This is a genomic window from Streptomyces sp. Tu 3180, assembly GCF_009852415.1.
GTDB lineage: Bacteria > Actinomycetota > Actinomycetes > Streptomycetales > Streptomycetaceae > Streptomyces.
Genome location: NZ_WOXS01000002.1, coordinates 2775581 through 2831660, shown reverse-complemented (window position 1 = coordinate 2831660; position 56080 = coordinate 2775581). Strand labels below are relative to the sequence as shown.

Sequence of the window (56080 nt, the reverse complement as noted above, 5' to 3'; positions counted from 1 at the left end):
TTCGGCAAGGAGCAGATGGAGGCCTCCGTCACCGCCGACGGGAACCGGGGACGGGCCATGCGGAGCATAGAAAGCCGCCTGGAGCACGCCCGCAGCCTGGTCGACGACCGGCCCGCCACCGCCTTCGCCCTGGCCCTGCCCGTGCTCCGGGAACTCGACACCCTGGCCCAGGCCCGGGACGCCGCCACCCAGGAGGTGTGAGCCGTGCTCGTCTTCGCCGCCTCCGACAAAGGAGGCACGGGCCGCTCGGTGACCAGCGCCAACCTGGCCTACCAGCGGGCCCTCTCCGGCGATCACGTGGCGTACGTCGACTTCGACTTCGGCTCACCGACCGCCGCCGCCGTCTTCGACGTCCCCGACGCGATGCGCGGCACCGAGGAGCGGGGCCTGCACTCCTACCTCGAGGGCGACGTCACCGAACCGGCCAGGATCGACGTCTGGCGGCAGACCGAGCACCCCCTGCTGCGCGCCCGGCCCAACCAGGCCGGCCGCCTGGTCCTCCTCCCCGGCGACGCCGGCGGCGGCGAGTTCGCCACCGACGAGGACGCCCTGGAGCGGTGCGTCGACCTCCTGCTGCGGCTCAACGGCGAGTTCGACCTCATCGTGGTGGACCTGAGCGCCGGCCGCAGCTACGCCGTGGACATGGTCCTGGCGGCGACGGCCCACCCCCGGATGCGCTACGTCCCCTTCCGCTGGCTCGTCTTCCACCGCTGGACCCGGCAGCACGTGATCGCCGCCTCCGGACTCGTCCACAAGGAGAACGGCATCATCAGGAGCGGGATCGACCGCGGGCACGACGAGCAGACCCTGCGGGACAACATCCGCCTCGTCCGGGCCGCCGTGCCCGATCCCGAGTCGCCGCTGTGGGCCCAGGGCTCGCCCGCCCAGGCCGCCTGGATGCAGTCCTGCGACGAGTCCCTGCGCCGGCTCGCCGCCGAGCACCGCATCGGTGACAGCGTCGTCCTCGGCGTCGTACCGCTGGAGCCCATCCTGCAGTGGCGCGAACAGCTGATCACCGAGGAGGACGTGCTCGCCACCCAGATCGCCAACAAGGAGACCCTGGAGGCGCTGGAGGAGATCGCCCGGCGCCTGACCGACGAATCCCACTGGGGGCGGCCATGACGGAAGCGGTGTTCCGCGAGACCACCGCCGAACCACGGACCCAGGCGGTGCCGCTGTCCCACCTCTCCCTGGAGCTGGGCCACTTGTACATGGAGGACTTCGAGCGCGGCCCCGGGCACCTGCGGCGCCACTTCGACCGGGTCCGCCCCTGGGCGGAGGCGGCGCGCGCCGCGGCGGCCGACCGGGCCGGCGGCAGACGCCCCCGGGTCAGCACCTGCTTCCTGATCGACGACTACTTCACCCGGTTCTCCAGCCCCGCCGAACTCGTCCCGCTGCTGCTGGCGGAGGCCGAGCGGGCCGGAGTGACCGTCGACTACCTGGCCCGCGAGTCCGGCTGCGCGGACGCCGGCAAGGTGCCGGTCGCCGAGGCGGTGGCCGGCCGCCTCGTCGAGGAACCGCCGCCCGGCAGCTACGGCCTCCGCCCGCCGGCCGCCCAGGCCGGCTGGCTGGCCAACGGCGAGCGCAGCCCCGTCGCGCGCGCCCCGCAGGCGATGCGCAAGGCCACCGCCTGGCAGCCGCCCAAGGAGACCGCGGCCCGCCGCCACTCGGTCTTCCTGGACGTCGAACTCTGGAGCGAGACCCCCGACGGGCACCGCACCTGGTCCTGCCCCTTCCTCGCGGCGGTGTGGCAGCTCGTCCGCCTCGGACTGCTGCGCAACCGGGGCGAGGCCGTCCTCACACCCCAGCCGCACACCGCCTCCGGCTTCCCGGAGGACTGGGACGAACTGCCCCCGCTGATCCGGCTCAACCCCCGGGCGGACCCGTTCGCCGCCTACCGGACCTGCTCGGTGCTGCCCAACCGGTTCTTACCCGTCGAGCACGCCGTCCGGGTGATCCTCGACCAGACCGAGGTGGACCCGGAAGCGCTGCGCCAGGTCGCCGAACGGTCCGCCCACGAGTCCGTGGCCGTCCCCGACTCGGTGGCCGACCGCATCTCCTACGTCTTCTACGCGGGGGAGTGACATGCGGCCGGGGGAGGGCGCACCGCGCGCCGTGCTCGCCTGCGGCGAGGTCCGCACCTGCCTGCTGCCCGCCCGGCAGGCGCTCGACAGCCGGGCCGCCGCCCAGCTCCTCGGACTGCGCGCCGACGAGCGGGTCCTGCTCTCCGAACGCCCCAACCTCTACGGGCGTTCCCCCGACACCCTCACCGGCGTCGACTGCCCCCTGCCCAGCGCCAACGGCTCCAGGGTCCGCGCGGTCGGCACGGTCGCCGCACGGGCCTCGCTCACCGAGGGACGCGTCCTGCAGAGCTCCGCGTACTTCCGCGTCCCCGCCACCGGACCCGACCACCGCCGGCCCTGGGGCCACTACCTGGTGCGGCCCGGGGTGGTCGAGCCGTTCGGGAGACTGCCCCGCGAGGCGGTCGCCCAGGGGCTGCTCGGCGGCGGGCGGCACGGCGAACTCGACGTCGGCCTGATCGCCGACGGGCTGCTCACGTGGCTGCTGCGCCACCCCCTGCTCGACCAGCGGCCGCCCCTGAAGTCCCGCCCCACCCGGCTCCGCTGGGTGGCCCTGCCCGCGGACCCCGGCGAGGGCCCGTCGATCGAGCGGTTCACCCTCGCCGAGGACGAACTGCGCACCGTACGGCTGCGGGTCCCCGAGGGCGTCCGCAGCGCCGAGATCGCCGGCCTCTGCGACGACCTCGCCCTGCACGACTGGCTGCTCACCACGGTGGTCCGCATCCTGGACGGCATCCGCCTGGGATCCGCGCCGCCGCCCGCCCGGCCGCGGCCGCCGGCGGAGGGCGGCCTTCCGCCCGTCGTCGGGGCGCTGCGGCCCGCCGTCGACCACCTGCTGCACCTGTGGATGCCGCGGGCCCGGGTGGCGGGGGAGCTCGCCCCGCTGTGGGACGCGCTGGAGAAGCAGCCCGGCTTCACCCGGCAGTGGCAGACGCTGGTGCAGCGCATCCGCGACCAGCTCACCCTGCACGCGATCCCCTCGCCGTACCGGGAGGTGGAGCCGGTTCCCTGACCCGACACTCCCCAGCGGCCCACCGGCCCCGAGCGGACCCGGCCCGACCCCACGCACATCCCCGCACCCCGACCTGACGCGCATCCCAACGGGGGGAGAAGCGAGATGAGCACGGCACAGTCACCCCAGCCCGAAGAAGCGGCGGCCCCGTCCGGCACGGCGGGCCCGCCCGACCGCACGGGCGACCGGACGGTCCCCGGCCCGCAGGACCAGCCCCGCACGGCATCCGCCCCGGACGGGCCACCGGCGGCCCTCGCGGCCGCGGGGCCGGACCGGGACGCCGCCCCGGCCCCGTGGCCGCGCCGGCTGCTGGTCGGCCTCGTCCTCGGCCTCCTCGCCTGGGGCGCCGCCGCACTGCTGAGCCCGGAGGACGGACCGGCGCGGCAGCTCGCCGCCGCCGGACTCTGCGCCGCCGCCGCGGTGGCCGTCCAGCACCTCCTCGCACCGGACCGGACGGCGGAGGAACGGATCCGGCGGACGGAGAGCCTGCTGGCCGAGACCGCCGCCACCGTGCGGGACGGGCTGCGGCGCCACGACGACCTGCACAGCGACCTGGTCCGGCACACCGAGGACGTGAAGCAGCTCGTCGAGACCCGTCTCGCCGAGCCGCCCCGCCCCGCCGACCCCCCTCCGGCGCCGGCCCGGGTCCGCATCGAGGCGGTGCCCGACCTGGCCACCAACTTCGCCGAGGTGCTGGCACCCGGGCCCCCGATCCTGTCCACCTTCGTCCGCCTGGAGATGCAGCGGGTGATCGGGTACATGACGGACCTCACCACCCTGACCGTGGAGTGCCCCGGCGAGAACCACGACTGGATGCTCACCCTCACCCGCGCCGCGGAGGACTCCATCTGCGCCACCAGCACCTCCGTCGACCGGGAGTTCTGGAACAGCGAGCCCGCCAGCCGCTACCTCCACGCCCAGCACGAGGCGATCGTCGAGCACGGGGTGCCGGTACGGCGGCTGTTCCTGCTGGAGAGCGCGCGGGAACTGGACGACCGGCTGCTGCGGCTGTGCGAGGAGCAGGAGGTGCTGCACATCGAGGTGCGGGTGGCGGTCCTGCCGGAACTGCCGCCGCACCTGCTGCGCGGCACCACCAACGACTTCATCGTCTACGACGAGACGGTGTCCTTCGAGATCGACCAGGACCTGCGCGACGTCAACGTCAGGACCCGGCTCATCGCCCGCCCGGACCACGTCCAGGACCGGATGAAGCGCTTCAGGGAGCTCTGGGAGGCCGGCATGAGCCTGCGCGAACTGGAGGTGCGGGTCGACGACGAGGAGGACGGCACCTGGATGGTCGACCGGGGCTGAGCGCCGGCACGGCCTGCGCTCCGGCAGCGGCACCGGGGAGTTCGTGACGCGGGGCCGTCTCCGCGTCGGCGTCCGGGTCCGGGGCCGTGTCCGTGTCCGTGTCCGTGTCCGTCAGAGCGTGTGGTGCAGCCAGCGCTGGATGGTGGTGTTGATGCCGGCGGACAGCGCGCTGAGGCTGTCGATGGCCTCGCGGTCCTCGGGGCGGGGCGGGATGCCGGCCGCGGTGAGGGCCGCCTGGAGTTCCAGCCGCCGGCGGTCGCGCGGGGCGATGCCGATGTCGAGACGGTCGGCCGGGTTCGGCGGGGAGAGCAGGTAGTCGCCCTCGGCGCAGGCGTGCTTCGGGCCGTACTCGAAAACGGTGGCGGTCATGTCGGTCTCCTCACCCAAGGGTGTCGGTTCTGCAGGACAGGAGGCCGGCCGCGTCGGTCCCGGTTGCGACCGAGGGGAAACGTCACGCCAACGGCGTCATCGGCAGTTCATCCTCCGGTCCGACGAGCGGTCCGGAAGATGCCGTCGGTGCATGCCTCGGTGCGTGTCCCGGTGCACGCCCCGGCCGCTCGGTCTTCGGCGGATGCCCGCGGGCGGGCGCCGGGAAGTCCTTCGGGGCGGCGATGCAAAGAACCCATTGCAAAAAAACCTTGCAACGGGTTCTTTGCATCGCTATCCTCTTGTTCATGAACGAGCCCCAGGACCCGCAGGTGCGCCGTCTCGACGCCCGCGCGCTGCGCGGACTCGCGCACCCCCTGCGCATGCAGCTGCTGAACGCCCTGCGGCACGACGGGCCGGCCACCGCGTCGCGACTGGCCGCGAGACTCGGAGAGTCCAGCGGCGCCACCAGCTACCACCTGCGTCAGCTCGCGGCTCACGGCTTCGTCGAGGACGCGCCGGAGCACGGCAAGGGGCGGGAGCGGTGGTGGAAGGCGGTCCACAAGGGCGTGCGCTTCGACGAGACGCTGCTCGAGGACGGCGACCCGGAGGTGCGCGGGGCCGCCGACCTGTTCCTGCACGAGGTCGCCAACCACCACACCCGGGAGCTCGCCACCTGGCTCGGCACCAGCGACGACTGGCCCGAGGAGTGGCGCCGCGCCTCCGACATGAGCGACTGGACGCTGCGCCTCACTCCCGAGCTCGCCCGGGAACTCGTCCACAAGATGCACGACCTCGTGGAGAGCTACCGCGCGTCGGCGCCCGACGACGGCACCCCGGACGCCGAACGGGTGCGCGTCCACACCCACGTCATCCCCGTCCGTACGGACTGAGAGGCCGCCCGATGCATCCGCACAACCACCTCGCCCTGCACCACCTGCGCGCCGCCGGCCTCCGTGCGGAAGCCGACGCCCACCGCCTCGCCGCCTCCGCCCGGCGTCCCCGGCACCTGCGCACCCGCCTCGGCTGGACCCTGGTGGAGGTCGGCCTGCGCCTGGCCACCGCCCCCAGGACGCCGGCCGCCGTGCTCTAGCGGCAGTACAGGTCCCGGCCGGGACGCTCGCCGGTCGCGAGGAAGCGGGAGACCGTGCGGTCGCCGCACTCGTTGCCGTGGGCGAGGTACGCGCCGTGACCGGTGGAATCCACGGTCACCATCACGGCCCGGCGGCCGAGCGCCTCACGCAGCTTCAGCGCGCCGCCGAGCGGGGTGGCGACGTCCCGCTCGTTCTGGACGAGCAGGACGTTGGACGGCCCCCGGTCGGTGATCCGCACCGGAGCCTCGCGGGGCGGGTGGGGCCAGGCGGCGCAGAGCAGGGCGTTGCGGGGCATGCCGGCCGTGAGGGGGTGCTTCGCGCGGCTCTCGGCGACGCCCTTCTCGTACACGGCGGGGGACGTGGGCCAGGCGACGTCGTTGCAGATCGTCCCCGCGCTCACGGCGGTGACGTTCTGCACCGCCGGCTCCGGCGGGGCGGCCGGCGCGGGCGGCACCGTGCCGTGGCGCGCGGCCAGCATCAGTTTCGCCAGGGTGGGGTAGCGGCCGGGCTGGTAGAGGCTGTCCAGCATGGTCTGGCGCAGGACGTTGCCGTTCAGCTCCTCGGGGTTGGCACCGGGCCAGGGGATCGGCTCGCGGTCCAGGCGGGCGGCCAGCCGCAGGAACGCCGGGCGCACCTCGGAGGCCGTCTCCGCCACCCGGTCCGGGTTCCCGGGCGCCGACGCCCACGCGGCGAAGTGCGGGAAGACGTCCTCGACACCCTGCTCGTACGCGGCGAGCCAGCCGCGCGCGACGCGGGTCGGGTCGGGGTCGTCGTTGCTGTCCAGCACGACCCGGTCCGTCCGGTGCGGGAACTTCTGGGCGTACACGGCCCCGACGTACGTCCCGTACGAGACGCCCCACACGGAGATCCTCCGCTCGCCGAGCGCGGCCCGGACGCGGTCGAGGTCGCGGACGTTGGCGGCGGTGCTGAGGTGCCGGATCAGTTCGCCCCCGTTGCGCGCGCAGGCGTCCGCCGTGCGCCGCGCGGTGGCCATGTTCTCGTCGACCGAACCGTCCGGGGCGGGCCAGGGGCGCAGCTTCGAGGGGGCCAGGTCGCCGTGCTCCAGCCCGCAGCCGACGGAGGTGGACGGGGCGATCCCGCGCGGGGCGAATCCGATCAGGTCGTACCGGTCGCGCACCTCCTGGGGGAGCTTCCGCCCCTTCCCGGAGGGGTCGCCGAGGCTGGAGCCCCCCGGCCCGCCGGGGACGAGGAACAGCGCCCCGCGCCGGGCCTGCGGGTTCTCGGCGGGGATCCGGGACAGCGCGAGGGAGATCTCCGGGCCGCGGGGATCGGCGTGGTCCATGGGGACGCGGAGGGTGGCGCACTGCTGCCGCGGGGCGGAGCCGTCCGCCTCCGCCCCGCGCACGGCCCCCAGGAGAGGGAGGGCGCGGGGGCTGCCGGGCCGGGTACGGCGGAGGCGGTCAGCGGCGGGAGCAGGGAGACGAGGAGGGCGGCGGGCACGGCGGCGAGGAGGGTGGTGCGTGTGGTCTGCGTCATGCCCCGAGCCTCCCGGACGGCCGTCGCGTCTCACATCCGGGCAACGGGCGTTTCCGTGAGGGGGTCTGCCCCAGGGCGGGGGTGAGGGAAGTGCCCGTCCCGTGGGGGAGGGGAGGCCGGGACGGCCTTGCAGTCGGGGGAACGGGCCGGGGAAGGGGATGGTGGTTGCTTCCGCGTGTGCGGGAGGCCCGGGAGTGCGGTCGGCGCGTACGCGTGGATTTCAGCGGCCGGCCGCTCCGGTTCGGCCGGGTGCGCGAAGGGCTCCGCATACGCCCGGTCCCTGACGGGCTCGTGCCGCGTCCGCCCGAGAACACCGTCGGTTTGCAGTACCTCGTCGATCCGCCGTGCCCCGTCCAAGGGTGATTCACGGATGGCCTGTTCGAACCGGCCGGTACGGTCGCCGGGTGTGCACGCACGTGCCCCCCGGCGGCTCCACCTGCGTGAACTCCGCCCTCTGGGACCGGCGTTCCGGCTTTGTCCCGGAGAACTCCCGCGCGGCTCGGTGCGAACCGCTGGCCATTGCCGCCCCCCTTCTCGATCTCTTTGCGCAGTGCCGCACTTGCGGTGTGCAGACTCTTCCCGAGTGCAGGCGCACAGCGTCATCGCGGGGACGCCAAGGGTGAAAGCCGAAAGGAAAGGGGGGATCACGGTGGAGGCACGGCACTCGGCGCGCTGCGTCGAAGAAGCGGAGGAAGCGGTGGAGGAATTGCGGGCGGCACTCGCGAAGGCCGGAATCACGCTGCCGTCACCGGGACTGGACCCGGTGAGCCGTGCGCGGGAGGCGCCCTGTCCGCTCGTCGAACCGGGGCGGTGCTCCGCGCAGACCGCCCGGCGCATCGCGGCGGCGGTGACGGCGGTGGCGCGGTGAGGCCCCCTGCGGGCGCCTGCGTCGTGGACACCCGCACCGGGCGGATCGGCATCGTCATGGGGCACGAGGGGCCCTACGTCCGGCTGAGGCCGTACGGCGGCGGCAGGGAGTGGGACGCCGCCCCCGGTGCCGTGCACCGGGCGACCCCCGCCGAGCGGCTGCGCGCGGCGACGGCGCACGCCGACGCCCTCGGCCGCGGTGAGGTGCCTTGAACGTGGGCGACAATGGATGCCATGAGTCTGTTCCGCGACGACGGCATCGTGCTGCGCACCCAGAAGCTGGGTGAGGCGGACCGGATCATCACGTTGCTCACGCGCGGTCACGGGCGCGTACGCGCCGTGGCCAGGGGGGTGCGCCGGACGAAGTCGAAGTTCGGCGCGCGCCTCGAACCGTTCTCGCACGTGGACGTGCAGTTCTTCTCGAAGGGGAGCGAGCTGGTCGGGCGCGGCCTGCCGCTGTGCACGCAGAGCGAGACCATCGCACCGTACGGCGGCGGGATCGTGACCGACTACGCCCGCTACACCGCCGGCACGGCGATGCTGGAGACCGCCGAGCGGTTCACCGACCACGAGGGCGAGCCGGCGGTGCAGCAGTACCTGCTGCTGGTCGGGGCCCTGCGGACGCTCGCCCGGGGCGAGCACGCCCCGCACCTCGTCCTCGACGCGTTCCTGCTGCGCTCCCTCGCCGTCAACGGCTACGCACCCAGCTTCACCGACTGCGCGAAGTGCGGGATGCCCGGACCGAACCGGTTCTTCTCGGTCGCGTCCGGCGGTTCCGTCTGCGTCGACTGCCGGGTGCCCGGCAGCGTCGTGCCCTCGCCGCAGGCCCTGGAACTGCTCGGCGCGCTGCTCACGGGAGACTGGGAGACCGCGGACGCGTGCGAGGCGCGGTACGTCCGGGAGGGGAGCGGGCTGGTGTCCGCCTACCTGCACTGGCACCTGGAGCGCGGGCTGCGTTCGCTCCGGTACGTCGAGAAGTAAGCGCGGCAAGCAAGTACAGACGTCGGCACGAGGAGACGAGAGACACATGGCCGTACGCGGGTTCCTGGGGCGTCAGCGCCGGGAGTACAGGACGCCGGAACCGCACCCCTCCGGCGCGCGGCCCCCGAAGCTCCCCGGGGAACTGGTCCCGAACCACGTGGCGATCGTCATGGACGGCAACGGGCGCTGGGCCAAGGAGCGGGGACTGCCGCGCACCGAGGGGCACAAGGTCGGGGCCGAGCGGGTGCTGGACGTGCTCCAGGGCGGGATCGAGATGGGCGTCGGCGCCATCTCCCTGTACGCCTTCTCCACCGAGAACTGGAAGCGCTCGCCCGACGAGGTGCGCTTCCTGATGAACTTCAACCGCGACTTCATCCGCAGGACCCGCGACACGCTCGACGAGCTCGGCGTGCGGGTGCGCTGGGTGGGGCGGATGCCCAAGCTGTGGAAGTCGGTGGCCAAGGAGCTCCAGGTCGCCCAGGAGCAGACGAAGGACAACGACCGGCTGACGCTGTACTTCTGCATGAACTACGGCGGCCGCGCGGAGATCGCCGACGCCGCGCAGGCGCTCGCCGAGGACGTGAGGGCCGGGCGGCTCGACCCGTCGAAGGTCAACGAGAAGACCCTCCAGAAGTACATGTACTACCCGGACATGCCGGACGTGGACCTGTTCCTGCGGCCGAGCGGTGAGCAGCGCACGTCCAACTACCTGCTGTGGCAGAGCGCCTACGCCGAGATGGTCTTCCAGGACGTCCTGTGGCCGGACTTCGACCGCCGTGACCTGTGGCGGGCCTGTCTCGAGTTCGCCTCCCGCGACCGCCGCTTCGGGGGCGCGATCCCGAACGAGGAACTGCTGGCCATGGAGGGCGGGCAGCCCCAGGCCTGACCGGTGACACGGAACGCCAGGGTCCCGCCCGTGGTTCACCAGGGGCGGGACACCGTCGACAGCGGCACCGGCGTCGTCGAGCCGGCCTTCCGGCCGGCACGCACCGACATCCTGCGGGCCCTGCTCGACCGCCACCTCTCCCGCGGGTGACGGCCGCCCGTGCCGTCCGCGGGTGCGCGGCGGCCGCCGTCTTCGCCCTCGCGGGGCTCGTCGTGCTCCTCGCCTTCGGCAGCACGGTGGAGATGGAGTCGTTCCCGGGGCTGCGGGAGAACCTGGCGCCGGTCGCCGTGTACCTGCTGGTGTGCGCGGTGCTGCTCGCCGCCTGCGGAGCGGCACTGGCCGGGCGGCGGTCGTACGCGGGACGGGCCGCCGTCGTCGTCCTCGGGGCCCTGACGGCGCTGCGGGTGTGGACGCTCGCGCCGATGCTGCACTGCTGGTCCCACGACAGCGTGGGGCGCGACGACGACGGTTCCTACGTGTGCGTGGACCGCGGCGACATGCTGCCCTGAACCCGCCGCCGCGGCTCCGGTCGCCTCAGGCCGCCGCGCACTCCGCGCAGGTGCCGAAGATCTCGACCGTGTGCGCCACGTTGACGTAGCCGTGTTCGGCGGCGATGGCCTCGGCCCACTTCTCCACGGCCGGGCCCTCGACCTCGACCGCCTTGCCGCAGCTGCGGCAGACCAGGTGGTGGTGATGGTCGCCGGTGGAGCAGCGGCGGTAGACGGACTCGCCGTCGGCGGTGCGCAGGACGTCGACCTCGCCGGCGTCGGCGAGGGACTGCAGGGTGCGGTAGACCGTGGTGAGCCCGACCGAGTCGCCCTTGTGCTTGAGCATGTCGTGGAGCTCCTGCGCGCTGCGGAACTCGTCGACCTCCTGGAGCGCGGCCGCCACGGCGGCGCGCTGCCGGGTGGCGCGGCCCTTCACGGGCGGTCCTGCGGTCGTCACCGGATTGCCTCCTCACGTCTGCCACTGCCCGGGCCATTGTGCCAGCCCGGGCGGAGGGGAGTCAGACGCCGCCTTTGCCGGTCGACCCGCGGCTGGCCGGAATCGCGCACTCCGCGGGATCGCCGCCGGGTTGTGCGGCGGCCAGCGCCCGGGCGCGGCGGCGGGCCAGCGGGGTGGCCAGCGCGGTCAGCGCGATGAACGCGCCGATCGTCAGCAGCACGATCGTCGCGCCGGGCGGCACGTCCTGGTAGTACGAGGTGACCGTGCCGCCGATGGTCACGCTCACGCCGATCGCGACGGCGACGGCGAAGGTGGCGGCGAAGCTGCGGCTGAGCTGCTGGGCCGCCGCGACCGGGACCACCATCAGCGCGCTCACCAGGAGCAGGCCGACCACGCGCATCGCGACCGTGACCGTGACCGCGGCCGTGACCGCGGTCAGCAGATTCAGGGCACGCACCGGCAGGCCCGTGACCCGCGCGAACTCCTCGTCCTGACTGACCGCGAACAGCTGCCGGCGCAGGCCGACCGTGACCAGGACGACGAACGCGGCCAGGACGCAGATGGCCGTCACGTCGGACTCGGAGACCGTCGACAGGGAGCCGAACAGGTACGAGGTGAGGTTCGCGTTGGAGCCGGTCGGCGCGAGGTTGATGAACATGACGCCGCCCGCCATGCCGCCGTAGAACAGCATCGCGAGGGCGATGTCGCCGCGGGTCCTGCCGTACCAGCGGATCAGCTCCATCAGGACGGCGCCGAGGACGGAGACGAGCGTGGCCATCCACACCGGCGACCAGCTGAGCAGGAAGCCGAGGCCGACGCCGGTCATGGCGACGTGGCCGATGCCGTCGCCCATCAGGGCCTGGCGGCGCTGCACGAGGTAGACGCCGACGGCGGGGGCGGTGATGCCGACCAGGACGGCGGCGAGCAGCGCCCGCTGCATGAAGGCGTAGTTCAGGATCTCCATCAGCTCAGCAGTCCCGTGCGGATCGGTTCGGTACCCGCCGGAGCGTGCGGGTGGACGTGGTCGTGGCCGGGCAGGGCGTGCTGGCCGACGGCCTTCGGGGGCGGGCCGTCGTGCAGGACGCAGCCGTCGCGGAGCACGACCGCCCGGTCGATCAGGGGCTCCAGCGGGCCCAGTTCGTGCAGGACGAGCAGGACGGTGGCGCCCTCGGCGACCTGGTGCCTCAGCGTCTCGGCGAGGACCTCCTGGCTGGCGAGGTCGACGCCCGCCATCGGCTCGTCCATGATCAGCAGTTCGGGTCCGGAGGCGAGCGCGCGGGCGATCAGGACCCGCTGGTGCTGGCCGCCGGAGAGCGCGTCGACGGAGTCCTTGGCCCGGTCCGCCATGCCGACCAGGTCCAGGGCGCGGTGCACCGCCTCGCGGTCGGCCCTGCGGAAGACGCCGAAGCGGGTGCGGGCCAGGCGGCCGGAGGAGACGACCTCCGTCACCGTGGCCGGCACGCCGCCCGCGGCGGTGGTGCGCTGCGGGACGTAGCCCACGCGCGCCCAGTCGCGGAACCGGCGCAGCGGAGTGCCGAACAGCTCGATCTCGCCGGCGCCGACCGGCACCTGGCCGATGACGCTGCGCACGGCCGTCGACTTGCCGGAGCCGTTGGCACCGAGCAGGGCGACGACCTCACCGCGGCGCACGGTGAGGTCGATGCCGCGCAGGACGGGGCGCGAGCCCAGTTCGGCGCGGACGCCGCGCAGGGATATGACGGGCTCGGTCATGCCGTCCTCCGATGGGTCGATCACTTGGCTCCCAGAGCCGTCTGCAGGGCCTTGAGGTTGGCTTCCATGACCTGGAAGTAGTCGTCGCCGCGGGACTTGTCGGTGATGCCCTCGAGCGGGTCGAGGACGTCCGTCTTCAGTCCGGCGTCGCCGGCGAGGGTCTTCGCGGTCCGGTCACTGACGAGCGTCTCGTAGAACACGGTGGTGACGCCGTCGGCCTCGGCCATCTTCTCAAGTTCCTTCACGCGCGCGCCGCTGGGCTCGGAGTCGGGGTCCAGGCCGCTGATGGACTCCTCGGTCAGGCCGTAGCGCTCGGCGAGGTAGCCGAAGGCGGAGTGCGTGGTGATGAAGACGCCGGTCCTCTTGTCCTTCAGACCGGTCTCGAACTTCTCGTCGAGGTCGTTCAGCTTGCCGACCAGGGCCGCGGTGTTCTTCCTGTAGTCGGCGGCGTGGTCCGGGTCGGCCTTCTCGAAGGCCTTGCCGACGCCCTCGGCGACCTCGGCGTACCTGACCGGGTCGAGCCAGACGTGGGGGTCCTCGCCGCCCTCGTGCTCGTGGCCGTGCTCGTCCTCGTGGGCGTGCTCCTCCCCGGCGTGCTCCTCCTCGTGCTCGCCGGCCTCGGTGCCGTGCTCCTCGAGGGTGGTCAGGGTGGCCGCGTCGATCTTCGTGGCGATCCCGGACTGGCCGACGGCCTCGTCGACGGAGGGCTGCAGGCCCTTGAGGTAGAGCGCCGCGTCGGACTCCTGGAGCCGCGCGGTCTGCTGGGCGCTGATCTCCAGGTCGTGCGGTTCCTGGCCGGGCTGGGTGAGACTGGTGACGTTGACGTGCTCGCCGCCGATCTGCTCGGCGAGGAACGCCATCGGGTAGAAGGACGCGACGACGTCGAACTTGTCGGTGTTGCCCGCGGCGGCACTGTCGGAGGAGCAGGCGGAGAGGGTGCCGATGCCGAGGGCGGCGACCGCGGCCACGGCGGCCGCGGATATGGGGCGTCGTCGTACGTTCATGACAGTCATTTTCAACAAATCTGGAAACCGTTGTCAACAAACCGGGTGGGAGGTCCGCATGGGGGGACCGATTTGGTCGAGGGCCCGTCCCCGCCGGTAATCTGAATCATTCGCTGGAAGCACCTCGCTTCGTCGCCCGTCGTCGTAATGAAGAGAGCACCGTGGCCGCCGACAAGATCGACACCATCGTCAGCCTGAGCAAGCGCCGTGGCTTCGTATTCCCCTGCAGTGAGATCTACGGCGGCCAGCGTGCCGCCTGGGACTACGGGCCGCTGGGTGTCGAGCTCAAGGAGAACCTCAAGCGCCAGTGGTGGCGCTACATGGTGACGTCGCGCGAGGACGTGGTCGGTATCGACTCGTCCGTCATCCTGGCCCCCGAGGTGTGGGTGGCCTCCGGCCACGTCGCCACCTTCACGGACCCGCTGACCGAGTGCACCTCCTGCCACAAGCGGTTCCGCGCGGACCACCTGGAGGAGGCGTACGAGGAGAAGAAGGGCCACGCCCCGGAGAACGGCCTCGCCGACCTCAACTGCCCCAACTGCGGCAACAAGGGCACCTTCACCGAGCCCAAGCAGTTCTCGGGCCTGCTCTCCACCCACCTGGGCCCGACGCAGGACTCCGGCTCCATCGCCTACCTGCGCCCCGAGACCGCCCAGGGCATCTTCACCAACTTCGCCCAGGTGCAGACCACTTCGCGTCGCAAGCCGCCGTTCGGCATCGCCCAGATGGGCAAGTCCTTCCGCAACGAGATCACGCCCGGCAACTTCATCTTCCGCACCCGCGAGTTCGAGCAGATGGAGATGGAGTTCTTCGTCAAGCCGGGCGAGGACGAGAAGTGGCAGGAGTACTGGATGGAGCAGCGCTGGAACTGGTACACCGGCCTCGGCATGCGCGAGGAGAACATGCGGTGGTACGAGCACCCCAAGGAGAAGCTCTCCCACTACTCCAAGCGCACCGCTGACATCGAGTACCGCTTCCAGTTCGGCGGCAGCGAGTGGGGCGAGCTGGAGGGCGTCGCCAACCGCACCGACTACGACCTCGGCGCCCACGCCAAGGCCTCCGGCCAGGACCTCTCCTACTTCGACCAGGAGGCCGGCGAGCGCTGGACGCCGTACGTCATCGAGCCCGCGGCCGGTGTCGGCCGGGCGATGCTCGCCTTCCTGCTCGACGCCTACGTCGAGGACGAGGCGCCCAACGCCAAGGGCAAGATGGAGAAGCGGACCGTGCTGCGGCTCGACCACCGCCTGGCCCCGGTGAAGGTCGCGGTGCTCCCGCTGTCCCGCAACCCCGAGCTGTCGCCGAAGGCCAAGGGCCTGGCGCAGGCGCTGCGGCAGCACTGGAACATCGAGTTCGACGACGCCGGCGCCATCGGCCGCCGCTACCGCCGCCAGGACGAGATCGGTACGCCGTTCTGCGTGACCGTCGACTTCGACACGCTGGACGACAACGCGGTGACCGTGCGCGAGCGCGACACCATGAAGCAGGAGCGCGTCTCGCTGGACCAGATCGAGGGCTACCTGGCGTCCCGCCTGATCGGCGCCTAGTCGCTTCCGCGGCCGTACCGGGGCCCCCGGTGCCCGACCACTCAGTGGCCGGGCACCGGGGGCCTCGTCGTGGACGCCCGCCCGTTCGACGGGTCCACCGTCGCCTGGTGGGCCTCCGTGAGGTGTTGCTGTGCCTTGAGCCACGGCAGGAACGGGGCGCCCCTGCGCCAGCCGCACGTGTCACACCTGATCGTCCGCTGCACACCGGTGCGTTGGACGCGCACGACGTGTTCACGGCCGTGGAGGTCCCAGCGGCTCACCTTGCTCGCGTCGGTCTGCGGCATGACTCCTCCGGCATCCCCGTTGAATGTCGTTCTTCTTCTGCCCCGGTTCGGGGACGACAAGGAGTGTGCGGCAAGAACAACGTCAACAGGCGGTGTTCACCGGGGAATTCCGCCCCCGCCCCCGCCCCCGGTCCCGTCGCGGCGCGGTGCCGCGGGGCGGTGCGGGAGGGGGCGGGCGGGACGGCTGACGCGGCGGGCGTCCTCGTGACCGCGTGCGGGGCCCTCCCGCAGGGCGGCCCCGGCTCGTGGCGCTGCTCCCGCCGGACCGGTCAGGCGCTCACTCCCGCGCTCCGGCGGACCTGTGCCGACTCCAGCCGCTCGGCGGTGCGTTCCGCGGTCCGCCGGGCCCAGCGGCCCGAGGTCAGCGCGCCCACCAGCAGGACCGCCAGACCGCACACGGCGAGGATCCACCAGCCGGGCCGTGCGGCCGGTACGAAGGCGTCCGCGTACGACGACGAGCCGACGCCGGCCGCCAGCACCGCGCCGACCACCGCGACGCCCAGCGCCTGGCCCAGCTGACGGCTGGTGGAGGCGACCGCCGAGGCCACCCCGGCCTGCGCGGTCGGCATGCCGGAGACGGCGGTGTTGGTGATCGGGGCGTTGACGAAGCCGAAGCCGACGCCGAACAGGACGTAGCCGGCGAAGAGGGTGGCGTTCGAGGTCTCGGCCTCGAAGAGGGCGAACAGCAGTCCGCTGACCGTCATCGCGCCGCCGGCGATCAGCAGCGGCAGGCGCGGGCCCCGGCTGCCGACCAGCCGGCCGGAGAGCGGGGCGCACACGAAGGTCGGAACGGCCATGGGGAGCATCCACAGGCCCGCGTCCAGGGCGCTCAGGCCCCGCACGTTCTGCAGGTACAGCGTGGACAGGAAGAGGAAACCGCCGAGCGCGGCGAACGCGCTCACGGCTATCACCGTGGCACCGCTGAACGGGGCGGAGCGGAAGAACCGCAGGTCGATCAGGGGTTCGCGGCGGCGGGGCTCGTAGCGGAGCAGGGCGAGCAGGGCGACCAGGGCGACGGCGGCGAAGGGGGCGACGACCGGGAGGGAGGCGTGCGGGGCCTCGATGATCGCGTAGGTGAGGGAGCCGAACAGGACGATCACCAGGAGCTGGCCGACCGGGTCCGGACGGCGGGCCTTCGGGGCGCGGGACTCCGGGACGAAACGCCAGGTGAGCAGCAGGGCGGCCAGGCCCACCGGCAGGTTGATCCAGAAGATGGAGCGCCAGCCGACCGACTCCACCAGCAGTCCGCCGACCAGCGGGCCGGCGGCCATCGAGATGCCGACGACCGCGCCCCACACGCCGATCGCGCGGGCCCGCTCGCGGGGGTCGGTGAAGGTGTTGGTGATGATCGACATGGCGACCGGGTTGAGCATCGAGCCGCCCACCGCCTGCACCATCCGGAACACGACCAGCCACGACAGGTCCGGCGCCAGCGAGCACAGCACCGAACCGAGGGTGAAGACCACCAGGCCCGCCATGAACACCCGTCTGCGGCCGATCCGGTCGGCGGTGGAGCCCGCGAGCATCAGCAGGGAGGCCAGGACGAGCGTGTACGCGTCGACGGTCCACTGCAGGCCCGAGGTGCTCGCGTCGAAGTCCCTCTGCAGGGCGGGCAGTGCGACGTTGAGGACCGTGTTGTCCAGGCTCACGATCAGCAGGCTCATGCAGCAGATCGCGAGCACCAGCATGCGGCGGCCGGGGCTGAGCTCGGGCATGGATTCCATCGTACGCCCGTTTCGATAGTGCGGTTAACTAATGACCGTTACACGGTCACCGCGCCGGGTACCCCGCGGCATGCGGGACAATGGGGGAATGCCCACGCCCACTCCCACCACGAACTCGTCCCTGCGGATCGGCCCGCACGAGGTGCGGCCGCCCGTCGTGCTCGCACCCATGGCCGGGATCACCAACGCGCCCTTCCGCACCCTGTGCAGGGAGTTCAGCGGCGGCAAGGGGCTGTTCGTCAGCGAGATGATCACCACCCGCGCGCTGGTCGAACGCAACGACAAGACCATGCAGCTGGTCACGTTCGACGCGAGCGAGAAGCCGCGCTCCATCCAGCTGTACGGGGTCGACCCGGTGACCGTCGGCAAGGCCGTCCGCATGATCGTGGAGGAGGACCTCGCCGACCACATCGACCTCAACTTCGGCTGCCCGGTGCCCAAGGTGACCCGCAAGGGCGGCGGTTCGGCCCTGCCCTACAAGCGGAACCTGCTGCGCGCCATCCTGCGCGAGGCGGTCGGCGGGGCCGGGGACCTGCCGGTGACGATGAAGATGCGCAAGGGCATCGACGACGACCACCTGACCTACCTGGACGCCGGGCGGATCGCGGTCGAGGAGGGCGTGAGCGCCGTCGCGCTGCACGGCCGCACCACCGCCCAGCACTACGGCGGCACCGCCGACTGGGAGGCCATCGCCCGGCTGAAGGAGCACGTCCCGGAGATCCCGGTGCTCGGCAACGGCGACATCTGGTCGGCCGAGGACGCGCTGAGGATGGTGCGCGAGACGGGCTGCGACGGCGTGGTCGTGGGCCGCGGCTGCCTCGGGCGGCCGTGGCTGTTCGCCGACCTGGTGGCGGCCTTCGAGGGGCGCACCGAGGACCTCGCGCGTCCCACGCTGCGGGAGGTCGCCGACGTCATGGTCCGGCACGCCACGCTGCTCGGCGAGTGGATCGGCGACGAGTCCCGCGGGGTGATCGACTTCCGCAAGCACGTCGCCTGGTACCTGAAGGGCTTCGCCGTCGGTTCCGAGATGCGCAAGCGGCTCGCGGTCACCTCCTCGCTGGAGGAGCTGCGGGCCGGCCTCGACGAGCTCGACCTCGACCAGCCCTGGCCGGCCGGCGCCGACGGCCCCCGGGGCCGCACGTCCGGCAACAACCGGGTGGTGCTGCCGGACGGCTGGCTGAAGGACCCGTACGACTGCGCGGGCGTCGGCGAGGACGCGGAACTCGACACCTCCGGCGGCTGATCACCCGGGCGGGGCTTCCCGCCCTCTCCCGGCGTCCTCCCGCCCTCCCCGGTGACCTCTCGGCCCTCCGTGCCGGCCGGCACGAGCGTGCGGGGACGGGCGTCCGGAGGTCTTCGCGTGCCCATGTGGAACCCGCTGCGCACCCGTGCGGAACCCGGTCGGGGAGGCGGACCCGGCGTGGGGGTCCGGGTCCGCCGCAGTTCCGTACGGGGCCGCCGGCCGGTGCGTTCAACCAGCGGGGATTTCCCCGGTCCGGTCGTCCCGGCGCGCGTCCGCATGGTGAAATCCGGTCCGCTGTGACAGCGTGATTCTCGCCACCCTTGATAAGGGATGCGCTCAGATGAGCGAATCATGGGCGGCTGCACTTCCTCAAGGATTGGCACTCAGTGCCATCCCCTGATCGTTCATCGAGCGAAATCAGAGGTGCGGATTGATGCTCATCTGAGCGCGCGGACCGGCCCGGCGGCGCTCCGTGCGTTCAAGAAGTGAAAACATCCAGCCATGACGGCTTGCCAAGCTTTGACTTTCGATCCGCTGGCAGACGACCGGTTACGGGCTCATGACGCACGAGTGGACGTACCCAGGCGCCTTCGATCTGGGTATGTTCCTCGCCGTCAGGGCAGCCACCGCGTCCTCGAGGAGTCGAGACCCGTGTCGGAAAACAAAGATCCCCACGTAGCTGAGCACGGCACCAGCGTTGAGGGCGTGAAGTTCGTCTACGACTTCACCGAGGGCAACAAGGACCTCAAGGACCTCCTCGGCGGCAAGGGCGCCAACCTCGCCGAGATGACCAACCTGGGCCTTCCCGTCCCGCCCGGCTTCACCATCACCACGGAGGCCTGCAAGGTCTACCTGGAGAGCGGCGAGGAGCCGGCGGCACTGCGTGACGAGGTGAGTGCGCACCTCGCCGCCCTCGAGGAGAGGATGGGCAAGAAGCTCGGGCAGACCGACGACCCCCTCCTCGTGTCGGTCCGCTCCGGGGCGAAGTTCTCCATGCCGGGCATGATGGACACCGTCCTCAACATCGGCCTCTCCGACAAGTCGGTGCAGGGCCTGGCCAAGCAGGCCGGCGACGACCGGTTCGCGTGGGACTCCTACCGCCGCCTGATCCAGATGTTCGGCAAGACCGTCCTCGGCGTGGACGGCGAGCTGTTCGAGGACGCGCTGGAGGCGGCGAAGGCGGCCAAGAAGGTCACCGTCGACACCGAGCTGGAGGCCGCCGACCTCAAGAAGCTCGTCACCAGGTTCAAGAAGATCGTCAAGACCGAGGCCGGCCGGGACTTCCCGCAGGACCCGCGCGAGCAGATGGACCTCGCCATCAAGGCCGTCTTCGACTCCTGGAACGGCGACCGCGCCAAGCTCTACCGCCGACAGGAGCGCATCCCGCACGACCTGGGCACGGCCGTCAACGTCTGCTCCATGGTCTTCGGCAACCTCGGCCCGGACTCCGGCACCGGTGTCGCCTTCACCCGCGACCCCGCCTCCGGCCACCAGGGCGTCTACGGCGACTACCTGCAGAACGCGCAGGGCGAGGACGTGGTCGCGGGCATCCGCAACACCGTGCCGCTCGCGGACCTGGAGCGGATCGACAAGAAGTCGTACGACCAGCTGATGCAGATCATGGCGACGCTGGAGAACCACTACAAGGACCTCTGCGACATCGAGTTCACCATCGAGCGCGGCCGGCTGTGGATGCTCCAGACCCGCGTCGGCAAGCGCACGGCGGGCGCCGCCTTCCGGATCGCCACGCAGCTGGTGGACCAGGGCCTGATCGACGAGGCCGAGGCGCTCACCCGCGTCAACGGTGCCCAGCTCGCCCAGCTGATGTTCCCGCGCTTCGACGAGAGCGCGAAGGTGGAGCAGGTCGGGCGCGGCATCGCGGCCTCCCCGGGCGCGGCCGTCGGCAAGGCGGTCTTCGACTCCTACACCGCCGTCAAGTGGTCCCGCTCCGGCGAGAAGGTCATCCTGATCCGCCGCGAGACCAACCCCGACGACCTCGACGGCATGATCGCGGCCGAGGGCATCCTCACCTCGCGCGGCGGCAAGACCTCCCACGCGGCCGTGGTCGCGCGCGGCATGGGCAAGACCTGTGTCTGCGGCGCGGAGGAGCTCGAGGTCGACACCAAGCGCCGCCGGATGACCGTGCCCGGCGGGCACGTCGTCGAGGAGGGCGACGTCGTCTCCATCGACGGCTCCACGGGCAAGGTGTACCTCGGTGAGGTCCCGGTCGTGCCGTCCCCGGTCGTGGAGTACTTCGAGGGCCGGATGCACCCGGGCGCCGACGACGCCGACGAACTGGTCGAGGCCGTGCACCGGATGATGGCCTTCGCCGACCGCAAGCGCCGGCTGCGGGTGCGCGCCAACGCCGACAACGCCGAGGACGCGCTGCGCGCCCGCCGCTTCGGCGCCCAGGGCATCGGCCTGTGCCGCACCGAGCACATGTTCCTCGGTGACCGGCGCGAGCTGGTGGAGCGGCTGATCCTGGCCGACACCGAGACCGAGCGCGAGGAGTCCCTCAAGGCGCTGCTCCCGCTGCAGAAGCAGGACTTCGTCGAGCTGTTCGAGGCGATGGACGGCCTCCCGGTCACCATCCGCCTGCTCGACCCGCCGCTGCACGAGTTCCTGCCCGACATCACCGAGCTGTCGGTCCGGGTGGCGCTCGCCGAGTCCCGCCAGGAGCCGCACGAGAACGAGCTGCGGCTGCTCCAGGCGGTGCACCGGCTGCACGAGCAGAACCCGATGCTGGGTCTGCGCGGCGTCCGGCTCGGCCTGGTCATCCCCGGCCTGTTCACCATGCAGGTGCGGGCCATCGCCGAGGCGGCGGCCGAGCGCAGGGCGGCCAAGGGCGACCCGCGCGCGGAGATCATGATCCCGCTGGTCGGCACGGTCCAGGAGCTGGAGATCGTCCGCGAGGAGGCCGACCAGGTCATCGCCGAGGTCCAGGAGGCCACCGGCACCGAGCTCAAGCTGGCCATCGGCACGATGATCGAGCTGCCGCGCGCCGCGCTGACCGCCGGCCAGATCGCCGAGGCGGCCGAGTTCTTCTCCTTCGGCACCAACGACCTCACCCAGACGGTGTGGGGCTTCTCCCGGGACGACGTGGAGGCCAGCTTCTTCACGGCCTACCTGGAGAAGGGCATCTTCGGGGTGTCGCCGTTCGAGACGATCGACAAGGACGGCGTCGGCTCCCTCGTGAAGGCCGCCGCCAGGGCCGGCCGCGAGACCCGGCCCGACCTCAAGCTCGGCGTCTGCGGCGAGCACGGCGGCGACCCGGAGTCGGTCCACTTCTTCCACGAGGCCGGACTGGACTACGTCTCCTGCTCCCCGTTCCGCATCCCGGTGGCCCGCCTGGAGGCGGGCCGGGCGGCGGTCACGTCCGCGGGAAGCGACCACCGCTAGCCCTCCGGGGCACAGGGCCCCGGAGCCGTTGTCTGTCACCCGACCACCCTCACCGATCGGCAACGGCTCCGGATCACGGAGGGGAGGGCGGCACCCGTGCGGGGGTGCCGCCCTCTCTCATGCGCCCGTACGCGGCCGGAGGGGCACTCTCCGCCGCACGCCCCCCGTCACGCCCGGAAGGGTCCCGTCACCTCGTACGTGATCCCGCCCGACGAGCTCCCGCTCGTCCCGCGCTGGCTGGAGAAGTACAGGCGGCTGCCGTCCGGGGAGAACGCCGGGCCGGTGATCTCGGAGCCGGACTGGCCGTCGATGCGCAGGAAGGGGGCGATCACGTCGTCGGGGGTGATGACGCAGATCTCCATGTTCCCGCCGTCCTCGGCCACGAAGAGGTCGCCGGAGGAGGCGCCGGTGACGTTGTCGACGCCGGTCAGGGGGGCCGTGCCGCCGGTCACGAGCGAGTCGTCGTAGGCCAGTTCGATGGTCTGGGCGGCGGCGTTGTACTGCCAGACGCGGTTGTCGCCCTTGGTGGTGAACCAGCAGGTGTCGTTCGCGTAGTAGCAGCCCTCGCCGCCGTTGAAGCGCTTGGCGCCCGAGACCTGGTTGCGGGTGGCGGTGGCGCCGGACGGGTCCGGGACCCGCGCCCAGCTCACCGGTCCGCTGGTGCCGCTGCCCGCGACCAGCACCTCCAGCGTGCCCGACGACAGGTCGCCCCAGGTGGTGGGCCGGAAGCGGTAGAAGCAGCCGTCCGTGACGTCCTCGGTCATGTACACCACCCGGCGGACCGGGTCGGCCGCCGCGGCCTCGTGCTTGAAGCGGCCCATCGCGTCGCGGCGGACGGCCGCCTTCACCCCCCACGGATCGGTCTCGTAGACGTACCCCCGGTCCACCTCCTCGCAGGACAGCCAGGTGTTCCACGGGGTCTTCCCGCCCGCGCAGTTCTGCCGGGTGTCGGACAGGACGCGGTACGCGCCCGTGACGGCGCCGGTGGCCGAGAACCTCACCGCGCTCGCCCCGCCCGACGGGTTGATCTCCGAGTTGGAGACGTAGATCCAGCCCGAGCCGTCCGCGTAGCAGGCGCCGCCGTCGGGGGCGCTGTGCCAGGTGTACGAGGTGCCCGCGACCCGCTGACCGGAACGGGCGATCACCCGGCTGGTGAACCCGGCCGGCAGTCTGATCCCATTGGCGTCCGCCGCTCCGAGCGGACCGTAGGGGCCGGTGCCGGGCCGGGCGGGGGCGGCGTACGCGGCGCCGCGCCACAGGGTCCCGCCGAACACGGCGGAGCTGCCGCCGACGGCGGTCGCACGAAGGAAGGTACGACGTTCCACTGTCGCTCCAAGAGGGGCCGTGACCGTCCCGCCACCGGTCGGCGGCGGGGGCGTGCGATCAGGGAACCTAGGGGCGCGGCATGGACGCCTCATGTCCGGCGGCGTACCGGCGGGTGACCATCCCGCGGGGCGGACGCGCCCCGTCCGCCGGAGCGAGGCGGGGGAGCGGACCCCTACAGGGGCACCGCCACCGCCGTGAACGTCGTCTCCGGCGTCTGCGGGCTGGTGAAGCGCGCGTTGACCAGGTAGAGGCGGTCGCGGAAGCGGGCGGCGGTGGCGGGGACGTCGAAGCGCGGGTCGGTGACCGAGCGGCGCAGGGTGGCCGTCGTGGCCCCGGCGTCCAGGTCGAACACGGTCACCACGTCGAGCCGGTTCTGCACCACGTACAGGGTGCGGCCGACGCGGACCAGACCGTCGCCGTTGACGACGTCGTCCGCGCCGACGAGCGTGATCCGGTCGGCGCGGCCGGTCCCGAGGTCCACGCGGTACAGCTCGCCCGGTGTGCTCTTGACGACGATCACGCCGCGGCCGTCGGGCGTGCTCACGATGCCGTTGGCGTTGATGACGCCGGGCAGCTGCTCCCAGTCGCCGGTGAGCGGCAGCGCGCGGACCCGGCCGCCGCCCCGGCCGCGCGGGACGCCGTACAGGACCGCGTCGTACGAGTCGGTGAACCAGGCGCGGTCCCGGAGCAGGACGACGTCGTTGACGAAGTGGCCGGTGGCGGCGGTGAGCCGGTGGGTGGCGCGCGGCTCCCCGGTGCGGGCGTCCACGGTCCTGGCGGTGCCGTCCCCGCCGCCGGAGACGTACAGCAGGCCGTCCCGGCCCAGTTCGAGGCCGATGGCCGCGAGGCCGGGGGCGCCCTCGTGGAGCACCCGGCCCTCTCCGGTGCGCAGGTCGGTGCGGTAGATCGCGCCGTCGGCGCGGGAGCCCATGTACGCGTACGGCTCGCTGCCGATGGTGATGCCCTCGGGCAGCCAGCCGTCGGGCAGCGGGAACTCGGTCGGCCAGGTGGGCCCGCGGCCGGCGGCCTGTGCCGTGCCGGCGCCGGCCGCCGCCGCGAACGCGGCGACGGCACCGCCGAGGACGGCGCGCCGGGAGGGCCGGACGGGCTGCGGGTGCTTCCGGATCATGTTCGGGCCTCCGTGACGGGTGGGACGGTGCTCGAAACGAACGGGACGGGATCGATGAAACGCGAAGTACCCGCCCGGCCGAACGGAAGACACGCACTCGACAGGAAGTCGACAGGCCCGGGTGGTCAGGCCGCCTTCACCTCGTACGCCGTCACCCGCACCGCCTCGTCGTCCAGGCACTGCCCCGACTCGAGGTCGAAGCGCTGCTTGAGCAGCGGGGAGGCGACGAAGGGGCGGCCCCGGTGGGTGCCGGTCAGACCGCGGGAGAGGACCGCCGCCCCGGTGAAGGGGTCGCGGTTGTCGATGGCGTAGAGGCGGCCGGTGCGGTCGGTGAAGACGGCGACCTGGCGGCCGTCGGGGAGCAGGGCGGCCACCCCGCGGCCGGGGATCAGCGCACTGAGGTCGCAGATCGGGAACCAGTCGTCCGCCAGGCGGAGCCGGACCTTCAGATCGGTGGTCTCGAGTGCCAGGGTCATCGTGTGGCGCTTCCTTCCAGGGAGTCGAGGGCCCGGGGGCGCAGGCCGATGTTCAGCAGGGGCAGGTCGGGCTTGATCTGGTCGCGCTCGGGGACGAAGGCGACCACCGGGTCGGGGGTGTCGGGCGCGTTCACGAAGGACACGAACCGGGCGAGCTTCTCCGGGTCGCCGAGGGTCTCGGCCCACTCGTCGCGGTAGTGCGAGACATGGGCGGCCATCAGGGCCTCCAGCTCGTCGCAGATGCCGAGCGAGTCGTGGACGACGACGTCGCGCACGTGGTCCAGGCCGCCGGGGATCCGCTCCAGCCAGGTCGAGGTGCGCTCCAGGCGGTCGGCGGTGCGGATGTAGAACATCAGGAACCGGTCGACGAGGCGGATCAGCTCGGCGTCCGACAGGTCCTGGGCGAGCAGGTCCGCGTGGCGCGGGGTGGCGCCGCCGTTGCCGCCGACGTAGAGGTTCCAGCCGTTGGCGGTGGCGATCACGCCGAAGTCCTTCGACTGGGCCTCCGCGCACTCGCGCTGGCAGCCGGAGACCGCCGACTTGAGCTTGTGGGGGGAGCGCAGGCCCCGGTAGCGCAGCTCCAGGTCGATCGCCATGCGCACGGAGTCCTGCACGCCGTAGCGGCACCAGGTCTGCCCCACGCAGGACTTCACCGTGCGCAGCGACTTGCCGTAGGCGTGGCCGGACTCGAAGCCGGCGTCCACCAGACGGGCCCAGATCAGCGGGAGCTGCTCGACCCGCGCGCCGAACATGTCGATGCGCTGACCGCCGGTGATCTTCGTGTAGAGACCGAAGTCGCGGGCGATCTCGCCGATCACGATCAGCTTCTCCGGGGCGATCTCGCCGCCGGGGATGCGGGGCACGACCGAGTACGAGCCGTTCTTCTGCAGGTTGGCCAGGAAGTGGTCGTTGGTGTCCTGCAGGGCCGCCTGCTCCCCGTCCAGGACGTAGTTGCTCGCGCCGATCACCGGGGCGAGGGAGGCGATGATCGAGCCGACCGCCGGCTTGCAGACCTCGCAGCCGTCGCCGCCCCGGGCGCCCTCGCGGCCGTGGCGGTCCAGCAGCTCGCGGTAGGAGGTGACGCGCAGGGCGAGGACGATCTCGTACAGCTCCTCGCGGGTCTGCGCGAAGCAGCCGCACAGGCCCTTGTCGACCTCGACGCCGCTCGCCTCCAGCTCGGCGTTGACCAGCTGGCCCAGCACCTTGACGCAACTGCCGCAGCCGGTACCGGCCTTGGTGCACTTCTTCACCTCGGGCACGGTGGTGCACCTGTGCTCGGTGACCGCGCCGCGGATCGTGCCCTTGGTGACGTTGTGGCAGGAGCAGACGACCGCGTCGTCGGGGAGCGCGGACGGACCGAGCTGGGCCGGCGCCCCGGCGCCGGCGGGCAGGACCAGGGCCTCCGGCGCGACGGGCGGCACGGAGCCGGTGAGGGCGCGCAGCGTGCCGTAGGCCTCGGCGTCGCCGACCAGGATGCCGCCCAGCAGCGTGCCGTCCCGGCCGATGACCAGCTTCTTGTACAGGCCGGAGCGCGAGTCGGAGTAGACGACGTCCAGGCAGTCCTCGGTGGTGCCGTGCGCGTCGCCGAAGGAGGCCACGTCCACGCCGAGCAGCTTCAGCTTGGTGGACAGGTCGGCGCCGGTGAACGACTTCTCCTCGCCCTCGTCGGCGGCGATGGCCGCGGCGGCCGTCTCGGCCTGCTCGTAGCCGGGGGCCACCAGGCCGTACACCCGGCCGTCGGCGGCCAGCGCGCACTCGCCGATCGCGAACACGCGCGGGTCGGCGACCGTGCGGCACCGCTCGTCGACGGCGATGCCGCCGCGTTCGCCGACCGTCAGGCCGCAGTCCCGGGCCAGCTGGTCGCGGGGGCGGACACCGGCGGAGAACACCACCATGTCGGTGGCGAGTTCGGAGCCGTCGGACAGCTTCATGCCGGTGACCGCGCCGTCCTCGCCGACCACGATCTCCTGCGTGCCCACACCGGTGTGCACGGACAGGCCCATGTCCTCGATGGTGCGCAGCAGCGCCGCGCCGCCGCCCTCGTCGACCTGGACGGGCATCAGCCGCGGCGCGAACTCCACGATGTGCGAGGTGAGTCCGAGGCCCTTGAGGGCGCCCGCCGCCTCCAGGCCGAGCAGACCGCCGCCGACCACCGCGCCGACGGTCGCCCGCGTCCTCGCGTACTCCTCGATGGCGAGGAGGTCCTCGATCGTGCGGTAGACGAAACAGCCCTCGGCGTCCTTGTTCGGCACGGGCGGCACGAACGGGTAGGAGCCGGTGGCCAGGACGAGGACGTCGTAGCCGACGACGAGCCCGGAGCGGGCGGTCACCTTCCGCGCCTCGCGGTCGATGCTCTGCGCCGGGTCGCCGACGTGCAGCTCGATGCCGTGCTCCTCGATGAACGCCATGTCCGTCACGGACAGGTCCTCGGGGGTCCTCCCCGAGAAGTACGAGGTGAGCTGGACGCGGTCGTACGCCGGACGCGGCTCCTCGCACAGCACGACCACGCGGTGCGTGGCGGTCAGGCCGCGCTCGGCGAGCGCTTCGAGGAAGCGCTGGCCGACCATGCCGTGGCCGACGAGCACGATCGTGGGGGATGCCCCCGGGGTGGCGGTCATCAGGAGCCTCCATCGTTGGTGAGCAGGTGGAGCAGGGGCCCGCCGCCGGACGGGAGCGGCTCTGCTCCCTCCCAGGCGCGCGCGAGGGCGCCGACGGTGCCGAGTTCGCCGACGAGGACCCCGCCGACCAGGCGGTCGTCGCGGACGACGACCTTGCGGTAGGTGCCCCGGGTGGCGTCGGTGAGCTGGACGACGTCGTCGCCCGGCAGTGCCTCGGTCTCGCCGAACGCGGCGAGGTCGAGGGGACTGTCGGGCCCGGTGAGGGTGAGCCGGGTCAGGGAGCGGGTGCCGGTGTAGCGGGCGCCCGCGTCCCCGGCGAGCAGCGCGGCGAGCGCGTCGGCCTGTTCCAGCGCCGGGGCGGCGAGCCCGTACACCGTGCCGGCGTGCTGGGCGCAGTCGCCGACGGCGTGGATGTACGGGTCCGAGGTGCGCAGCTCGTCGTCGACGACGACGCCCTTGCGGACCTCGAGCCCGGCCGCCTGCGCGAGCCCGGTGCGCGGGTGGACGCCGCAGGCCAGGACCACGAGGTCGGCGTCGAGCGCGTAGCCGTCGGCCAGCTCCACCGAGCGGACCGCGCCCGCGACGCAGCGCACGTCGCGCACCCGGCACTCGGTGTGCACCTCGACGCCGAGGGCGTCCAGGTGCCGCCGGACGAGTCCGGACGCGGCCGGGTCGAGCTGGCGCTCCATGAGCCGCTCGGACTGCTGGGCGAGGACGACCTGCGCACCGCGCACGGCGAGCGCGCGGGCCGCGGAGACCCCGAGCAGCCCGCCGCCGATCACCACCGCCCGCACGCCCGGCCGCACCGCCTTGGCCAGCCCCAGGCAGTCGTCCATGGTGCGGAACGCGTGCACGCCCTCGGGCAGTTGGCGGTCCCCGGTGAACAGGCCGCGCAGCGGCGGCAGCACGGGGTTGGAGCCGGTGGCCAGGACGAGCCGGCCGTACGCGATCACCGAGCCGTCCGCGCAGGTGACGGTCCGTCCGGCGCGGTCGACGCCGGTGACGCGGGCGCGGGTCAGCTCCGCGGGCGCCGGCAGGGCGATCACCTCGGGGCCGTACCGCCCGGCCAGCACCTCGGCGAGCAGCACCCGGTTGTACGGGCGGTGCTCCTCCTCGCCGATCAGCGTCACGGGCGTGCCGAGCTCGCCGAGCCGCCGGGCGAGACGCACGCCCGCGAGGCCGGAGCCGATCACCACCACACGCTCGTTCGAGGTCATGTCCCCGAGCGTGCGGTGCGGGTGTTACCCGGCGGCATCCCCTCTGTTTCCCGCGCGGAACGCTGCCCTCAGCGGGGACGGGGGGTGGATGTGAGGGTTCGGGGCGCCGGCCCGCGGCGGATGTGAGGAGGGCCAACCTCAGGAAAAGCTCATCTTGATGGACGCCACAACTACCCCGTCCCTAGGCTCGCGGCCATGCCCGACATCTCCCTGACCACGGTCGTCCTGCTCTGCCTGGCCGCCCTCGCCGCCGGCTGGATCGACGCCGTGGTCGGCGGCGGCGGACTGCTGCTCCTGCCGGCCCTGCTGCTGGGGCTCCCCTCGGGCACCCCGGCCGCGCACGCCCTGGGCACCAACAAGGCGGTCGCGATCGTAGGCACCACGGGCGCGGCGATCACCTACGCCCGCAAGGCGCCCGTGGACGTCCGCACCGCCGTGCGCATCGGACTGGCCGCCCTCGCCGGATCGTCGGCGGGGGCGTTCTTCGCGGCCGGGATGAGCACCGAGGTCCTCAAGCCGGTGATCATGGTGGTGCTGCTCGGTGTGGCCGCCTTCGTCATCCTGCGCCCCGCCTTCGGCACGGCCCCCGCCACCGGCCCGGCGACCCGGCGCCAGATCCTCGCCGCGATCGGGCTGGCCGGCCTCGGCATCGGCTTCTACGACGGCCTCGTCGGCCCCGGCACCGGCACGTTCCTCGTCCTGGCGCTCACCGCCGTGCTCCACCTCGACCTCGTCACCGCCTCCGCCACCGCCAAGATCGTCAACTGCTGCACCAACGCCGGCGCCCTCGCGACGTTCGCCTGGCAGGGCGCGGTGCTGTGGCAGCTGGCGGCGCTGATGGCGGTGTTCAACCTGGCGGGCGGCACGCTCGGCGCCCACACGGCCCTGAAGAAGGGCAGCGGCTTCGTCCGCGTCGTCCTGCTGACGGTCGTCTTCGCCCTGGTGGCGAACCTGGCCTACGAGCAGTGGCTGGCCTGAGCGGCGCCCTCGGGGGTTGGACCGGCTGACGTGATCCACTCGCGCGGGTTAGGCTCCAGCGCCGCTCCACGACACGGGCGGCCGGTGCCGGGGAGCGCCGCGGAACGGAACGCGGGTGGGGGACACGATGGTCGAGGACGGCAGACCGTCCGGGGCGCGGCCGCTGGGGAAGGCCGCGCTGGTGGTCGGAGCGGGCGCGCTGGTCGGGTTCGCGGCGGAGTTCCACGCGCTGGGGTGGACGTCCATTCCCGGCAACAGCTGTGGCGGCAGGTACCGGCCCTGCCCGGAGGGCACGACGCCCACCCTCGTCCTGGCGTTCGCCCTCACCTTCGTGGGCTGCGTCGCGCTCACCGCCGCCCTCGCCGCGTTCACCCGGATCCGCCCCGGCAAGGCCGTGCCCGGCGCGCTCGCCGCGGCGGGCGTGCTGGTCGCGCTGTGGCCCGGCTGGCAGGCCTACCTCTGGATGCGCGGACCGGTGCTCGACCCCGTCTGGCAGGCCGGCCCGGACCGGCCCGCGAGCGTGCGCGGCGCCGGGGCCTGGGCGGTGGGCGACGACGCGGAGACGGTCGTGCGCGCCCGCACCGACGCGCTGGTCGCGTACGACTCCGGCACCGGGGACCGCCGGTGGGTCCTGAGGGCGCCCGTGCGCACGTCGGTGTGCGCGATGAGCGACCGGATCGTCGACGGCGTCGGCCTGGTCTCCTTCGCGCGGCACGAGAAGCCGTGCGGCACCGTGTGGGGCGTCGACGTGCGCAGCGGCCGCAAGCTGTGGGAGCGGCGGATCAGCGGGCCCGCCCCGGCGTACGGCGAGGGCGGCGACGGGCTCCTCGCCGCCGACGCGGGCGTGGCCGTGGCGCTGGCCGGGCAGGCGGTCCACGGGTACGGACTCGACGACGGCGCGGCGCGCTGGACCGTGAAGCTCCCCGCCGCCGCCGGGGCCGGGGGCGGGGACGACGCGCCGTGCGAGCCGGTGCGGGCCTCCGCGGCCGGCGGCACCACCCGGGTCGTCGTGACCTGCGGCGGCTACGACGGCTTCCACTCGGCGAGGATCCTCACCCTCGACAACGCCACGGGGAAGGAACTGAGCCGGCGCGCGCTCCCGGTCGAGAGCCGCCCGAGCACCGTCACGGTGGTCCGCGCCGACCCGTTCGTCCTGCTGGTGCAGGAGGAGGACGAGCGCGGTCTCGCCGCCGTCCTGTCCTACGGCGCCCCGGACGACATGCGGAAGGAGCCGGTGACGATCCCCCTCACCGCCGACGAGGAGGACCTGGCCGTCATCACGACGTACCCCCTGTCCTTCCCCGCCCGCCCGGTGCCCTGGGCGGTGGTCGACGGCGACAACCTGGTGGTGGCCGCCAAGAAGCCGGGGGCCGATTCCGTCGAGCGGGTCTCCGCCTACGCGCTGGACGACGGACGGCGCCTCTGGCACGCGGACCTGGGCGCCGGGGTCGTCGCCCTCGCCCCGGCCGGCCGGGACCGGGTGGCCGTCCTCGGCGACACCGAACGCCTGTGGACGTTCGCCGCCGGCGACGGGGCCCGGGTGGGCGAGGAGGACGGGATCATGCTGCGTGACGTCGACACGAGGATCGGGACCGGTGCGCAGCTCCTCCGCGCGGGCGACGGCTGGGTCGTCGTCAACGGCGACGACGACGGCGGCCGTCCCCCCGCGCTCGCGGTCAGCCCGTAGGGCCCGCCTGCGCCAGCAGGTCGATCATCCCCGTCCCGTCCTCGTCGCCGTGGCCGTCGGCGACGCGGCGGGCCATCAGGTCCGTGTACGGCGTCAGCAGCTGTGTGCCGACCCCCTGTTCCTCGGCCGTGCGCAGCAGCGTCGCGTTGGCCGCGGACTGCATCGCGAGGCCGGACACGACGCCCCCGGTGTAGTCGCCGCTCTCCAGCCGCTCGGCGGTCCGGTGGGCGGACGACGCCATCGCGGTGAGCCAGGAGGTGAGCAGCGGCGCGAAGTCCTTGGGGGCGATGTCCTCCCGGCGGATCAGCGCGAAGGCGTGCGTGATGCCCGCGAACAGTCCGCTCATCGCGCTCAGCAGCGCCACGTCGTGCAGCGCGGCGAAGCCCGGGTCCGCGCCGACGTAACGGGTGCCCGCGGGGACCGCGAGCGTGTCGCGGTGCTCCTCGAACAGGGCGCCCGAACCGCTGTAGAAGACGTACCCCCCGGACTCCGGGTCCCCGATCATCGGCGGTACGGCCATGATCCCGCCGTCCAGGAAACGGGCGCCGCGCGAGGTGGCCCAGGCGGCGCGGGCGCGGCCCTGGCCCGGGGTCCCGGTCGTGAGGTTGACCAGGTCCCGCCCGGTCAGGTCGGCGTGCTCCAGCGCCTCGCCGACGGAGGCGTCGTCGAGCAGGCAGGCGACCACCAGGCGGTTCGCGGCCACCGCCTCGGCGGCGCTCGCGGCGACCGCGGCGCCCTCGGCGGCCAGGGCCCCGGCGCGGGCGGGGGTGCGGTTCCAGACGGTCACCCGGTGCCCGGCGGCGAGCCAGGCACGGGCCAGCGCGGTGCCCATGGCACCGGTGCCGAGGAGGGTCAGGGGAGTGCGGGAAGCGGGAGCGGTGGCAGAGGTGTTGTCGGTCATGGCGACCAGGTTCGCCGCGGGGGAAGGACCTGCTCAAGTACGCACTTCGAAGTGGGCGCTCACCCCGGGGAAAGGATGCAGGCAGTGCGAGCGGACGGGACGGCGGGCATGGCGACGGGACGGCGGCCGGGCGGGTACGTGTGCGGGGTCGACGCGGCGATGGACGTGATCGGCGGCAAGTGGAAGGTGCTCATCCTCTGGGAGCTGGGCGAACGGCCGCACCGCTTCGGCGAGCTGCGCCGGGAGCTGCCCGGGATCACCGAGAAGGTGCTCGCCTCGCACCTGCGGGAGATGGAGGCCGACGGCATCGTGCACCGCGAGGAGTACGACGAGGTGCCGCCCCGCGTCGAGTACTCGCTGACGCCCAGGGGGGTGTCCCTCAACACGGCGCTGGAGCCGCTCGGGGCCTGGGGACGGGAGAACGTGCTCGGGGACGCGTACCGCGGGGCGCGGGACGCCTCAGCGGCTGCCCGTCAGGTGCGCGTAGACGACGACGTTCCCCTGGTACCCGGTCGTCCGTGAGTAGTTCCCGCCGCAGGTGATGACCCGCAGCTCGGGCCGGGACGCCGCGCCGTACACCCGCGCGTCGGGGAAGTCCCGCGCGTCGTAGACCTCGACGGCGTCCACCGCGAACACGGCGACACCGCCGTCGCGCCGGTCCACCTCGATGGTGCTGCCCTTGCGCAGCGCGCCGAGGGAGTAGAAGACGGCGGGCCCCTCGGCGTTGTCGACGTGGCCCGCGATGATCGCGGTGCCGGTCTCCCCGGGGGTGGTGCCGGCCTCGTACCAGCCGGCGAGGTTCTTCCGGTCGGCGGGCGGGACGCCGAGGCTGCCGGTCTTCGTCAGGCGCAGGCCCGTCAGGGGCGCGTCCACGTCGATCGAGGGGATGCGGACGCGGTCGGGCGGGGAGGGCGGCAGCGCGGGCGCCGCGGCCCGTCCGCCGCCGCGGTCGTCGACGCCGGCGTGCGCCTGGGCGGCGGACGGCTGCGGCGGGGCGTGCGTCCCGGTCCCCTCGCGCAGCAGCCACAGCCCCGAGCACAGGGCGAGCACGGTGACGGCGACTATGACCGTGTTGACCGGGCTGCCGGTCCGGCGGAACCTGCGGCGCATGGCGGACTGACCTCTCCTCGAGTCGGTCCCCGCGCCCCCTCCGAGCCGCGAGGGGCGTCGGACCCGGAGGGGGAGGGGACCTGCGGTACCGGCGGACGGGCAGCGGAGGGTGCCCGTCAGATCCCGTCGCCTCTCGCCCGGCGATGCAGGAGCCAGGTACCGCCCGCGGCGGCGACGGCGAGAGCCGCCACACCGGCCGCGGTCTGCACGGGATCGGGGCCCAGGGCGCCACCGATCCCCGTCTTCACACTTCCCCGGGGATACACCTGCGGGGACCCGGACGTCAGCGTGACCACCAGGTCACCGGTCACCCGCCGGCCGCTCTCGGCGCACGTCGCGACGATCTCGTACGTCCCCGGCTGCGCGCTCGGCGGCACCCGGAACCGCCCGCTCGCCTCCCGCTCGCGGGTGCTCGGCGCGAGGGCGAAGCGGCCCGCGCCCACGGCGGTGGCGTCACCGTCCGACGTCCCCTCGCCCCCGCACGCCGCGGTGTTCACCGCGACCTGCTCGCCCGGCGCGACCGAGGACGGGTACACCTCCAGGCTCCCGGCCGGCGCACCGTGCGGCCGGCCCGCCGGGGCGGCGGTCCCCCCGGCGTACACGGGCGCGGTGAGCGTCCCCGCGGCGGCCACGGCGAGCGTGGTGCCGGTCAGCAACCGGGCGGTACGTCGCATCGATGCTCCCTCGGACTCACGGAGGGGCACGGCCCGCGGTACCTCCATGTGCCGCCGTCGGACGTGCCCTGCCCCTTCGAGGTAAGTGCCACCGGGCCCGGACCGCTTCCCGAGCGCACGTCGGGAAGCGGTCCGAACGGGTGTCGGGCGGACCCGGACGGACGCCGCGCGGTTCACGTTTCAGCAGGTCACGGGCGTCGTGCCGACCCGGCCGCGGAAAAGCACCCGAAGGGTGCGCGGCGCGCCTGTGAACGGGTGACCGGAGGGCGGGCCGGACGCGCGACTTGACCTCAAGTCAAGTCGAGGTACCACGCTCTGCCCCATGAAGACAGCAACCGATGCCCTCCATGTCGTTCTCGTCGTCGGCAGCAACCGGCACGGCCGCTTCGGTCCCGTCGTCGCCGGCTGGCTCCTGGACCGCCTCCGTGACCGCGACGACCTGGCCGTCGACGTCGTGGACGTCGCCGACCTCGACCTGCCCACCACCCTGGAGCCGACCGCGCGGGCCACCGCCGCGCTCGCCGACGTCACCCCGAAGCTGGCCCGGGCGGACGCCTTCGTCGTGCTCACCCCGGAGTACAACCACTCGTTCCCCGCGGGCCTGAAGAACCTCATCGACTGGCACTTCACCGAGTGGCGCGCCAAGCCCGTCGCCCTGGTCACCTACGGCGGACTCGCCGGCGGCCTGCGCGCCGCCGAGCACCTGCGCCAGGTCTTCGCCGAGCTGCACGCCGTCACCGTGCGCGACACCGTCTCCTTCCACAACGCGGGGGCGGCCTTCGACGACGAGGGCCGCCCGAAGGACCCCGCCCGGCCGGACGCGGCGGCGAAGACGATGCTGGACCAGCTCGTGTGGTGGGCGACGGCGTTGCGGGAGGCGCGGGAGAAGCGGCCGTACGAGGGCTGAGCCCGCTCCGGGACGGGCCCGGTTCCTCCCGCCCGTCCTCCCCCCTCCCCCCCGGGGGTCCTCCTGTCCCTTCCCTCTCATCCCTCCCGGCGCCCTCGTCGCCGCCCCCGCCACTCCCCGCCCGCGATCGGCTCCCCGCCGGCCCGCAGCCGGGCGGCGACGGCGGGGGCGGCGACGTACACCCAGGCCCGCACGGCCGTGCCGTCGGCGGTCCGGACCACGTCCCGCGCCACGCGCTCGTACAGGCTGCGCGGATCACCCGGCACGTACTCCTCCAGCCGGTCCAGCTCGGCGAGCAGTCCCGCGTGGGCCTGCGGCGACGCGGTGATCAGCTCCCCGCTGACCACTCCGCCCGGCTGCTCCACCGCGTACGGATGGCCGGGCCCGTCGTACAGCACCGCGCCCGGGAGCCGGCCGGGCTCCTCCCGGAGCGTGCGGCCGCGCAGGAAGAGGTCGTGGTTGACCTCTCCGGGGCGGAGGGTGCCGTAGACGAAGAAGGGGAGGATCACTCGCTCACCTGCGCGGACGGTGGGTGGAGCCCCCTTGCGCGGAAGTGCCGCGGGAGCCTTGCGGGAACGATTCTCACCCCTCACGCACTCCTCCATTCACGCTATGGGCATGACATGTCCGCCCCGCTCGAACCGCGGTCGGCACCGGCGCCGCACTCTCCCCACCACCGCCGGCGCCCGCACGGCCACCCTGAAGGCGGCCGGGGACCTCCACGGCGAGGACGGCACGCAGTACGGCGCGGTCGCGGCCGCGTGGAGCGCGGTGAACATGGGCCCAACGGTGAACGCGGGCTGAACCGTCACGCCCCGGAACCGGGCGGCGGCGCCTCCACCGCCTCCACCCGCACCGCGCACGCCTTGAACTCCGGCATCCGCGACGTCGGGTCCAGGGCGGGGTTGGTGAGGGTGTTCGCCCGGCCCTCGCCCGCCCAGTGGAAGGGCATGAAGACCGTGTCGGCGCGGATCGCGGTCGTGATCCGCGCCGGCGCCACCGCCCGGCCCCGCCGGGACACCACGGCCACCGGGTCGCCCTCGGCCGCGCCGAGCCGCTCCGCGAGCCGCGGGTGCAGCTCCACGAACGGGCCGGGCGCGGCGGTGTTCAGCTCGTCGACGCGCCGGGTCTGGGCGCCGGACTGGTACTGCGCGACGACCCGCCCCGTGGTCAGCAGCACGGGGTACTCGTCGTCGGGCTCCTCGGCGATCGCACGGTGCGACACGGGCGCGAACCGGGCCCGGCCGTCCTCGGTGGCGAACCGGTCGAGGAAGAGCCGCGGGGTGCCCGGATGGACGCCGGGACCGGCGTCGTCGGCGTGCGCCGGGTCGTCGGGCAGCGCGTCGAACGCGGCGTCCTCGGCGTCGGCGGCGTCGGCGGTGCCGGGCGGGCCGTCCGCCGGGGCCGGGCACGGCCAGAACACGCCGTTCTCCTCCGCCAGCCTGCGGTAGGTGATCCCCGAGTAGTCCGCGGGGCCGCCCGCGCTGGCCCGGCGCAGCTCCTCGAAGACCTCCTCGGGATCGGTCGGGAAGCCCTTCTCCAGGCCCCGTTCGCCGCCCAGCCGCGCGGCCAGTTCGTGCATGACCTCCAGGTCGCTGCGGACGCCCTCCGGCGGCGTGACCGCGCGCCGCCGCAGCAGCACCCGGCCCTCCAGGTTCGTCGTCGTCCCCGTCTCCTCCGCCCACTGCGTCACCGGCAGCACGACGTCGGCGAGCGCGGCCGTCTCCGACAGCACGACGTCGCACACCGCCAGGAAGTCCAGGGCGCGGATGCGCTCCTCGACGTGCGCCGCGCGCGGGGCCGACACCACCGGATTGGACCCCATCAGCAGCAGCGAGCGGATGTCCGTGCCCAGCGCGTCCAGCAGCTCGTACGCACTGCGCCCCGGGCCGGGCAGGGAGTCGGGGTCCACGCCCCACACCCCGGCCACGTGCGCCCGCGCCGCCGGGTCGGTCAGCTTGCGGTAGCCGGGCAACTGGTCCGCCTTCTGGCCGTGTTCGCGCCCGCCCTGCCCGTTGCCCTGCCCGGTCAGGCACCCGTACCCGGACAGCGGCCGGCCCGCCCGCCCCGTCGCCAGGCACAGGTTGATCCACGCGCCCACCGTGTCGGTGCCCTTGGACTGCTGCTCGGGACCGCGGGCGGTGAGCACCATCGCCGCCTCCGGCTCGCAGAACAGCCGCACCGCCTCCCGCAGCTGTGGAACGGACACCCCCGTGATCCGCTCCACGTACTCCGGCCAGTGCGCCATCGCGGCGGCCCGCGTCTCCTCCCAGCCGGTGGTGCGCTCCCGGATGTACGCCTCGTCGGTGCGGCCCTCGGCGACGACCAGGTGCAGCAGGCCGAGGGCCAGCGCGAGATCGGTGCCGGGGCGCGGCGCGAGGTGCAGGTCGGCCTGCTCGGCGGTCCTCGTGCGGCGCGGATCGACGACGATCAGCGTGCCGCCGTTCTCCCTGAGCTCGGTGAAGTAGCGCAGCGACGGCGGCATGGTCTCCGCCGGGTTCGACCCGACCAGGATCACGCAGCCGGTCCTCGGGACGTCCTCCAGCGGGAAGGGCAGCCCCCGGTCCAGGCCGAACGCCCTGGTGCCCGCTGCCGCCGCCGACGACATGCAGAAGCGGCCGTTGTAGTCGATCTGGGAGGTGCCGAGCACCACGCGCGCGAACTTGCCGAGGCCGTACGCCTTCTCGTTGGTCAGCCCGCCGCCGCCGAACACGCCGACCGCGTCCGGCCCGTGCTCCGCGCGCGTGCGGCGCAGCCCCTCGGCGATCCGGTCCAGCGCCTCGTCCCAGGAGGCCGGCACCAGCGTGCCGGCCGCGGAACGCACCAACGGGGAGGTCAGGCGGACGCCCGACGAGAGCAGGGCGGGCGCCGTGCGCCCCTTGCCGCACAGCGCGCCCCGGTTCACCGGGAAGTCCGTGCGCTCGCTCACCCCGACGGTCCCGTCCGGCGCGGGGGTCAGATTCATCCCGCACTGCAGGGCGCAGTAGGGGCAGTGCGTGGGCGTCACGGTGTTCTGCATGCGGCTCAGCCTGCGCCGCCGGTGTTACGCGTCGCGCCGGTCCTTGTTACGCGCCCGGTACGGCGGCCTCCCCGCCGGCCGCGGCCCGCGGTGAGACGCCCGGCGCCCTCACCCGCCCGCGCGTGCGGACGCGTCGGCCAGGGCCCGCTCCACCCCCGGCTCCCTCGGCCCGAGGAACCGCGGATCCGGCCGGAACACCGCGTCCGCGGCCGCCTTGCCCGCCGCGAGGATCTCCCGGACGCCCCCGTAGTACCAGGTGGCGTCGTGCCGGTCGTCGACCCCGACGCCGTACGAGGAGACCCCGGCCGCCTCGCACAGCGCCACCGCCCGCCGGATGTGGAAGCCCTGGCTGATCAGCACCGCCCGGTCCACGCCGAAGATCTTCTTCGCGCGGACGCAGGAGTCCCAGGTGTCGAAGCCCGCGTAGTCGCTGACGATCCGCGCGCCGGGCACGCCGTGCCGGACGAGGTAGGCGCGCATCGCGTCCGGCTCGTCGTAGTCCTCGCGGCTGTTGTCGCCGGTGACCAGCACCACCTCGATCCGCCCCGCCCGGTACAGCTCGGCCGCCGCGTCCAGCCGGTGCGCGAGGTACGGCGACGGCTCCCCGTCCCACAGGCCCGCCCCGAAGACCACGGCGACCTCGGTGCGCGGCACGTCGGCGGTGGTGCGCAGCCGGCCGTCCGTCGTCGTGCGCAGCCACGTCGCCGGCAGCAGGGCCAGCACGCACGCCGCCATCACCGCCTGCGTCAGCCGCCGCCGTCCGGCACGGGTGCGCGGCAGGCGCGGCCGGGCCCCCCTCACGCGACGCGGCACACGGCGCGGTTCACGACGCATCGCACGGCCCCTTCCGGTCGGTCCTCGACGGTGGGAGACGCCCCGCCGCGCCCCCCGGTTCGCGCGGCGCCCTGTGACGAGCTTCACGGGCGGGGGACGAACCCGCAGGCCGAACGGCCTCACACCCCCCGCGGTCCGCATCGTGAACCGCCGGAAAACGCCCGTCATCGGCGCGCAACGGGGAGGCAACGCGCCGCGGTCACCATCGGTGCATGACGGCGACGCACCTCGACAGCACGGCGGACCTCATGAACCGGACCGGCAGCAGGCTCGCGGGACAGCTCGGCCTCGTCGCGCCGGACGGACGGCGCCGCCCGGCGCCGCCCGCCCTCGTCGTGGTGGCCCACGGCAGCCGCGACCCGCGCGCCTCGGTCACCGTGCGGGCGCTCCTCGACCGCGTCCGCGCGCTCCGCCCCGGCCTGCCGGTGCACCTCGGCCACATCGAGCTCGACACCCCCCTGCTGCCCGACACGCTCGCCGGGCTCGACGAGCGGGCCACCGGGGCCGCCGTCCTCGTGCCGCTGCTGCTCAGCCGCGGCTACCACGTCAAACGGGACATCCCCGAGATGGCCGCCGAGGCCCGGCTGCACACGCGCGTGGCCGCTCCGCTCGGACCGCACCCGCTGCTCGTGGACGCCCTGCACGCCCGCCTGACCGAAGCGGGCTGGCCCACCCGCGCGGACGAGGAGACCCGCCGCACGAGCGGAGTCGTGCTCGCCGCCGCCGGGTCCCGCGACCCCGAGGCGAAGGCCGACACGGGCCGCACCGCGCGCCTGCTCGCCGAACGCCTCGGCGTCCCCGTCGTCCCCGCCTACGCCTCCGCCGCCGCGCCCACCGTGCCCGACGCCCTGCGCGCCCTGGCCGCCCGGGGCCGCCGCCGCGTCGCCGTCGCCTCCTACTTCACCGCTCCCGGCCGCTTCGCCACGGAGTGCGCCGAAGCCGCGCCGTGGATCGCCTCCGCCCCCCTGGGCACCCACCCCGCGATGGCCCGCCTCCTCCTGCACCGCTACGACCAGGCGCTGGAAAGCCCCGCGGCCCTCGCCGCACCGGCCCTCGCACCGGCCTGAAAGGACCGCCGACGTCCCGTGTGTCAGCGGCTGCCTTTACTGTCGGTACATGGAAGGCACCGCATCCGACACCCCCCTGAGCCCGCCGCCGTACGAGAACCACGTCCCGCCCGCCGGATACGACCCCTCCGCCGTCGAGCGCTGGGCCGTCGAGCCCGACAAGCGCCCCGGCCGCACCGCCTTCCAGCGCGACCGCGCCCGCGTCCTGCACTCCGCCGCCCTGCGCCGTCTCGCGGGGAAGACGCAGGTCGTCACCCCGGGGGAGCTCGGTCAGGTGTGGGACGCCAGCCCCCGCACCCGCCTCACCCACTCCCTCGAGTGCGCCCAGGTCGGCCGGGAGCTCGGCGCCGCCCTCGGCTGCGACCCCGACCTGGTGGAGGCCGCCTGCCTCTCCCACGACCTGGGCCACCCGCCCTTCGGGCACAACGGCGAACAGGCGCTGAACGAGTTCGCCGAGGACTGCGGCGGTTTCGAGGGCAACGCCCAGTCGCTCCGCCTCCTCACCCGCATCGAGCCCAAGCGGTTCGTCACCGACCCGCGGACCGGCGACCTCGCCAGCGTCGGACTCAACCTCACCCGCGCGGCCCTCGACGCCGCCACCAAGTACCCCTGGCCCCGCGGCGCCCACCCCACCGACCCGGCCTCCCCGAAGTTCGGCGTCTACGAGGACGACCGCCCCGTCTTCGACTGGGTCCGCAAGGACGCCCCCTCCACCCGCACCTGCTTCGAGGCCCAGGTCATGGACTGGGCCGACGACGTGGCGTACTCCGTGCACGACGTGGAGGACGGCCTGCACGCCGGCCACATCGACCCCAACCTCCTGCACGCCGACCCCGAACGGGAGGCCGTCTTCGCCGTCGCCGTCGGCCGGTACGTCCCCGCGGACACCGACCCGGCCGAACTGGCCGAGGCCCTCGACCGCCTCCTCGCCCAGGAGTGGTGGCCGCACGGCTACGACGGCACCGCCGTCGCCCAGGCCCGCCTGAAGGACGCCACCAGCCAGCTCATCGGCCGCTTCTGCCTGGCCGCCGAGGGCGCCACCCGGCAGGCGTGGGGGAGCGGCCGCCTCACCCGCTACGGTGCCGAGCTCGTCGTGCCGCGCAGCACCCGCATGGAGTGCGCCGTCCTCAAGGCGGTCGCCGACCGGTACGTGATGCAGCGCGCCGAGCAGGAGCGGCTCCGCGCCGACCAGCGGATCGTCGTCCTGGAGCTGGCCGAGGCGCTCACCGCCCGCGCCCCCGACGGGCTGGACCCGCAGTTCCGCACCCTGTTCGACCGGGCCCCGGACGACCGCGCCCGCAAGCGGGTGATCGTCGACCAGATCGCGTCGCTCACCGACGCCTCGGCCCGTTCGCTTCGCGCCCGTCTCACGGGGCAGGGATGAGACGGGACCGGTACGGCCGGGACCGGTGGGACACGGGTGACGCGAGCACGCCCGAAAGTGACCCTGCGTGGCCTGATCGGGTCACCACCCCTTCCCGCATCACGCTGCGTGCGGGACGCTCGCAGGTGGCGGCACAGTGACGAGGAGGCACCAAGTGGTCGACGCGGATCAGACATTCGTCATCGTCGGAGGCGGCCTGGCCGGCGCGAAGGCGGCCGAGACGCTGCGCACGGAGGGCTTCACCGGCCGCGTGATACTGATCTGCGACGAACGCGACCACCCGTACGAGCGGCCGCCCCTGTCCAAGGGCTACCTCCTCGGCAAGGACGAGCGCGACCGCGCCTTCGTGCACGAGCCCGCCTGGTACGCCCGCCACGACGTCGAGCTGCACCTCGGCCAGACCGTCGACGCCGTCGACCGCGCCGCCAAGACCGTCCGCTTCGGCGACGACGGCACCACCGTCCGCTACGACAAGCTGCTGCTGGCCACCGGCGCCGAACCCCGCCGCCTCGACATCCCGGGCACCGACCTGGCCGGCGTCCACCACCTGCGCCGCCTCGCCCACGCCGACCGCCTCAAGGGCGTCCTGGCCTCCCTCGGCCGCGAGAACGGCCACCTGGTGATCGCCGGGGCCGGCTGGATCGGCCTGGAGGTCGCGGCGGCGGCCCGCGAGTACGGCGCGGAGGTCACCGTCGTCCACCGCGGCCAGGCCCCGCTGCACTCGGTGCTCGGCCCCGAGCTCGGCCAGCTCTTCGCCGAGCTGCACCGCGAGCACGGCGTCCGCTTCCACTTCGGCGCCACGCTCACCGAGATCACCGGGCAGGACGGCATGGTCCTCGCGGCCCGCACCGACGACGGCGAGGAACACCCCGCGCACGCCGTCCTCGCCGCCGTCGGCGCCGCCCCGCGCACCTCCCTCGCCGAGGCGGCGGGCCTGGAGCTCGCCGACCGCGCGAGCGGCGGGGGCGTCCTCGTCGACGAGCGGCTGCGCACCTCCGACCCCGACATCCACGCGGCCGGCGACGTCGCCTCCTTCCCGCACGCCCTCTTCGGCACCCGGCTGCGCGTGGAGCACTGGGCCAACGCCCTCAACGGCGGTCCGGCGGCGGCCCGCGCGATGCTCGGCCGGGAGGTGACCTACGACCGGATGCCGTACTTCTTCACCGACCAGTACGACCTGGGCATGGAGTACTCCGGCTGGGCGCCCCCGGGCTCCTACGACCAGGTCGTGATCCGGGGCGACGCCGGCAAGCGCGAGTTCATCGCGTTCTGGGTGAGGGAGGGCCGGGTGCTGGCCGGGATGAACGTCAACGTGTGGGACGTCACGGACCCGATCCAGCGGCTGATCCGGTCCCGGACCCCGGTGGACACGGAGGCCCTGGCGGACCCGCACGTACCGCTCGGGAGCCTCGCCCCCTGAGCCCCCGGCCTGGCGTGCTTCCCGCGTCCCGGGAGTGTCCGACCGCCCCCGTGCCGTGATTCCCGGGGGGCGACCCCCGGACCCCCGGCCTGGCGTGCTTCCCGCGTCCCGGGAGTGTCCGACCGCCCCCGTAGAATTCACGCGTGGCTGGACGGATCAACGACGAGGACGTGAAGGCGGTACGGGACGCGGTCCCGATCGACGCCGTGGTGTCCGAGTACCTCCAGCTGCGGAACGCGGGCGGCGGCAACCTCAAGGGCCTGTGCCCCTTCCACGACGAGAAGTCGCCGTCCTTCCAGGTCAGCCCGAGCAAGGGACTCTTCCACTGCTTCGGCTGCCAGGAGGGCGGCGACACCATCACCTTCGTGATGAAGGTCGACCACCTCTCCTTCTCGGAGGCGGTCGAGCGCCTCGCCGCCCAGGCCGGCATCACCCTGCGCTACGAGGAGGGCGGGTACAACCCCGCCCACCAGCGCGGCGAGCGCATCCGCCTGGTCGAGGCCCACAAGATCGCCGCCGAGTGGTACGCGCAGCAGCTCGCGACCTCCCCCGAGGCCGAGACCGGCCGGGTCTTCCTCGCCGAGCGCGGCTTCGACCAGGCCGCCGCCGTCCACTTCGGCGTCGGCTACAGCCCCCAGGGCTGGGACCACCTCACCCGCTACCTGCGCGGCAAGGGCTTCAGCGACAAGGAGCTGATCCTCTCCGGCCTCTCCCAGGAGGGCCGCCGCGGCCCCATCGACCGCTTCCGCGGCCGGCTGATGTGGCCCGTCCGCGACATCGGCGGAGACGTCGTCGGCTTCGGCGCCCGCAAGCTCTACGAGGCCGACAACGGCCCGAAGTACCTCAACACCCCCGAGACCGCGATCTACAAGAAGTCCCAGGTCCTCTACGGCATCGACCTGGCGAAGAAGGACATCGCCAAGTCGTCCCGCGCGGTCGTCGTCGAGGGCTACACCGACGTCATGGCCTGCCACCTCGCCGGCGTGACGACCGCGATCGCCACCTGCGGCACCGCGTTCGGCGGCGACCACATCAAGATCCTGCGCCGGCTGCTCATGGACAACGGCAGCGCCCGTGTGATCTTCACCTTCGACGGCGACGCGGCCGGCCAGAAGGCGGCCCTGCGCGCCTTCGAGGACGACCAGAAGTTCGCCGCCGAGACCTACATCGCCATCGCCCCCGACGGCATGGACCCCTGCGACCTGCGCCTGGCCAAGGGCGACGAGGCCGTCGCCGACCTGGTCGAACCCCGCACCCCGCTCTTCGAGTTCGCCCTCCGCCAGATCGTGGGCCGCTACGACCTGGACACCCCGGCCGGCCGCGCCGCCGCCCTCGACGAGGCCGCGCCCGTCGTCGCCCGCATCAAGAACAGCGGCGCCCAGCACGAGGTCGCCGTCCAGCTCGCCGGCATGCTCGGCATCCTCGACACCCAGTTCGTCGTCAAGCGGGTCGCGCAACTGGCCCGCTGGGCCCGCGAACGCGGCGGCAAGGGCCCCGCCCCCGACCGGCAGCAGCACGGCGGCGGCCCGCAGCAGTACGCCGCCGGACCCGGCCGGGCCGCCCCGCGCGGCCCCGCCCTCAACCTCCGCAACCCGGTCTTCGCCACCGAACGCGAACTGCTCAAGCTCGCCCTCCAGCGCCCGGAACTGGTCTCCCCGGCCTTCGACGCGTACGGCGTCGACGAGTTCACCGCCCCGCCCTACGCGGCCGTGCGCCAGGCGATCCTGGAGGCCGGCGGCGCGGAGTACGGCGTCCAGGACCCGCAGGAGTACCTGATCCGGGTCCGCGACGCCGCCCCCGACGACACCGTGCGCGCCATGGTCACCGAGCTCGCCGTCGAGGCGATCATGCTGCACCGGGGCGTCAAGGAGGTCGACGAGACCTACGCGGGCGCCCAGCTGGTCACCGTCCGCCGCCGCGCCGTCGAGCGCCGCATCCGCGACATCACCAGCCGCCTCACCCGCCTCGGCACCCACGGGGACCCGGCCGAACTGGCCTCCGTGCAGAACGAGCTGTGGGTCCTCCAGCAGTACGACCAGGCGCTGCGCGAGCACGGCGCGGCGGCGCTGTAGGGGACGCGCCGGGAGGACCGGACCGGGGGCGCGCCCGGCGTCCGGGTTTCCGCGCGGCATATCCGCCCGGTCACGGACCGGATGCAAAAAGTCATCGCACGCCCCTCGTGGGGACGATGTGTCGTACCCCACACTGGGGTGCGGTGCCTGAGTCCTCGGAGCGCGGCCGATCCGTCACCGACGGGTCCCGGACATCCGCGGTTCCGCCCATCGCGTACGGGACGGACAGCGGCGAGGCCGCCGACTCCGCCCCCGAAGTACCGCTGCCGCCCCTCCCGGCGGCAGCGATCATCCTGGAGGTCGCCCCCGTGCAGACCCAGACCCTCACCCAGACCGACACGCGCACGGTCGGCACGCATCCGGCCCCGGACGTGCTCGTGGCGATGCCCGCGCGGAGCCGTGTCGTGCACCACCCCGAGACCGGGACGGACCCCGTGATCCCGTCCGAGCCGCCCGAGCCGGCCGAACCGCCCGTGGACGCGCCGGAGTCGGCCGAGCCCGTCGAGGCACCGCCCCTGCGCCCCGAGACCGGCGGCCCCTCCTCGGACCTGTTCCGCCAGTACCTGCGGGAGATCGGCCGCATCCCGCTGCTCACCGCGGCCGAGGAGGTCGAGCTCGCCCGCCGCGTGGAGGCCGGGCTGTTCGCCGAGGAGAAGCTGCGGCTCACGCCCGACCTGGACAGCCGGCTCGCCCACGACCTGGACCGGCTCGTGGTCATGGGCCGGATGGCCAAGCGCCGCCTGATCGAGGCGAACCTGCGGCTCGTCGTGTCCGTCGCCAAGCGGTACGTGGGCCGCGGGCTGACCATGCTCGACCTGGTGCAGGAGGGCAACCTCGGCCTGATCCGGGCGGTGGAGAAGTTCGACTACGCCCGCGGCTACAAGTTCTCCACCTACGCCACCTGGTGGATCCGCCAGGCCATGTCCCGGGCGCTCGCCGACCAGGCCCGCACCATCCGCGTCCCCGTCCACGTGGTCGAACTCATCAACCGCGTCGTCCGCGTCCAGCGCCGCATGCTCCAGGAACGCGGCTGCGAACCGACCGCCGCCGAGGTCGCCGCCCACCTCGACCTGCCTCCCGAGCGGGTCGGCGAGGTGCTGCGGCTCGCCCAGGAGCCGGTCTCCCTGCACGCCCCGGTGGGCGAGGAGGACGACGTGGCCCTCGGCGACCTCATCGAGGACGGCGACGCCGCGAGCCCGGTCGAGTCGGCCGCGTTCCTGCTGCTGCGGGAGCACCTGGAGGCGGTCCTGTCGACGCTGGGGGAGCGGGAGCGCAAGGTCGTCCAGCTGCGCTACGGACTCGTCGACGGCCGGCCGCGCACCCTGGAGGAGATAGGGCGCCTCTTCGGCGTGACCCGCGAGCGGATACGGCAGATCGAGTCCAAGACCCTCAACAAGCTGAGGGACCACGCCTTCGCCGACCAGCTGCGCGGCTACCTCGACTGACGGGGGTGGGCCGCCCGGTACGAGCGGCCCACCACGACCGGGTCAGTCGACCTCGGTCACCGCCTGCGCGAACTGCGCCTCGTACAGCCGCGCGTAGGCCCCGTCGGCCGCCAACAGCTCCTCGTGCGTGCCCTGTTCGACGATCGACCCGTTCTCCATCACCAGGATCGTGTCCGCGTCCCGGATCGTCGACAGCCGGTGCGCGATCACGAACGACGTCCGCCCGTGCGCCAGCCTCGCCATCGCCTTCTGGATCAGCACCTCGGTCCGGGTGTCCACGGAGCTCGTCGCCTCGTCCAGCACCAGGATCACCGGGTCGGACAGGAACGCCCGCGCGATGGTGACGAGCTGCTTCTCGCCGGCGCTGACCCCGCTGCCCTCGTCGTCGATCACCGTGTCGTAGCCGTCGGGCAGGGTGCGGATGAACCGGTCGGCGTGGGCCGCCCGGGCCGCCTCCTCGATCTCCTTCCGGGTGACCTCGCGGGCGGCGCCGTAGGCGATGTTCTCCGCGATGGTGCCGCCGAACAGCCAGGTGTCCTGGAGCACCATGCCGATCCCGGCGCGCAGTTCGTCCCGCGACATCCGCGCGATGTCCACGCCGTCGAGGGTGATGCGCCCGCCGGAGACCTCGTAGAACCGCATCAGCAGGTTCACCAGGGTGGTCTTGCCGGCGCCGGTCGGGCCGACGATGGCCACCGTGTGGCCCGGCTCGGCCTTCAGCGTCAGGTCCTCGATCAGCGGCTTGTCGGGGTCGTAGCGGAACGACACCTGCTCCAGCGCCACCCGCCCGCGCAACTCGGCCGGTTTCTCGGCCGGTTCGGGGTCGGCCCGCTGCTCGTCGGCGTCCAGCAGTTCGAAGACCCGCTCGGCGGACGCGACGCCCGACTGCACCAGGTTCGCCATCGAGGCGACCTGCGTCAGCGGCATCGAGAACTGCCGCGAGTACTGGATGAAGGCCTGGACGTCACCGATGGACAGCGAGCCCGACGCGACCCGCAGGCCCCCGACGACCGCGACCAGCACGTAGTTGATGTTCGACACGAAGAGCATCAGCGGCTGCATGACGCCGCTGTTGAACTGCGCCCGGAACCCGGCCTCGTACAGCGCCTCGTTCTCCTCGGCGAACCGCTCCGCCGACTCCTCCTGCCGTCCGAACACCTTCACCAGGGTGTGCCCGGTGTACATCTCCTCGATGTGCGCGTTGAGCCGGCCGGTGGTGCGCCACTGCTGCACGAAGTGCGGCTGCGACCGCTTGCCCACGCGCGTGGCGACCACGAACGACAGCGGCACGGTCACCAGCGCGACCAGCGCGAGGATCCAGGAGACGTAGAACATCATCGCCAGCACGGCGACGATGGTGAGCAGCGAGTTGATCAGCTGGCCCATCGACTGCTGGAGCGTCTGGCCGATGTTGTCGATGTCGTTGGTGGCCCGGCTGAGCACCTCGCCGCGCTGCCGCTTGTCGAAGTACGACAGCGGCAGCCGCGACAGCTTCGTCTGCACGTCCTCGCGCATCCGGTACATGGTGCGGTTCACGGCCCGGTTCACCAGCCGGGTGGCCACCGCCATCAGCAGGCCGGCGGCCGCGAACACCGCCAGCGCCAGCAGCAGGACGTCCCCCACGGCCGTGAAGTCGATGCCCTCGCCGGGGGTGAAGTCGGTGCTGCGGAGCATGTCGGCGACCTCGCCGTCGCCGCGCTCGCGCATCGCGTCGAGCACCTGCTCCTTGGAGGCGCCCTCGGGCATCTCGCGTCCGACGATGCCCGCGAAGACCAGGTCGGTCGCGTGGCCGAGGATCTTCGGCCCGATCACGTTGAGCCCCACGCTCAGCACCACGCAGGCCAGCAGCCCGTAGATCGTCAGGCGTTCCGGCGCGAACCGGGCGACGAGCCGTCCGCCCGACCCCTTGAAGTCCATCGTGCGCTGATCGGGGCCGCCCCCGGCCATCATCCGCGCTGCAGGCCCCGCCATCAGGCAGCCTCCGCTTCCGTCAGCTGGGAGAGCACGATCTCCCGGTAGGTCTCGTTGTCCTCCATCAGCTCGTGGTGCCGGCCGGTGCCGACGACCCGGCCCTCGTCCAGCACCACGATCCGGTCGGCGTCCCGGATGGTCGCCACCCGCTGGGCGACGATCACCACGGTCGCCTCGGCGGTCTCCCGCGCGAGCGCCGCCCTGAGGGCCGCGTCGGTGGCGTAGTCGAGCGCGGAGAAGGAGTCGTCGAAGAGGTAGATCTCCGGGCGCTGCACCAGCGTCCGCGCGATCGCGAGGCGCTGGCGCTGACCGCCGGAGACGTTCGTCCCGCCTTGCGCGATCGGCGCGTCGAGCCCGCCCTCCAGCCGCTCCACGAACTCCTTGGCCTGCGCCACCTCCAGCGCGTGCCACAGCTCCTCGTCGGTGGCGTCCGGATCGCCGTACCGCAGGTTGGTCGCCACCGTCCCCGCGAACAGGTACGGTTTCTGCGGCACCAGCCCGACCGTCCGCGCCAGCAGCGCCGGGTCGACGTCCGCCACCGGCACGCCGTCCACCAGCACCTCGCCCTCGGTCGCGTCGAACAGCCGGGGGACCAGCCCGAGCAGCGTGGACTTGCCGCTGCCGGTCGAACCGATCACGGCGGTGACCTCGCCCGGCCGCGCCACCAGGTCGACGGCCCTCAGCACCGGCTCCTCGGCACCCGGGTAGCCGAAGCCCGCGCCCCGCATCTCCAGGTGACCGTGCCGGCGCAGCTCGGTGACGGGCGCGGCGGGCGGCACCACGCTGGAGGAGGTGTCCAGCACCTCGTGGATGCGCTCGGCGCACACCTCGGCGCGCGGCACCATCATGAACATGAACGTGGCCATCATCACGGACATGACGATCAGCATCAGATAGGCGAGGAACGCGGTCAGGTCGCCGATCTGCATCCCGCCGCCGTCGATCCGGTGCGCGCCGAACCACACCACCGCGATCGACGACAGGTTCACCACCGTCATGACCACCGGGAACATCAGCGCGAGCAGATTGCCGGTGCGCAGCGACACCTCGGTCAGGTCGGCGTTGGCCTTCTCGAACCGCCGCTGCTCGTACGCGTCCCGCACGAACGCCCGGATCACCCGGTTGCCGGTGATCTGCTCGCGCAGCACCCGGTTCACCGTGTCGAGCCGCTCCTGCATGGCCCGGAACAGCGGGCGCAGCCGCCGCACGATCAGCGTCACGCAGATCCCCAGCACCGGCACCACCGCGACCAGCACCCCGGACAGCGGGACGTCCAGCCCGAGCGCCATCACGATGCCGCCCACACACATGATCGGCGCCGACACCATCAGGGTGAACGTCATCAGCACCAGCATCTGCACCTGCTGGACGTCGTTCGTCGTCCGGGTGATCAGCGAGGGCGCGCCGAAGTGGCCCACCTCACGCGCGGAGAACGACTGCACCCGGTCGAACACGGCGGCCCGCACGTCCCGCCCCAGCGCGGCGGCGGTCCGGGCGCCGTGGTACACGGCACCGACGTTGCACACGACCTGCGCCAGCGAGACGCCGATCATCAGGGCGCCGTAGGTCAGGATGTAGCCGGTGTCCCCCTGCACGACGCCGTCGTCGATGATGTCGGCGTTCAGCGTGGGCAGGTAGAGCGTGGCGCAGGTCTGCAGGAACTGCAGCAGCACCAGCAGGGTGATGGGTCTGGTGTAGGGCCTGAGATGGGCACGCAGAAGTCGTATGAGCACGCTGCTTCTCTCGGAGTGGTCGGCGGGGGCGCTTGGTTGCCCGTGGCCCCCATCGTCGGACACTCCACCCGCGTTACCTCAACCGAATTAACCCATCGGGCCGTGCTGCACCCGGAAGGCCCCCGGATGGGTCTGCTCGCGCACCGACACGAACTGCTGGCGCACCGCCTGGCCCACCGCCAGCTCCTCGCCCGGATCCAGCACCTGCGCCACCGCGCCCTGCCAGACCGGCGGGATGCGCGGGTCCAGGGTGCCCTGGGACACGCCGAGCGCCCAGGCCGCCTGCCGGGCCGCGCCGATCGCGCCGTAGTCCGCGGGCTGCGGCACCATCACCTGCGCGCCGAACAGCGACGGCGCCGCCGCCTGCACGGCGGGCAGCTCCGCGGCCGGCCCCAGCAGGAACACCCGCCGCACCTCCACGCCCCGGCCGCGCAGCACGTCCAGCGCGTCCGCCAGACCACACAGCATCCCCTCGAACGCGGCCCGCGCCAGGTGCTCCGGCTTCATCGACTCGCGCCTGAGCCCCGCCAGCGTCCCGGCGGTGTGCGGCAGGTTCGGTGTCCGCTCACCCTCCAGGTACGGCAGCAGCACCAGGCCGTGCGCCCCCGGCGTCGACTTCATCGCCAGGTCGGACAGGCTCTCCAGATCGGGCAGTCCGAGCAGTTCCGCCGTGCCGCGCAGGGTCCGCACGGCGTTCAGCGTGGTGACGACGGGAAGGTGCATGCCGGTCGCGTCGGCGAGGGCGGTGATCATCCCGCTCTGGTCGTACAGCGCCTCGGGGTGCACGGCCATCACCGAACCGGACGCCCCCAGGGACACCACCGCGTCGCCCAGCCCTATCCCCAGCCCGAAGGCCGCCGCCATCGTCTCGCCGGTCCCGGCGGAGATCAGCAGCCCCTCCGGCGTCGTCCCGGCCGCGTCCGCCGGGCCGATCACCTCGGGCAGGATCGCCTGGTGACCGAGCGCCAGCTCGACCAGGTCGGGACGGTAGCCGCCGGTGGCCGCCGCCCAGTAGCCGGTGCCGGAGGCGCCGCCCCGGTCGGTGGTCCGGCGCACCGGCCGGCCCAGCAGCTGCCACACCAGCCAGTCGTGCGCCTGCAGCAGCACCGCCGTGCGCGCGGCGTTCTCCGGTTCGGTACGGGCCATCCAGCGCAGCTTGGTCACCGGCTGTCCGGCCTGCGGCACGCACCCCACCGCCTGCGCCCACGCCTCGCGCCCGCCGAGCGCGTCGACCAGATCGGCCGCCGCGACCTGCGCCCGCTTGTCGCCGCCGACCAGGGCGGGCCGCACGGTGTTGCCCTGCGCGTCCAGCGGCACCAGCGCGTTCTGCTGCGCGGAGACCCCGATGGCCTGCACGCCCTCCAGCAGTCCGCCGCCCGCCGCCTCGCCCAGCGACAGCAGCCAGGCCTGCGGGTCGACGTCGGAGGGACGGCCTCCGCCCGCGGGGCTCTCCACCGGGTGCGGCGCATATCCCTGCCTGAGCACGGCCCCGGTGTCCGTGTCGCAGACGACGATGCGAGTGAAATCGGGCGCACTGTCCAACCCGGCGACTATCCCCATGCCCGAAATTCTGCCGCACCGCCGCACCTGTTCGGGCCGTGGGCGCGCCGTGCCCGTGTCGGGTGCGGCCGGGCGCGCCCACGCGGCGGAGCCGTACGTCCGCGTCGCCCCGTGCCCCGGGCGGGTGCGGCGACCGGTGCGGGGGCGTGGCCGTCAGGTGTTGCTCGTGCCCCAGTCGTCCTCACCGGCGCCGTGCGCCGTGCGCTCGCGCAGGGTGCGCACCCGGTGGGCCACCGAGTCGGGCATCCGGTCCCCGACCTTGTCGCTCACCACGTGGTACGCCTTGCCCGCGAATTCGCGGCCCTGCTGCGCCGCGGTCTCCGCGGTGTTGCGCACGGCCGGGTTCTGCGTGAACTGCCGAGCGGACTTCTTCAACTGCTCGTACCGTTCGCGTCCGGCCCTCGTGCCCAGCACGTAACCCAGGACGACTCCGGCGACGAACGTGAGCCGGTAACGCATGGCGGCCACCCTTCCCTCTGCTCAGGTCTGCGTAGGTCTCCGGCGCGACGACACCGCCGGGGAGTACTGATTGGCGGAGCACCCCCCTGCTTGCGCTAATGTATGTGTCGCAGCGAGCGCGCGCCCCCTGGCGAATACCCGGGTAGGTGCGTTCGATGCAACGAGGCATTCCTCCGTAGCTCAATTGGCAGAGCAGCCGGCTGTTAACCGGCAGGTTACTGGTTCGAGTCCAGTCGGGGGAGCTCGGTCCTCCGTAGCTCAATTGGCAGAGCAGCCGGCTGTTAACCGGCAGGTTACTGGTTCGAGTCCAGTCGGGGGAGCAGGTTGAACGAGGACCCCCTTCGGGGTCCTTTTTCATGTCCGCCGGAACCGCGCGGGGCCGGGCGCGGTCTCCATGGTCACGAAGGCCGCGCGCAGCCGACCAGCCGAGGCAGGAGATCGTATGAGCGGCTATGCTGCGGCAGACGGCGCGCACACATGTACGCGACACGCCGCCATGGGGCGGTAGCTCAGCCGGTTAGAGCAGCGGACTCATAATCCGTCGGCCGTGGGTTCGAGTCCCACCCGCCCCACCACCCAGCCCCCGCCACGCGCGCGGACCGCGCCCGGCCCCCGGGCCCTCAGGTACCCGTGTCACCCTCGCCGGTCACGGTGGACTCCTCCGCGTCGTCGCGGTCTCCCTCCGCCTGGGAGGGGGTCGGACGCTGCTCGGCGCTCGCGGTGCGCTCCTCGTCGTCCCTGTCGCCCTCGGCCTGGGACGGAGTGTGGTGCTCGGTCATCGTGGGTGCCTCCTCGTCGCGGAACAGGTGACCGTCCGCCGCCGGGCGGTCGCGAGGACGCCCCGGCGGCACCCGGACCGAGTACCCCCGCGGGACCGGCGTCACCAGGCCGGATCCATGTCCGCCCGCCGGGTCCGCGCCCGCCCGCCGTCGCGCGCCGCTCACCGGCGGCACGAGGCCGGCCCCGGCGGTGATGGCGGTCACGGCGGTGATGGCGGTCACGGCGGCGGCGGGGACGGTGGCGGCGGTGACGGCGGATCAGTTCGCGCGGGGACCGCGGTCCTTCGGCCCGGTGCTCAGGACCGCCGGCGCGCGAGAGCCCTGGCCAGGGCCGTGCGGACCTCCGGCGGCGGGGGAGTGCCCTCCGCCGCGGCGCAGGCCGTCAGGGACGCGGCGACCGTGCGGAGCTTGGTGTTGGACAGCTGGGATGCCTCCCGGAGGATGTCCCAGGCCTCGTCCGAGGTGCAGCCGTACATGGCCATCAGGATGCCGCGGGCCTGGTCGATGACCGGGCGGGAGGCGATCGCCTGCCGGAGCTGCTCGACCTCCGCCTGGAGCACGCGCAGCCGTTCCGCCCGCTCCAGGGCCACCACCGAGGCGGCCCGCACCGGCGCCTTCCCCGGGGCCGGGGAGCGCAGCGGGTCCGTGGTGTCGAGGCCGGCGAGTTCCAGGATGCGGCGCGGCTGGCCGTTCCAGCGGGTGGCCTTGACCGGTATCGACCTGCGGCGGCCGTGGTCGCGCAGGACCTCGAGGAACTCCAGACCGGCGGTGTCCATGAAGTGCACACCGCTCATGTCCAGCTCCACCCGCGCCGTGTCGGCGGGCAGCCGGGCCAGCTTCTCGGTGAGGACGTCCGCGCACCCGTGGACGAGTTCGCCGCGTGGCGTGAGCAGTGCCCGGTCCCCGTCCATGCGCCCGCCGATGACCAAGGTGTTCGTCCTTCCCGGGAAGGGGAGTGGTGCCGCGGAGGTCATGTCACCGCCTTGTCGGGGCTCGGGGTGGTCGTCGGGCGTTCACGGGAGTGCGACTGCCGTCGGAACCGGGGCGGTAAGCTGCGCACGGTCCCGGCTGCGCTGTGGGTGCGCCTGCCCCGCCCGCGACGTGCTACACACCGGGCCGGGGAATGACCGGGAACCGACGGGGTACCTGCTGGTCCGGAATGCGGGGGAGACGGTATTGGGTACTTGGCCTCGGGCGTCGCACGGACCCGGCACTCCGGTGCCGTCCCTGACGGTGCACCCGCTGGACGGGTGCCGTGGTGTCCGCGCGGCCGGAGAGGTCGGCCTGGCCACGCACACGATCTGGGAACGCGCACTGGAGCAGGCGGTGCGTGAGGGTGAGGGCTTGTACTACCTGGAGTTGTCCGAGGTGACGTTCGTCGACGTCGCGGGTGCCGGCGCCCTCGCGGCCGCCGCCCAGCGGCTCGGGGACGGCCGGCGGTTCGTGGTGCGTCGTCCGCCGCAGGCCCTGCGACGGGTGCTGGAGATCTTCTGGCCCGACCTTTCGACGATCGAGGTGTCGATGTCATGAGTGCCGTGGCCGAACACGCAGGAACCACCCCGGACCCCTTCGTCCACCCCGCCCTCTTCTACCGGGACGAGCGGGAGTACCTGGAGGGGACCGTCCCGTTCGTCCGCGCGGGACTGGCGGCGGGCGAGCCCGTGGCGGTCGCCGTGCCCGGCGACCGGCTGCGGCTGATCCGGGACGCGCTCGGCGACGACGCGAAGACCGTCCGGCTCCTGGACATGCGGGAGGCCGGGCGCAACCCCGGCCGGATCATCCCCGGCGTGCTGCGCTCCTTCGCGGACGCCCAGCCGGCCGGGCGACGGGTGCGGATCATCGGCGAACCGATCTGGGCCGGCCGCTCCGCGTCCGAGTACCCCGCCTGCGCCCAGCACGAGGCACTGATCAACGCCGCCTTCCGGGGCCGCACGGTGACCATCCTGTGCCCCTACGACGCCGTGCGCCTGCCCGAAACGGTCCTCGCCGACGCCCACGCCACGCACCCCGTCGTCATCCCGGCCGGCTCCGGTCCGGCGCAGGACAGCGCGGCCTACGCGCCCGACGCCGTCGTCGCCCGCTACAACGAGCCGCTGCCGCTCGTGCCGGACGCGCCGGCCTTCTCCTTCACCGCCGAGTCGCTGACCCAGGCCCGGCACCTGGCCTCCGAGGAGGGACGGCGGCTCGGTCTCACGGGCGTCGCCCTGGAGGACCTGGCCCTCGCCACGGCCGAGCTGACCACGAACAGCGTGGTGCACGGCGGCGGTTCGGGAGTGCTGCGGGTCTGGGGCGAGGACCGCCACGTGGTGTGCGAGGTGCGCGACCGGGGACGGCTCACCGATCCGCTCGCCGGACGCCGGCCCCCGACCCGCGACCGGCCCGGCGGGCGCGGACTGCTGCTGGTCAACCTGATCGCCGACCTGGTGCGGACGCACACCGGCGACGAGGGCACCACGGTGCGGTGCTGGTTCGCCCGGTGACCGCTCCCCGGCCGGCGGGTCCTCGTCCGACGGGCCTTCGCCCGACGGACTCCGGCGGAGCCCCGCCGGACACCCCCTAGGTCCCCAGCGGGTCCAGCACCATCGGGGCGATCCTGCCCTCCAGCATGGCGCCCAGACCCTGCACGGCGCACACGTCCGGCCGCTCGGCGATGTTCACGGGCATGCCCGTCGCCTGACGCAGCATCTGGTCCAGGCCCGGCAGCAGGGCGCTCCCGCCGACCATCATGATCCCGCGGTCGGCGAGATCGGCGACCAGGTCGGGCGGGCACCCCCGCAGCACCTTGCCGATGCCGTCGAGGACGGCGGTGAGCGGGGTCTGGATGGCCTCCCGGACGGCAGCCGTGTCGACCGTCACGGAACGGGCCAGGCCGGTGGCGACGTCCCGTCCGTGGATCTCCGTCGACTCCGGACCCTCGGGGGTGAGCCCGTTGCCGGACAGCGCGAGCTGCAGCGGCCGTACGGACTGGCTCGGCAGCATCAGCTCGTGCCGGTGGCGCAGGTGCTGCACGATCGCGTGGTCCACGGCGTCACCGCCGACGGGGATGCGCTCCGCCGTCACGATCGCCCCCAGGGAGAGCACCGCCACCTGGGTGGCCGCCGCCCCGCACACCATGATCATGGCCGCCTCGGGGCGCTCCACGGGCAGGTCGCAGCCGACGGCGGCGGCGATCAGGGTGTCGACCAGTTCCACCCGGCGGGCGCCGAGACCGACCAGGGTCTCGATCGCGGCGCGCTGGGCGAGCGGATCGGCGTCGTGCGGGGTGCAGGCGGCGGCGCGCAGCAGGGGTTTGCGGCGCAGCATGCGGCGGGTCTTGTCGCCGAGCAGCTGCCGCAGCATGCGCTG

The 56080-nt window shown here is 73.4% G+C and carries 53 protein-coding genes and 3 tRNA genes (2 of these 56 cut by a window edge); 30 read left to right on the top strand and 26 right to left on the bottom strand.

The genetic code is table 11. The features are described from left to right. The 5 genes from GL259_RS13740 to GL259_RS13720 all read left to right on the top strand — a co-directional run. A protein-coding gene (locus GL259_RS13740) for an SCO2524 family protein (protein WP_159532567.1) crosses the window boundary here: on the top strand, window positions 1-201 show its end. Its footprint begins 1644 nt before the window's first position; 201 of the gene's 1845 nt are visible here — the last part of the coding sequence; its start codon lies off the left edge, out of view; its stop codon occupies window positions 199-201. Window positions 202-204: 3 nt separating this feature from the next. Further along, window positions 205-1122 (top strand): SCO2523 family variant P-loop protein, encoded by a 918-nt coding sequence (locus GL259_RS13735; protein ID WP_159532565.1) that lies wholly within the window; start codon window positions 205-207, stop codon window positions 1120-1122. Next, a complete protein-coding gene (locus tag GL259_RS13730) occupies window positions 1119-2084 on the top strand; it encodes an SCO2522 family protein (protein WP_159532563.1) in 966 nt (321 codons plus the stop codon). The genes GL259_RS13735 and GL259_RS13730 overlap by 4 nt, the downstream gene beginning before the upstream one ends. 1 nt (window position 2085) lies before the next feature. Continuing rightward, window positions 2086-3093 (top strand): SCO2521 family protein, encoded by a 1008-nt coding sequence (locus GL259_RS13725; protein ID WP_159532561.1) that lies wholly within the window; start codon window positions 2086-2088, stop codon window positions 3091-3093. 105 nt (window positions 3094-3198) lie between these two features. Further along, on the top strand, window positions 3199-4404 hold the full coding sequence (locus tag GL259_RS13720; RefSeq protein ID WP_159532559.1) for a hypothetical protein: 1206 nt from the start codon (window positions 3199-3201) through the stop codon (window positions 4402-4404). A 111-nt stretch (window positions 4405-4515) separates the two neighbouring features. Here GL259_RS13720 and GL259_RS13715 read toward each other — a convergent pair whose 3' ends face one another. Continuing rightward, complete coding sequence (locus GL259_RS13715) at window positions 4516-4773, bottom strand: hypothetical protein (protein WP_159532557.1); 258 nt, start codon at window positions 4771-4773, stop codon at window positions 4516-4518. Between the two features lie 305 nt (window positions 4774-5078). On the opposite strand from GL259_RS13715, the gene GL259_RS13710 reads away from it, so the two are divergent. Together GL259_RS13710 and GL259_RS13705 are read left to right on the top strand one after the other, a co-directional pair. Then, complete coding sequence (locus GL259_RS13710; protein ID WP_159532555.1) at window positions 5079-5663, top strand: helix-turn-helix domain-containing protein; 585 nt, start codon at window positions 5079-5081, stop codon at window positions 5661-5663. A gap of 11 nt (window positions 5664-5674) precedes the next feature. Then, entirely contained in the window at window positions 5675-5863 is a 189-nt protein-coding gene (locus GL259_RS13705; protein WP_159532553.1) for a hypothetical protein, read from the top strand. Here GL259_RS13705 and GL259_RS13700 read toward each other — a convergent pair. Then, complete coding sequence (locus GL259_RS13700) at window positions 5860-7230, bottom strand: alpha/beta hydrolase (protein ID WP_243762300.1); 1371 nt, start codon at window positions 7228-7230, stop codon at window positions 5860-5862. The two genes, GL259_RS13705 and GL259_RS13700, sit on opposite strands and share 4 nt — an antisense overlap. A gap of 780 nt (window positions 7231-8010) precedes the next feature. Here GL259_RS13700 and GL259_RS13695 point away from each other — a divergent pair. From GL259_RS13695 to GL259_RS13675, 5 genes are all read left to right on the top strand, one after another. Beyond that, the gene (locus GL259_RS13695; protein WP_159532551.1) at window positions 8011-8229 is read left to right on the top strand and encodes a hypothetical protein; all 219 of its coding nucleotides are present in this window, start codon (window positions 8011-8013) and stop codon (window positions 8227-8229) included. Continuing rightward, window positions 8226-8441 carry a hypothetical protein gene (locus tag GL259_RS13690; RefSeq protein ID WP_159532549.1) on the top strand — a complete coding sequence of 72 codons (216 nt, stop codon included), beginning with the start codon at window positions 8226-8228 and terminating at the stop codon, window positions 8439-8441. The genes GL259_RS13695 and GL259_RS13690 overlap by 4 nt, the downstream gene beginning before the upstream one ends. A gap of 21 nt (window positions 8442-8462) precedes the next feature. Continuing rightward, window positions 8463-9209 carry a DNA repair protein RecO gene (recO, locus tag GL259_RS13685; RefSeq protein WP_159532547.1) on the top strand — a complete coding sequence of 249 codons (747 nt, stop codon included), beginning with the start codon at window positions 8463-8465 and terminating at the stop codon, window positions 9207-9209. Between the two features lie 46 nt (window positions 9210-9255). Continuing rightward, a complete protein-coding gene (locus tag GL259_RS13680; RefSeq protein ID WP_159532545.1) occupies window positions 9256-10095 on the top strand; it encodes an isoprenyl transferase in 840 nt (279 codons plus the stop codon). A 146-nt stretch (window positions 10096-10241) separates the two neighbouring features. Continuing rightward, window positions 10242-10604 carry a hypothetical protein gene (locus GL259_RS13675; RefSeq protein WP_159532543.1) on the top strand — a complete coding sequence of 121 codons (363 nt, stop codon included), beginning with the start codon at window positions 10242-10244 and terminating at the stop codon, window positions 10602-10604. Window positions 10605-10629: 25 nt separating this feature from the next. Here the strand turns inward: GL259_RS13675 and GL259_RS13670 are convergent, their stop codons facing one another. The 4 genes from GL259_RS13670 to GL259_RS13655 all read right to left on the bottom strand — a co-directional run bounded on the left by GL259_RS13670 (window position 10630) and on the right by GL259_RS13655 (window position 13775). Continuing rightward, the gene (locus GL259_RS13670) at window positions 10630-11040 is read right to left on the bottom strand and encodes a transcriptional repressor (RefSeq protein WP_159532541.1); all 411 of its coding nucleotides are present in this window, start codon (window positions 11038-11040) and stop codon (window positions 10630-10632) included. A 61-nt stretch (window positions 11041-11101) separates the two neighbouring features. After that, window positions 11102-12004: a metal ABC transporter permease gene (locus GL259_RS13665; RefSeq protein WP_159532539.1), complete on the bottom strand. Its 903-nt coding sequence runs from the start codon at window positions 12002-12004 to the stop codon at window positions 11102-11104. Beyond that, entirely contained in the window at window positions 12004-12771 is a 768-nt protein-coding gene (locus GL259_RS13660) for a metal ABC transporter ATP-binding protein (RefSeq protein ID WP_159532536.1), read from the bottom strand. Before GL259_RS13660 ends, GL259_RS13665 begins: the two co-directional genes overlap by 1 nt. Window positions 12772-12791: 20 nt before the next feature. Beyond that, on the bottom strand, window positions 12792-13775 hold the full coding sequence (locus GL259_RS13655; RefSeq protein WP_159532533.1) for a metal ABC transporter substrate-binding protein: 984 nt from the start codon (window positions 13773-13775) through the stop codon (window positions 12792-12794). A gap of 161 nt (window positions 13776-13936) precedes the next feature. Here GL259_RS13655 and GL259_RS13650 point away from each other — a divergent pair, with 161 nt between their 5' ends. Next, window positions 13937-15319, top strand: a complete 1383-nt coding sequence (locus GL259_RS13650; RefSeq protein ID WP_159532531.1) for a glycine--tRNA ligase — start codon at window positions 13937-13939, stop codon at window positions 15317-15319. Window positions 15320-15360: 41 nt separating this feature from the next. Here the strand turns inward: GL259_RS13650 and GL259_RS13645 are convergent, their stop codons facing one another. Beyond that, complete coding sequence (locus GL259_RS13645; RefSeq protein ID WP_159532529.1) at window positions 15361-15603, bottom strand: hypothetical protein; 243 nt, start codon at window positions 15601-15603, stop codon at window positions 15361-15363. A 269-nt stretch (window positions 15604-15872) separates the two neighbouring features. After that, window positions 15873-17318 carry an MFS transporter gene (locus GL259_RS13640; protein ID WP_159532527.1) on the bottom strand — a complete coding sequence of 482 codons (1446 nt, stop codon included), beginning with the start codon at window positions 17316-17318 and terminating at the stop codon, window positions 15873-15875. A 97-nt stretch (window positions 17319-17415) separates the two neighbouring features. On the opposite strand from GL259_RS13640, the gene dusB reads away from it, so the two are divergent. Further along, window positions 17416-18570 carry a tRNA dihydrouridine synthase DusB gene (dusB, locus tag GL259_RS13635; protein ID WP_159532525.1) on the top strand — a complete coding sequence of 385 codons (1155 nt, stop codon included), beginning with the start codon at window positions 17416-17418 and terminating at the stop codon, window positions 18568-18570. A 705-nt stretch (window positions 18571-19275) separates the two neighbouring features. Then, window positions 19276-21969, top strand: coding sequence for a pyruvate, phosphate dikinase (ppdK, locus tag GL259_RS13630; protein ID WP_159538619.1), 2694 nt, complete (start codon window positions 19276-19278; stop codon window positions 21967-21969). Between the two features lie 167 nt (window positions 21970-22136). Here the strand turns inward: ppdK and GL259_RS13625 are convergent, their stop codons facing one another. The 5 genes from GL259_RS13625 to GL259_RS13605 form a co-directional block, all read right to left on the bottom strand. Continuing rightward, window positions 22137-23294, bottom strand: coding sequence for an alkaline phosphatase PhoX (locus tag GL259_RS13625; protein WP_159532523.1), 1158 nt, complete (start codon window positions 23292-23294; stop codon window positions 22137-22139). Between the two features lie 173 nt (window positions 23295-23467). Then, the gene (locus GL259_RS13620) at window positions 23468-24424 is read right to left on the bottom strand and encodes a superoxide dismutase (RefSeq protein WP_159532521.1); all 957 of its coding nucleotides are present in this window, start codon (window positions 24422-24424) and stop codon (window positions 23468-23470) included. Between the two features lie 125 nt (window positions 24425-24549). Then, window positions 24550-24900: a nitrite reductase small subunit NirD gene (gene nirD, locus GL259_RS13615; protein WP_159532519.1), complete on the bottom strand. Its 351-nt coding sequence runs from the start codon at window positions 24898-24900 to the stop codon at window positions 24550-24552. Then, entirely contained in the window at window positions 24897-27518 is a 2622-nt protein-coding gene (gene nirB / locus GL259_RS13610; protein WP_159532517.1) for a nitrite reductase large subunit NirB, read from the bottom strand. The genes nirD and nirB overlap by 4 nt, the downstream gene beginning before the upstream one ends. Further along, window positions 27518-28735, bottom strand: coding sequence for an FAD-dependent oxidoreductase (locus GL259_RS13605; RefSeq protein WP_159532515.1), 1218 nt, complete (start codon window positions 28733-28735; stop codon window positions 27518-27520). Before GL259_RS13605 ends, nirB begins: the two co-directional genes overlap by 1 nt. Before the next feature lie 195 nt (window positions 28736-28930). On the opposite strand from GL259_RS13605, the gene GL259_RS13600 reads away from it, so the two are divergent. After that, entirely contained in the window at window positions 28931-29713 is a 783-nt protein-coding gene (locus tag GL259_RS13600; protein ID WP_159532513.1) for a TSUP family transporter, read from the top strand. A 115-nt stretch (window positions 29714-29828) separates the two neighbouring features. After that, window positions 29829-31400: a PQQ-binding-like beta-propeller repeat protein gene (locus tag GL259_RS13595; RefSeq protein WP_243762299.1), complete on the top strand. Its 1572-nt coding sequence runs from the start codon at window positions 29829-29831 to the stop codon at window positions 31398-31400. Here the strand turns inward: GL259_RS13595 and GL259_RS13590 are convergent. Beyond that, a complete protein-coding gene (locus GL259_RS13590) occupies window positions 31390-32301 on the bottom strand; it encodes an NAD(P)-binding domain-containing protein (protein WP_159532510.1) in 912 nt (303 codons plus the stop codon). The genes GL259_RS13595 and GL259_RS13590 overlap by 11 nt on opposite strands. Window positions 32302-32376: 75 nt before the next feature. Between GL259_RS13590 and GL259_RS13585 the strand changes: the two genes are divergently transcribed. Next, the gene (locus GL259_RS13585; RefSeq protein ID WP_279578622.1) at window positions 32377-32823 is read left to right on the top strand and encodes a helix-turn-helix domain-containing protein; all 447 of its coding nucleotides are present in this window, start codon (window positions 32377-32379) and stop codon (window positions 32821-32823) included. Here GL259_RS13585 and GL259_RS13580 read toward each other — a convergent pair. Next, window positions 32761-33411, bottom strand: coding sequence for a class F sortase (locus GL259_RS13580; protein WP_159532508.1), 651 nt, complete (start codon window positions 33409-33411; stop codon window positions 32761-32763). The genes GL259_RS13585 and GL259_RS13580 overlap by 63 nt on opposite strands. A gap of 116 nt (window positions 33412-33527) precedes the next feature. Continuing rightward, entirely contained in the window at window positions 33528-34085 is a 558-nt protein-coding gene (locus GL259_RS13575) for a hypothetical protein (protein ID WP_159532506.1), read from the bottom strand. A gap of 322 nt (window positions 34086-34407) precedes the next feature. On the opposite strand from GL259_RS13575, the gene GL259_RS13570 reads away from it, so the two are divergent. Continuing rightward, window positions 34408-34992, top strand: coding sequence for an NAD(P)H-dependent oxidoreductase (locus tag GL259_RS13570; protein ID WP_159532504.1), 585 nt, complete (start codon window positions 34408-34410; stop codon window positions 34990-34992). A gap of 77 nt (window positions 34993-35069) precedes the next feature. Here GL259_RS13570 and GL259_RS13565 read toward each other — a convergent pair whose 3' ends face one another. Next, entirely contained in the window at window positions 35070-35501 is a 432-nt protein-coding gene (locus tag GL259_RS13565; RefSeq protein WP_159532502.1) for a gamma-glutamylcyclotransferase family protein, read from the bottom strand. A gap of 109 nt (window positions 35502-35610) precedes the next feature. Between GL259_RS13565 and GL259_RS13560 the strand changes: the two genes are divergently transcribed. After that, a complete protein-coding gene (locus GL259_RS13560) occupies window positions 35611-35796 on the top strand; it encodes a hypothetical protein (RefSeq protein WP_159532500.1) in 186 nt (61 codons plus the stop codon). A 4-nt stretch (window positions 35797-35800) separates the two neighbouring features. Here the strand turns inward: GL259_RS13560 and GL259_RS13555 are convergent, their stop codons facing one another. Then, window positions 35801-38011, bottom strand: coding sequence for a molybdopterin oxidoreductase family protein (locus GL259_RS13555; protein ID WP_159532498.1), 2211 nt, complete (start codon window positions 38009-38011; stop codon window positions 35801-35803). A 108-nt stretch (window positions 38012-38119) separates the two neighbouring features. After that, window positions 38120-38845: an ElyC/SanA/YdcF family protein gene (locus GL259_RS13550; RefSeq protein WP_159532496.1), complete on the bottom strand. Its 726-nt coding sequence runs from the start codon at window positions 38843-38845 to the stop codon at window positions 38120-38122. Between the two features lie 212 nt (window positions 38846-39057). Here GL259_RS13550 and GL259_RS13545 point away from each other — a divergent pair, with 212 nt between their 5' ends. The 5 genes from GL259_RS13545 (at window position 39058) to GL259_RS13525 (ending at window position 46233) form a co-directional block, all read left to right on the top strand. Next, window positions 39058-39912 (top strand): sirohydrochlorin chelatase, encoded by an 855-nt coding sequence (locus tag GL259_RS13545; RefSeq protein ID WP_159532494.1) that lies wholly within the window; start codon window positions 39058-39060, stop codon window positions 39910-39912. A gap of 49 nt (window positions 39913-39961) precedes the next feature. After that, window positions 39962-41296: a deoxyguanosinetriphosphate triphosphohydrolase gene (locus GL259_RS13540; protein ID WP_159532492.1), complete on the top strand. Its 1335-nt coding sequence runs from the start codon at window positions 39962-39964 to the stop codon at window positions 41294-41296. A 154-nt stretch (window positions 41297-41450) separates the two neighbouring features. Further along, complete coding sequence (locus GL259_RS13535) at window positions 41451-42716, top strand: FAD-dependent oxidoreductase (RefSeq protein WP_159532490.1); 1266 nt, start codon at window positions 41451-41453, stop codon at window positions 42714-42716. Between the two features lie 143 nt (window positions 42717-42859). Beyond that, window positions 42860-44788, top strand: a complete 1929-nt coding sequence (dnaG, locus tag GL259_RS13530) for a DNA primase (RefSeq protein WP_159532488.1) — start codon at window positions 42860-42862, stop codon at window positions 44786-44788. A 143-nt stretch (window positions 44789-44931) separates the two neighbouring features. Continuing rightward, complete coding sequence (locus tag GL259_RS13525) at window positions 44932-46233, top strand: RNA polymerase sigma factor (protein ID WP_159532486.1); 1302 nt, start codon at window positions 44932-44934, stop codon at window positions 46231-46233. 42 nt (window positions 46234-46275) lie between these two features. Here the strand turns inward: GL259_RS13525 and GL259_RS13520 are convergent, their stop codons facing one another. From GL259_RS13520 to GL259_RS13505, 4 genes are all read right to left on the bottom strand, one after another. Further along, window positions 46276-48204: an ABC transporter ATP-binding protein gene (locus tag GL259_RS13520; RefSeq protein ID WP_159532484.1), complete on the bottom strand. Its 1929-nt coding sequence runs from the start codon at window positions 48202-48204 to the stop codon at window positions 46276-46278. Continuing rightward, window positions 48204-49937, bottom strand: a complete 1734-nt coding sequence (locus tag GL259_RS13515) for an ABC transporter ATP-binding protein (protein WP_159532482.1) — start codon at window positions 49935-49937, stop codon at window positions 48204-48206. The genes GL259_RS13520 and GL259_RS13515 overlap by 1 nt, the downstream gene beginning before the upstream one ends. Window positions 49938-50024: 87 nt before the next feature. Further along, complete coding sequence (locus tag GL259_RS13510; RefSeq protein WP_159532480.1) at window positions 50025-51497, bottom strand: FGGY family carbohydrate kinase; 1473 nt, start codon at window positions 51495-51497, stop codon at window positions 50025-50027. A 153-nt stretch (window positions 51498-51650) separates the two neighbouring features. Further along, window positions 51651-51956: a YtxH domain-containing protein gene (locus tag GL259_RS13505; protein ID WP_159532478.1), complete on the bottom strand. Its 306-nt coding sequence runs from the start codon at window positions 51954-51956 to the stop codon at window positions 51651-51653. A 169-nt stretch (window positions 51957-52125) separates the two neighbouring features. Here GL259_RS13505 and GL259_RS13500 point away from each other — a divergent pair. The 3 genes from GL259_RS13500 (at window position 52126) to GL259_RS13490 (ending at window position 52531) form a co-directional block, all read left to right on the top strand. Beyond that, a tRNA-Asn gene (locus GL259_RS13500) sits at window positions 52126-52198 on the top strand. Window positions 52199-52203: 5 nt separating this feature from the next. After that, window positions 52204-52276, top strand: a tRNA-Asn gene (locus GL259_RS13495). 178 nt (window positions 52277-52454) lie between these two features. Beyond that, window positions 52455-52531, top strand: a tRNA-Ile gene (locus GL259_RS13490). Window positions 52532-52576: 45 nt separating this feature from the next. Here the strand turns inward: GL259_RS13490 and GL259_RS13485 are convergent. Then, a complete protein-coding gene (locus GL259_RS13485; RefSeq protein WP_159532476.1) occupies window positions 52577-52957 on the bottom strand; it encodes a hypothetical protein in 381 nt (126 codons plus the stop codon). A gap of 74 nt (window positions 52958-53031) precedes the next feature. Continuing rightward, entirely contained in the window at window positions 53032-53709 is a 678-nt protein-coding gene (locus GL259_RS13480; protein ID WP_159532474.1) for an ANTAR domain-containing protein, read from the bottom strand. Window positions 53710-53953: 244 nt separating this feature from the next. Between GL259_RS13480 and GL259_RS13475 the strand changes: the two genes are divergently transcribed. Further along, window positions 53954-54265 (top strand): STAS domain-containing protein, encoded by a 312-nt coding sequence (locus GL259_RS13475; RefSeq protein ID WP_159532472.1) that lies wholly within the window; start codon window positions 53954-53956, stop codon window positions 54263-54265. Then, window positions 54262-55215 (top strand): anti-sigma factor RsbA family regulatory protein, encoded by a 954-nt coding sequence (locus tag GL259_RS13470; RefSeq protein WP_159532470.1) that lies wholly within the window; start codon window positions 54262-54264, stop codon window positions 55213-55215. Before GL259_RS13475 ends, GL259_RS13470 begins: the two co-directional genes overlap by 4 nt. Before the next feature lie 76 nt (window positions 55216-55291). Here the strand turns inward: GL259_RS13470 and GL259_RS13465 are convergent, their stop codons facing one another. Continuing rightward, window positions 55292-56080, bottom strand: partial view of a rod shape-determining protein gene (locus tag GL259_RS13465; RefSeq protein WP_159532468.1) — the 3' portion only. 249 nt of this gene lie beyond the right edge of the window; 789 of the gene's 1038 nt are visible here — the last part of the coding sequence; its start codon lies off the right edge, out of view; it ends in the stop codon at window positions 55292-55294.

Excerpts from the sequence above, each read along its gene's own strand:
- GL259_RS13680 (WP_159532545.1), top strand. The coding sequence starts at position 9,256 with ATGGCCGTACGCGGGTTCCTGGGGCGTCAGCGCCGGGAGTACAGGACG.
- GL259_RS13645 (WP_159532529.1), bottom strand. The coding sequence starts at position 15,603 with ATGCCGCAGACCGACGCGAGCAAGGTGAGCCGCTGGGACCTCCACGGC.
- GL259_RS13710 (WP_159532555.1), top strand. The coding sequence starts at position 5,079 with ATGAACGAGCCCCAGGACCCGCAGGTGCGCCGTCTCGACGCCCGCGCG.
- GL259_RS13600 (WP_159532513.1), top strand. The coding sequence starts at position 28,931 with ATGCCCGACATCTCCCTGACCACGGTCGTCCTGCTCTGCCTGGCCGCC.
- GL259_RS13640 (WP_159532527.1), bottom strand. The coding sequence starts at position 17,318 with ATGCCCGAGCTCAGCCCCGGCCGCCGCATGCTGGTGCTCGCGATCTGC.
- recO (WP_159532547.1), top strand. The coding sequence starts at position 8,463 with ATGAGTCTGTTCCGCGACGACGGCATCGTGCTGCGCACCCAGAAGCTG.
- GL259_RS13555 (WP_159532498.1), bottom strand. The coding sequence starts at position 38,011 with ATGCAGAACACCGTGACGCCCACGCACTGCCCCTACTGCGCCCTGCAG.
- GL259_RS13720 (WP_159532559.1), top strand. The coding sequence starts at position 3,199 with ATGAGCACGGCACAGTCACCCCAGCCCGAAGAAGCGGCGGCCCCGTCC.
- GL259_RS13705 (WP_159532553.1), top strand. The coding sequence starts at position 5,675 with ATGCATCCGCACAACCACCTCGCCCTGCACCACCTGCGCGCCGCCGGC.
- GL259_RS13620 (WP_159532521.1), bottom strand. The coding sequence starts at position 24,424 with ATGATCCGGAAGCACCCGCAGCCCGTCCGGCCCTCCCGGCGCGCCGTC.
- GL259_RS13470 (WP_159532470.1), top strand. The coding sequence starts at position 54,262 with ATGAGTGCCGTGGCCGAACACGCAGGAACCACCCCGGACCCCTTCGTC.
- GL259_RS13480 (WP_159532474.1), bottom strand. The coding sequence starts at position 53,709 with ATGACCTCCGCGGCACCACTCCCCTTCCCGGGAAGGACGAACACCTTG.
- GL259_RS13520 (WP_159532484.1), bottom strand. The coding sequence starts at position 48,204 with ATGGCGGGGCCTGCAGCGCGGATGATGGCCGGGGGCGGCCCCGATCAG.
- GL259_RS13540 (WP_159532492.1), top strand. The coding sequence starts at position 39,962 with ATGGAAGGCACCGCATCCGACACCCCCCTGAGCCCGCCGCCGTACGAG.
- nirB (WP_159532517.1), bottom strand. The coding sequence starts at position 27,518 with ATGACCGCCACCCCGGGGGCATCCCCCACGATCGTGCTCGTCGGCCAC.
- GL259_RS13655 (WP_159532533.1), bottom strand. The coding sequence starts at position 13,775 with ATGAACGTACGACGACGCCCCATATCCGCGGCCGCCGTGGCCGCGGTC.
- GL259_RS13665 (WP_159532539.1), bottom strand. The coding sequence starts at position 12,004 with ATGGAGATCCTGAACTACGCCTTCATGCAGCGGGCGCTGCTCGCCGCC.
- GL259_RS13660 (WP_159532536.1), bottom strand. The coding sequence starts at position 12,771 with ATGACCGAGCCCGTCATATCCCTGCGCGGCGTCCGCGCCGAACTGGGC.
- GL259_RS13575 (WP_159532506.1), bottom strand. The coding sequence starts at position 34,085 with ATGCGACGTACCGCCCGGTTGCTGACCGGCACCACGCTCGCCGTGGCC.
- dusB (WP_159532525.1), top strand. The coding sequence starts at position 17,416 with ATGCCCACGCCCACTCCCACCACGAACTCGTCCCTGCGGATCGGCCCG.
- GL259_RS13725 (WP_159532561.1), top strand. The coding sequence starts at position 2,086 with ATGCGGCCGGGGGAGGGCGCACCGCGCGCCGTGCTCGCCTGCGGCGAG.
- GL259_RS13585 (WP_279578622.1), top strand. The coding sequence starts at position 32,377 with ATGCAGGCAGTGCGAGCGGACGGGACGGCGGGCATGGCGACGGGACGG.
- GL259_RS13550 (WP_159532496.1), bottom strand. The coding sequence starts at position 38,845 with ATGCGTCGTGAACCGCGCCGTGTGCCGCGTCGCGTGAGGGGGGCCCGG.
- GL259_RS13590 (WP_159532510.1), bottom strand. The coding sequence starts at position 32,301 with ATGACCGACAACACCTCTGCCACCGCTCCCGCTTCCCGCACTCCCCTG.
- GL259_RS13715 (WP_159532557.1), bottom strand. The coding sequence starts at position 4,773 with ATGACCGCCACCGTTTTCGAGTACGGCCCGAAGCACGCCTGCGCCGAG.
- GL259_RS13505 (WP_159532478.1), bottom strand. The coding sequence starts at position 51,956 with ATGCGTTACCGGCTCACGTTCGTCGCCGGAGTCGTCCTGGGTTACGTG.
- GL259_RS13570 (WP_159532504.1), top strand. The coding sequence starts at position 34,408 with ATGAAGACAGCAACCGATGCCCTCCATGTCGTTCTCGTCGTCGGCAGC.
- GL259_RS13545 (WP_159532494.1), top strand. The coding sequence starts at position 39,058 with ATGACGGCGACGCACCTCGACAGCACGGCGGACCTCATGAACCGGACC.
- GL259_RS13605 (WP_159532515.1), bottom strand. The coding sequence starts at position 28,735 with ATGACCTCGAACGAGCGTGTGGTGGTGATCGGCTCCGGCCTCGCGGGC.
- nirD (WP_159532519.1), bottom strand. The coding sequence starts at position 24,900 with ATGACCCTGGCACTCGAGACCACCGATCTGAAGGTCCGGCTCCGCCTG.
- GL259_RS13730 (WP_159532563.1), top strand. The coding sequence starts at position 1,119 with ATGACGGAAGCGGTGTTCCGCGAGACCACCGCCGAACCACGGACCCAG.
- GL259_RS13510 (WP_159532480.1), bottom strand. The coding sequence starts at position 51,497 with ATGGGGATAGTCGCCGGGTTGGACAGTGCGCCCGATTTCACTCGCATC.
- GL259_RS13560 (WP_159532500.1), top strand. The coding sequence starts at position 35,611 with ATGACATGTCCGCCCCGCTCGAACCGCGGTCGGCACCGGCGCCGCACT.
- GL259_RS13580 (WP_159532508.1), bottom strand. The coding sequence starts at position 33,411 with ATGCGCCGCAGGTTCCGCCGGACCGGCAGCCCGGTCAACACGGTCATA.